Source organism: Microbacterium sp. CH1, assembly GCF_001595495.1.
GTDB lineage: Bacteria > Actinomycetota > Actinomycetes > Actinomycetales > Microbacteriaceae > Microbacterium.
Genome location: NZ_LOSO01000011.1, coordinates 1 through 43526, shown reverse-complemented (window position 1 = coordinate 43526; position 43526 = coordinate 1). Strand labels below are relative to the sequence as shown.

Annotated in this window: 41 protein-coding genes, 1 tRNA gene and 1 rRNA gene; 11 read left to right on the top strand and 32 right to left on the bottom strand. The window is 71.1% G+C overall.

What is annotated here, in order from left to right; translation table 11 throughout:
• The coding region (locus AUV07_RS03515; RefSeq protein WP_231868188.1) for a DNA polymerase Y family protein at nucleotides 1-1144 on the top strand (1144 nt) is incomplete at its 5' end.
• A complete protein-coding gene (locus tag AUV07_RS03510) occupies nucleotides 1144-4599 on the top strand; it encodes an error-prone DNA polymerase (RefSeq protein ID WP_062633939.1) in 3456 nt (1151 codons plus the stop codon). The genes AUV07_RS03515 and AUV07_RS03510, both read left to right, overlap by 1 nt.
• 33 nt (nucleotides 4600-4632) lie before the next feature.
• Here AUV07_RS03510 and AUV07_RS03505 read toward each other — a convergent pair whose 3' ends face one another.
• Together AUV07_RS03505 and AUV07_RS03500 are read right to left on the bottom strand one after the other, a co-directional pair.
• The gene (locus tag AUV07_RS03505) at nucleotides 4633-5013 is read right to left on the bottom strand and encodes a hypothetical protein (RefSeq protein WP_025105120.1); all 381 of its coding nucleotides are present in this window, start codon (nucleotides 5011-5013) and stop codon (nucleotides 4633-4635) included.
• A gap of 388 nt (nucleotides 5014-5401) precedes the next feature.
• Nucleotides 5402-5617: a hypothetical protein gene (locus tag AUV07_RS03500; protein WP_062633935.1), complete on the bottom strand. Its 216-nt coding sequence runs from the start codon at nucleotides 5615-5617 to the stop codon at nucleotides 5402-5404.
• 84 nt (nucleotides 5618-5701) lie between these two features.
• Between AUV07_RS03500 and AUV07_RS03495 the strand changes: the two genes are divergently transcribed.
• Complete coding sequence (locus AUV07_RS03495; protein WP_062633934.1) at nucleotides 5702-6565, top strand: DUF72 domain-containing protein; 864 nt, start codon at nucleotides 5702-5704, stop codon at nucleotides 6563-6565.
• 17 nt (nucleotides 6566-6582) lie between these two features.
• Here AUV07_RS03495 and AUV07_RS03490 read toward each other — a convergent pair whose 3' ends face one another.
• The gene (locus AUV07_RS03490; protein WP_062633933.1) at nucleotides 6583-7164 is read right to left on the bottom strand and encodes an NADPH-dependent FMN reductase; all 582 of its coding nucleotides are present in this window, start codon (nucleotides 7162-7164) and stop codon (nucleotides 6583-6585) included.
• Between the two features lie 128 nt (nucleotides 7165-7292).
• Between AUV07_RS03490 and helR the strand changes: the two genes are divergently transcribed.
• Nucleotides 7293-9422 carry an RNA polymerase recycling motor ATPase HelR gene (helR, locus tag AUV07_RS03485; RefSeq protein WP_231868187.1) on the top strand — a complete coding sequence of 710 codons (2130 nt, stop codon included), beginning with the start codon at nucleotides 7293-7295 and terminating at the stop codon, nucleotides 9420-9422.
• Between the two features lie 43 nt (nucleotides 9423-9465).
• Nucleotides 9466-9624 carry a hypothetical protein gene (locus AUV07_RS17495; protein ID WP_157523899.1) on the top strand — a complete coding sequence of 53 codons (159 nt, stop codon included), beginning with the start codon at nucleotides 9466-9468 and terminating at the stop codon, nucleotides 9622-9624.
• 3 nt (nucleotides 9625-9627) lie between these two features.
• Here AUV07_RS17495 and AUV07_RS03480 read toward each other — a convergent pair whose 3' ends face one another.
• From AUV07_RS03480 to AUV07_RS03435, 10 genes are all read right to left on the bottom strand, one after another.
• The gene (locus AUV07_RS03480) at nucleotides 9628-9840 is read right to left on the bottom strand and encodes a DUF2188 domain-containing protein (RefSeq protein WP_062633931.1); all 213 of its coding nucleotides are present in this window, start codon (nucleotides 9838-9840) and stop codon (nucleotides 9628-9630) included.
• The gene (locus AUV07_RS03475; protein WP_062633930.1) at nucleotides 9840-10157 is read right to left on the bottom strand and encodes a hypothetical protein; all 318 of its coding nucleotides are present in this window, start codon (nucleotides 10155-10157) and stop codon (nucleotides 9840-9842) included. Before AUV07_RS03475 ends, AUV07_RS03480 begins: the two co-directional genes overlap by 1 nt.
• 109 nt (nucleotides 10158-10266) lie before the next feature.
• A complete protein-coding gene (locus AUV07_RS03470) occupies nucleotides 10267-10482 on the bottom strand; it encodes a hypothetical protein (protein ID WP_062633928.1) in 216 nt (71 codons plus the stop codon).
• Entirely contained in the window at nucleotides 10479-13550 is a 3072-nt protein-coding gene (locus AUV07_RS03465) for a hypothetical protein (RefSeq protein WP_157523897.1), read from the bottom strand. Before AUV07_RS03465 ends, AUV07_RS03470 begins: the two co-directional genes overlap by 4 nt.
• 37 nt (nucleotides 13551-13587) lie before the next feature.
• The gene (locus AUV07_RS03460; RefSeq protein ID WP_062633924.1) at nucleotides 13588-13938 is read right to left on the bottom strand and encodes a hypothetical protein; all 351 of its coding nucleotides are present in this window, start codon (nucleotides 13936-13938) and stop codon (nucleotides 13588-13590) included.
• 85 nt (nucleotides 13939-14023) lie between these two features.
• Complete coding sequence (locus tag AUV07_RS03455) at nucleotides 14024-15487, bottom strand: purine-cytosine permease family protein (protein WP_062633922.1); 1464 nt, start codon at nucleotides 15485-15487, stop codon at nucleotides 14024-14026.
• Nucleotides 15488-15556: 69 nt separating this feature from the next.
• The gene (locus tag AUV07_RS03450) at nucleotides 15557-17200 is read right to left on the bottom strand and encodes an amidohydrolase (RefSeq protein ID WP_062633920.1); all 1644 of its coding nucleotides are present in this window, start codon (nucleotides 17198-17200) and stop codon (nucleotides 15557-15559) included.
• 19 nt (nucleotides 17201-17219) lie between these two features.
• Complete coding sequence (locus AUV07_RS03445; RefSeq protein ID WP_197462109.1) at nucleotides 17220-18323, bottom strand: C45 family autoproteolytic acyltransferase/hydolase; 1104 nt, start codon at nucleotides 18321-18323, stop codon at nucleotides 17220-17222.
• Complete coding sequence (locus AUV07_RS03440) at nucleotides 18320-20041, bottom strand: amidase (RefSeq protein WP_062633918.1); 1722 nt, start codon at nucleotides 20039-20041, stop codon at nucleotides 18320-18322. The genes AUV07_RS03445 and AUV07_RS03440 overlap by 4 nt, the downstream gene beginning before the upstream one ends.
• The gene (locus AUV07_RS03435; RefSeq protein ID WP_062633912.1) at nucleotides 20038-21081 is read right to left on the bottom strand and encodes an agmatine deiminase family protein; all 1044 of its coding nucleotides are present in this window, start codon (nucleotides 21079-21081) and stop codon (nucleotides 20038-20040) included. Before AUV07_RS03435 ends, AUV07_RS03440 begins: the two co-directional genes overlap by 4 nt.
• 72 nt (nucleotides 21082-21153) lie before the next feature.
• On the opposite strand from AUV07_RS03435, the gene AUV07_RS03430 reads away from it, so the two are divergent.
• Nucleotides 21154-21792, top strand: coding sequence for a TetR/AcrR family transcriptional regulator (locus tag AUV07_RS03430; protein ID WP_062633910.1), 639 nt, complete (start codon nucleotides 21154-21156; stop codon nucleotides 21790-21792).
• 101 nt (nucleotides 21793-21893) lie between these two features.
• Here the strand turns inward: AUV07_RS03430 and AUV07_RS03425 are convergent.
• Nucleotides 21894-21967, bottom strand: a tRNA-Pro gene (locus AUV07_RS03425).
• Nucleotides 21968-22075: 108 nt separating this feature from the next.
• Here AUV07_RS03425 and AUV07_RS03420 point away from each other — a divergent pair.
• The 5 genes from AUV07_RS03420 to AUV07_RS03400 all read left to right on the top strand — a co-directional run bounded on the left by AUV07_RS03420 (nucleotide 22076) and on the right by AUV07_RS03400 (nucleotide 25768).
• The gene (locus AUV07_RS03420; protein ID WP_062633908.1) at nucleotides 22076-22684 is read left to right on the top strand and encodes a GNAT family N-acetyltransferase; all 609 of its coding nucleotides are present in this window, start codon (nucleotides 22076-22078) and stop codon (nucleotides 22682-22684) included.
• Complete coding sequence (locus tag AUV07_RS03415) at nucleotides 22681-23136, top strand: hypothetical protein (protein ID WP_062633905.1); 456 nt, start codon at nucleotides 22681-22683, stop codon at nucleotides 23134-23136. Before AUV07_RS03420 ends, AUV07_RS03415 begins: the two co-directional genes overlap by 4 nt.
• Before the next feature lie 62 nt (nucleotides 23137-23198).
• Nucleotides 23199-23867 carry a lysoplasmalogenase family protein gene (locus AUV07_RS03410; protein ID WP_062633903.1) on the top strand — a complete coding sequence of 223 codons (669 nt, stop codon included), beginning with the start codon at nucleotides 23199-23201 and terminating at the stop codon, nucleotides 23865-23867.
• Nucleotides 23867-24241, top strand: coding sequence for an RNA-binding S4 domain-containing protein (locus tag AUV07_RS03405; protein WP_062633901.1), 375 nt, complete (start codon nucleotides 23867-23869; stop codon nucleotides 24239-24241). The genes AUV07_RS03410 and AUV07_RS03405 overlap by 1 nt, the downstream gene beginning before the upstream one ends.
• Before the next feature lie 39 nt (nucleotides 24242-24280).
• Nucleotides 24281-25768, top strand: coding sequence for an HNH endonuclease signature motif containing protein (locus AUV07_RS03400; protein WP_062633895.1), 1488 nt, complete (start codon nucleotides 24281-24283; stop codon nucleotides 25766-25768).
• 208 nt (nucleotides 25769-25976) lie between these two features.
• Here AUV07_RS03400 and AUV07_RS03395 read toward each other — a convergent pair whose 3' ends face one another.
• The 18 genes from AUV07_RS03395 to rrf form a co-directional block, all read right to left on the bottom strand.
• A complete protein-coding gene (locus AUV07_RS03395; RefSeq protein WP_062633893.1) occupies nucleotides 25977-26924 on the bottom strand; it encodes an NUDIX domain-containing protein in 948 nt (315 codons plus the stop codon).
• Nucleotides 26925-26986: 62 nt separating this feature from the next.
• Nucleotides 26987-28507 carry a ribosome biogenesis GTPase Der gene (gene der / locus AUV07_RS03390; RefSeq protein WP_062633891.1) on the bottom strand — a complete coding sequence of 507 codons (1521 nt, stop codon included), beginning with the start codon at nucleotides 28505-28507 and terminating at the stop codon, nucleotides 26987-26989.
• Entirely contained in the window at nucleotides 28500-29198 is a 699-nt protein-coding gene (gene cmk / locus AUV07_RS03385) for a (d)CMP kinase (RefSeq protein WP_060921101.1), read from the bottom strand. The genes der and cmk overlap by 8 nt, the downstream gene beginning before the upstream one ends.
• Complete coding sequence (locus AUV07_RS03380) at nucleotides 29191-30327, bottom strand: prephenate dehydrogenase (protein ID WP_062633889.1); 1137 nt, start codon at nucleotides 30325-30327, stop codon at nucleotides 29191-29193. Before AUV07_RS03380 ends, cmk begins: the two co-directional genes overlap by 8 nt.
• Nucleotides 30324-31145: a pseudouridine synthase gene (locus tag AUV07_RS03375; RefSeq protein ID WP_062633887.1), complete on the bottom strand. Its 822-nt coding sequence runs from the start codon at nucleotides 31143-31145 to the stop codon at nucleotides 30324-30326. Before AUV07_RS03375 ends, AUV07_RS03380 begins: the two co-directional genes overlap by 4 nt.
• Complete coding sequence (scpB, locus tag AUV07_RS03370; RefSeq protein ID WP_231868186.1) at nucleotides 31142-31765, bottom strand: SMC-Scp complex subunit ScpB; 624 nt, start codon at nucleotides 31763-31765, stop codon at nucleotides 31142-31144. The genes AUV07_RS03375 and scpB overlap by 4 nt, the downstream gene beginning before the upstream one ends.
• A complete protein-coding gene (locus tag AUV07_RS03365) occupies nucleotides 31755-32627 on the bottom strand; it encodes a segregation and condensation protein A (protein WP_062633885.1) in 873 nt (290 codons plus the stop codon). The genes scpB and AUV07_RS03365 overlap by 11 nt, the downstream gene beginning before the upstream one ends.
• Nucleotides 32611-33444: a ParA family protein gene (locus tag AUV07_RS03360; protein WP_164498181.1), complete on the bottom strand. Its 834-nt coding sequence runs from the start codon at nucleotides 33442-33444 to the stop codon at nucleotides 32611-32613. The genes AUV07_RS03365 and AUV07_RS03360 overlap by 17 nt, the downstream gene beginning before the upstream one ends.
• A 157-nt stretch (nucleotides 33445-33601) precedes the next feature.
• Complete coding sequence (xerD, locus tag AUV07_RS03355) at nucleotides 33602-34504, bottom strand: site-specific tyrosine recombinase XerD (RefSeq protein ID WP_062633883.1); 903 nt, start codon at nucleotides 34502-34504, stop codon at nucleotides 33602-33604.
• 2 nt (nucleotides 34505-34506) lie between these two features.
• Complete coding sequence (locus AUV07_RS03350; protein WP_062633881.1) at nucleotides 34507-35103, bottom strand: NUDIX domain-containing protein; 597 nt, start codon at nucleotides 35101-35103, stop codon at nucleotides 34507-34509.
• Complete coding sequence (locus AUV07_RS03345) at nucleotides 35096-36790, bottom strand: CTP synthase (RefSeq protein ID WP_060921094.1); 1695 nt, start codon at nucleotides 36788-36790, stop codon at nucleotides 35096-35098. Before AUV07_RS03345 ends, AUV07_RS03350 begins: the two co-directional genes overlap by 8 nt.
• A gap of 26 nt (nucleotides 36791-36816) precedes the next feature.
• Nucleotides 36817-38499 carry a DNA repair protein RecN gene (gene recN, locus AUV07_RS03340; protein WP_062633879.1) on the bottom strand — a complete coding sequence of 561 codons (1683 nt, stop codon included), beginning with the start codon at nucleotides 38497-38499 and terminating at the stop codon, nucleotides 36817-36819.
• Nucleotides 38496-39413: an NAD kinase gene (locus AUV07_RS03335; protein WP_025105150.1), complete on the bottom strand. Its 918-nt coding sequence runs from the start codon at nucleotides 39411-39413 to the stop codon at nucleotides 38496-38498. Before AUV07_RS03335 ends, recN begins: the two co-directional genes overlap by 4 nt.
• Nucleotides 39410-40207, bottom strand: coding sequence for a TlyA family RNA methyltransferase (locus AUV07_RS03330; protein ID WP_062633877.1), 798 nt, complete (start codon nucleotides 40205-40207; stop codon nucleotides 39410-39412). The genes AUV07_RS03335 and AUV07_RS03330 overlap by 4 nt, the downstream gene beginning before the upstream one ends.
• Nucleotides 40204-40383, bottom strand: a complete 180-nt coding sequence (locus AUV07_RS03325) for a hypothetical protein (protein ID WP_025105152.1) — start codon at nucleotides 40381-40383, stop codon at nucleotides 40204-40206. The genes AUV07_RS03330 and AUV07_RS03325 overlap by 4 nt, the downstream gene beginning before the upstream one ends.
• Nucleotides 40384-40432: 49 nt before the next feature.
• On the bottom strand, nucleotides 40433-41482 hold the full coding sequence (locus AUV07_RS03320; RefSeq protein WP_062633875.1) for an HAD-IIA family hydrolase: 1050 nt from the start codon (nucleotides 41480-41482) through the stop codon (nucleotides 40433-40435).
• Complete coding sequence (locus AUV07_RS18200) at nucleotides 41482-43380, bottom strand: primosomal protein (protein WP_442922874.1); 1899 nt, start codon at nucleotides 43378-43380, stop codon at nucleotides 41482-41484. The genes AUV07_RS03320 and AUV07_RS18200 overlap by 1 nt, the downstream gene beginning before the upstream one ends.
• Nucleotides 43381-43455: 75 nt before the next feature.
• A 5S ribosomal RNA gene (rrf, locus tag AUV07_RS18195) occupies nucleotides 43456-43526 on the bottom strand; the annotation flags it as partial.

Below are 43526 nucleotides of genomic sequence, written 5' to 3'. Positions count from 1 at the left end.
CCCCGAAGTGCGTGTCGGCGTCGCCGACGGCCCCTTCACCGCCGAGATCGCGGCCCGAGGAACGGCGTCCTGCACGGTCGTGCCCCCGGGCGGCTCCCGGGAGTTCCTGGCCCCCTATCCCGTGCAGGTGCTCCGCGACGAGCAGATCAGCGATCTCCTCCTCCGCCTCGGCGTGCGCACTCTCGGCGAGTTCACCGCGCTCGCCCCTCTCGACGTCCGCGACCGCTTCGGCGAGCACGGTGCCCGCCTGCAGGCCCTCGCCGCCGGCGCCGACTCCCGGCCCCTGGCTCCCCGGCCGCCCGACCCCGAACTGGCCAGGACCATCGAGTTCGAGTCCCCTCTCGGAGGCACCGACCAGGTGGCCTTCGCCGTGCGGCAGACCGCCGATGCCGTGATGCTCGCTCTGGCGGACGCGTCGCTCGTGTGCACCGAGGTGCGGATCGACCTGACCGACGACGACGGCGCCGTCCACTCCCGCACCTGGCTGCACCCGACGAGCTTCGACGCCGCCGACCTCGTGGACCGCGTGCGCTGGCAGCTGGAGGCGCTGGCCGCCCTGACCGCGAGCGCGCCCGTCGACGAGGCGAGGGCGTTCGGGGGCATCGTGGCCGCCCGTCTCCTCCCCGTCGCGGTGGATGATGCGGCCCACCACCAACCGGGACTCTTCGGCTCGGGTACCGATGAGCGACTGCATCACGCGGTCTCCCGGGTGCAGACCATGCTGGGGCATCAGGGCGTGGTCACCGCCGCCCTCTCCGGAGGGCGCTGGCTCGCCGATCGTCAGGTACTCACGCCGTGGGGCGAGCGCCCGGTCCCGCCTCGTGATCCACGGTCCCCCTGGCCGGGGAGCCTCCCCGACCCTCTCCCCTCCGAGGTGTTCCGCCCCCCGCGCCCCATCGGCGTCGTCGCCGCGGACGGGAGCACGATCGACGTCGACGATCGCGGCGTCCTCACGCATGACCCCGCCCGCATCGACGGGGCGACCGTGCAGGCCTGGGCCGGCCCGTGGCCCGTGCACGAGCGGCGGTGGAGCACGGGCGGCGGCAAACGAGGCCACCGGCTCCAGATCGTCGACGACCGCGACCGCGCCTGGCTGGTCTTCCTGGCCGGCGAGCGCTGGTGGGCCGAGGGGAGGTACCGCTGATGGGCTGGCACAATCCGCCGTTGACCTGGGATCAGCTCGAGCGCACCCTCAGCGGCGAGCCCACCCCCGAAGCGACCTCCGCACCGCGGGGGCTCCGCCCGGATCCCGGACCGGTGAGTCGACCGCGGAAGCTCGTCCCCCCGACCCTCCCGGAGCGCCCAGAGGAGGCGGTGCCCTATGCCGAGCTGCACGCGCACTCGTCCTACTCCTTCCTCGACGGGGCGTCCTCCCCCGAGGATCTACTCGCGGAGGCCGAGCGTCTCGGCCTGAGCGCGCTCGCGCTCACCGACCACGACGGGTTCTACGGCGCCGCGCGCTTCGCCGAGCTGGCGGAGCTCATGGAGCTGCGGCTGCAGACCGTCTACGGCGCCGAGCTCTCCCTCGATCTCCCCTCCGCTCCGCAGGGGGCCGCCGATCCGCCGGGCACGCATCTGCTCGTGCTCGCCCGGGGCCTCGAGGGATACCACCGCCTGTCGGGGGCGATCACCGCGGCCCAGCTCCGCGGCGGGGAGAAGGGACGCCCGGTCTACGACCTCGACGAGCTCGCGGCGACCGCCGACGGGCACTGGACGATCCTCACCGGCTGCCGCAAGGGGGCGGTACGACAGGGGCTGGAGGCCGGGGACGCCGCCGCACCGCTGCGCCACCTCGTCGACCTCTTCGGACGCGACAACATCACCGTCGAGCTCTTCGACCACGGCGATCCGCTGGACACCCGGCGCAACGACGCCCTGGCCGACCTCGCCCGCCGGATGCGGCTGCCCGTCGTGGCGACCAACAACGTGCACTACGCCCGCCCGGATCAGGCCCCTCTCGCCGAGGCGGTGGCCGCGGTCCGCGCGGTCCGGAGCATGGACGAGCTCGACGGCTGGCTCCCGGCCCATGGCGGCGCGCACCTGCGCAGCGGCGCGGAGATGACGGCGCGCTTCCGGCGGTACCCCGGTGCGATCTCGCACGGCCTGGAGCTGGCCGCGGCCTCGGCCTTCCCACTCCGGATGGCGCGCCCGGCCCTCCCCCGCCAGGACGTGCCGACGGGACACACCCCGATGAGCTGGCTGCGGCACCTGGTCTGGGAGGCGGTCCCGTCGAAGTATCCGCGGCTGGACGAGGACGGCCGTCGGCGCATCGCCCGCGAGCTCGACGTGATCGAGGAGAAGGACTTCCCCGGATACTTCCTCATCGTGCACGGCATCGTGGCGGAAGCCCGGCGACGCGGCATCCTCTGCCAGGGCCGGGGTTCCGCGGCGGCGAGCGCGGTCTGCTACCTGCTGGGCATCACCGCGGTCGATCCGATCCTCTACCGTCTCCCCTTCGAGCGCTTCCTCGCCACCACCCGCACGGAGGAGCCGGACATCGACGTGGACTTCGACTCACGGCGCCGGGAGGAGATCATCCAGTGGGTCTATCGGGAGTACGGCAGGGAGCGGGCGGCCCAGGTGGCGAACGTCATCCAGTACCGTCCGAAGAACGCGGTCCGCGACATGGCCAGAGCCCTGGGGCACTCCCCGGGGCAGCAGGACTCCTGGTCGCGGCAGGTGGACGGCTGGGGATCGGGACTCGAACCCGTCGAGGGCCACGACATCCCCGAGACCGTGCTCGACTACGCAGCCGAGCTGCTGAAGGCTCCGCGGCACCTGGGGATCCACTCGGGCGGCATGGTCCTCACGGCCCGGCCGGTCGGCGAGGTGGTGCCGGTCGAGCACGCCCGCATGGAGGACCGCACCGTCATCCAGTGGGACAAGGACGACGCCGCCTTCATGGGGCTGGTGAAGTTCGACCTCCTCGGCCTGGGCATGCTCGCGGCGCTGCAGCACTGCTTCGACCTGGTCCGGGAGGCGACGGGCGAGGAGTGGACGCTGGAGACCCTGCCGAAGGAGGAGGCCGGCGTCTATGACATGCTCTGCCGGGCCGACTCGATCGGCGTCTTCCAGGTGGAGTCCCGCGCGCAGATCGGGCTGCTCCCCCGGCTGCAGCCGCGGCGCTTCTACGACCTCGCCATCCAGATCGCCCTCATCCGCCCCGGACCCATCCAGGGCGGCGCCGTGCACCCGTTCGTCCGTCGGAAGATGGCGAAGGACAAGGTGGACGAGGCCAACCGGGAACGGGAGGCCAGGGGCGAGCCCCCGGAGGAGTTCCCCATCCCCTACCCGCACAGCGACCTCGAGGACATCCTCGAGCGGACACTCGGCATCCCCATCTTCCAGGAGCAGCTCATCCAGATGGCCACGGCCGTCGGCGACTGCACGGCCGACGAGGCCGACCTGCTGCGCCGGGCGATGGGGTCGAAGCGGGGTCTGGAGAAGATCGAGAAGGTCAGGGACAAGCTGTACGCCGGGATGGCCCGCCGCGGGCTCGTCGACGAGGCCGCCGACCGGATCTACGCGCAGATCCAGGCGTTCTCGAACTTCGGCTTCGCGGAGTCCCATTCGCTGTCCTTCGCCCTGCTCGTCTACGCGAGCTCATGGTTGAAGCTGCACTATCCGGCCGCGTTCCTCGCGGGCCTGCTGCGGTCGCAGCCGATGGGCTTCTACTCCCCCGCGACCCTCACGGCGGATGCCCGTCGGCACGGCGTGGAGGTCCGGCGCCCGGATCTCCACCTCTCCGGCGCCACAGAGACCCTCGAACCTCTCTCGCCGGACGCCGCAGGGACGACCGGGAGGGACGACTGCCTGGCCGACCCGCAGCCGCCCGTGCATCGGTTCGACCGGAGCGCACCGGACGAGTCCGCGGCGCACCGGCGGGACGGACGGTACGCGGTGCGCCTGGGGCTCAGCGGCATCCGCGGGATCGGAGTGCCGATGGCAGAGCGCATCGTCGCCGAGCGGGAAGCGCACGGCCCTTACCGCGATCTGCACGACCTCGTGCGCCGGACCGACGCCACGGCCGCGCAATTGGAGGCCCTCGCCACCGCCGGAGCCTTCGCGTGCCTCGGGTTGGAGCGCCGGGAGGCCATCTGGCTCGCCGGGGCTGCCGCGGAAGACCGCGCCCGATTCCTCCCGGGGACCACGGTGGCGGTGCAGCCGCCGCTGTTCGCCGACCAGACCAGCTACGAGCGCCTCTCGGCCGATCTCTGGGCCACGGGCATCTCGACCGACGACCACCCGATGACGCACTTCCGCGACGACCTCCGGGCTCGCGGTGTCCTGACGGCCGCAGACCTGCAGCGCCACGAGACCGGACGACGCGTCGAGGTGGCCGGTCTCGTCACTCATCGACAGCGCCCCGCCACGGCCGCCGGCGTCACCTTCGTCAACCTCGAGGACGAGAGCGGGTTGGTGAACGTGATCTGCTCGACGGGGGTCTGGGGCCGGTTCGGTCGCATCGCCCGGGAGTCCCCGGCGCTCATCATCCGCGGCATCCTCGAGCGCTCCCCGGAGGGGGTCGTCAATGTGCTCGCCGACGCCTTCGAAGACCTCCGCACGGGGGTCATGCACCGCTCGCGGGACTTCCGATGACCCCGGTGCGGGAGGGGCCCCGGCCTCCGGCGGTCACCAGAAGCGTTCGGGCTCCTCCGGCGGGGGACGGTCCGATCCACCCCAGCGATCCGCCTCGGCCTTGGCCGCGTTGACCGCCGCATCCGCGCCGCGCAGAGCGATGCCCGCGCCGCTGGCCGACGGCCCGATGGGGTCGATGAGCAGCGACGTCCGCGGAGCGACGCCCACCGCCACCGTGCAGTCGAGGACACGGCCGATCCAGTGCGTCACCTCAGCTCGGGGCTCCTCGGCGCGGCGGTAGCGGATACCGGTGTCCAGGTCGAGCAGCGACAGGACGACGGGCTCCTGCGTCTGGGGGTCGACGAGTTCGGAGACCTCGACCCGGTGCCCGACCGGGAGTGCGACCTGACCGGCGAAGACGAGCATCCTGTCCATGCCCCCACCCTACGGAACGGTCCGTATCGGCGACAGGGCCGGGAGCCGAGCAGAATTTTCGAAGAAACTTTTGTCCCCCAAATGGCGGACAAGAGGATTAAGGGATATTCTGCTCTTCGTAGCGGGGGCTACCGGCTGAATCTCTGGGGGATCAGCCGTAGAGACAGCGAGACTTCGCCGCCTCCCCAACCGTCCGGGTAGGACGGTGAGCCCTCTCGGCAGCACCGGGTTGGGGCGGTCCCGTCGAGAGGGCATACCCCGCGGCTAGCCACCGTCCCGCTGAGCGTCAACCCCGGCGAGAGCACGCACCGCTCGGACTACGGTCGTTCGTCATGACGCCTCTCCCCTGTCTCGAACGCCGCCCCGGCGCACCTGCCGCCGGAGGCCGTCAGTCGTCGGTGGGCTCATCGAGGCCGTCCTCATCCAGCGGCACTTCGATGCGCTGCTCCGCGGCGTCCGCCGGGTCCGCCTCGATGGGGTGCGGCTCCGGTGCCGAGGGGGTCGGCGCTTCCGGGTCCTCGGGAACCTCCTCCGCAAGGCGCTCCTGCTCCTGCAGGTCGGCCTCGGGCTTCACATCGTGGATCGGATGGTCATTGAGAGACATGGCTCCTCCTCCTTCGGTGTGGATGCCTCCAGCCTGCCGAGGCCGCACGACAGCGGCAAGGGGCTTGACCCGACGGAGCCGGCCATGACGAGGAAGAGCGGGCAGGGCCGGGTACGCATCGGCGTCTCCGGGTGGCGGTACGCCCGGTGGCGCGGCGACTTCTACCCGCGCGGCCTCCCGCAGCGTCGAGAGCTCGAGCACATCGGATCGCAGTTCCCCACCGTCGAGCTCAACGGCTCGTTCTACTCCCTGCAGCGGCCCGAGAGCTACCGCCGGTGGGCCGCGAGCGTTCCCGACGACTTCGTGTTCGCGGTCAAAGGCTCACGCTACGTCAGCCACATGCTGCGACTGCGGAACGTCGAGCAGGCACTGGCGAACTTCTTCGCGTCGGGCGTCCTCGCCCTCGGCCCCCGCCTCGGCCCGATCCTGTGGCAGCTCCCCGAGCGCCAGCGCTTCGACCCGGAGCTCCTGGAGTCCTTCTTCGACGCGCTTCCCCGGACGACGGCCGACGCTCTCGCCCTCGCCCGACGGCACGACGAGCGGCTGCAGGACCGGGCCTGGCTGGAGATCGATGCCGACCGCCCGCTCCGCTATGCCCTCGAACCGCGTTCCGATTCCTTCGCCGACCCCTCGAGCCTGAGGCTCCTGCAGCACCACGGGGCTTCCCTCGTCATCGCCGACACCGCAGGCAGATGGCCACGGTTCGATGCCCTCACCGCGGACTTCGTCTACGTTCGTCTCCACGGCGCGCAGATGCTCTATCACAGCGCCTACACCAAGACTGAGCTGCGGGAGTGGGCGGCGCTCATCCGCGGGTGGGCTGACGGGACCGGCGCCGACGACGGGAGACCGCGCGACGTCTTCGTGTACTTCGACAACGACGCCCGCGGGCACGCACCCCACGACGCCCTGGCGTTGAGCGCGCTCGTGGCGGACGCGCCTTCCTGACGCGGCGAGCGCGGCGGCTACCGGTCGCCGACGTGACCCGGAGCGGTGAGCGACAGCACCCGCTCGACGAACGCCGCGTACTCCTCCATGTAGTGCGCGAGGAACTTCTCGGTGTCGGCATCGTGCACCTGACCGTCGGCACCGAAGACCTCGGGCCGGAACGTGATGTACGCCTCCGGGGCGTTCAGCTGCGGCGCATTGAGGAAGCTCAGCACGCTCCGCATCGACGACTGCATGACCGCGGTGCCGATCGCTCCGGTCGAGGCGCCGATGATGCCGGTGGGCTTGCGCGCGAACGAGTTGTGACCCCAGGGCCGCGAGCCCCAGTCGATGGCGTTCTTCAACGCCCCGGGGATCGAGCGGTTGTACTCCGGCGAGACGAGCAGCAGACCCTCTGCCCCCTCGATCGCTCTCTTGAACGCGGTGACCGCAGCGACGGGTTCGAGCTCGTCGTCGCGGTTGTAGAGGGGGAGGTCGCGGATCGGGATCTCCACGAGCTCGAGGTCCGGCGGGGCGAGCCGTACGAGCGCCGTGGCCAGGACGCGATTGATCGAGTCCGATGCGAGGCTGCCGATGAGGTAGCCGATCCGATGGGTCATGGTGAGGTCCCCTCGTCTCCGTGCATCTCCAGGATATCGCCGGGGTGGGGGCTTGCCACAAGGCCCCCGTCGGGAGGCAGAATCGACGGCTCGCGTGCCCCCGCATGCCCTCGCGAAGGAGATGTCCCGTGCTCGACCCCTTTGATCTGCCCGACGACCACGCGGCGAAATCCGCAGACGACCTCATCGCCGCCGACCGCGCCCACCTCCGGCGCCTCGGCGCCGCTCTGTCCCGAGAACAGGACGCCCTGACGGCTCGTCTCGCCCTCGTGCGCCGGCAGGCCGCCGACGCAGGCGTCACGGCGGTCGATCGCGACCTGGAGATCCGCCGCCTCAGTGCGACGCTGCGCCTGCGGGAGCGGTACGGCATCGACATGTGCCTGGGCCGGATGACCCCGGCGGCCGGACCGCCGGTGTACATCGGTCGCGCCGGGGTGTCCGATACGGACGGCACCCGCCTGCTGGTCGACTGGCGGGCTCCGGCAGCGGAACCGTACTTCGCCGCGACCTGGGAAGACCCCCGGGGCCTCCTCTCCCGGCGACGGTACCGGTGGAACCGAGGCAGGATCACGGACTACTGGGACGAGGCGCTGTCGCCGGAGGGCCTCGACGGCGCCGCCTCCCTCGACGACCAGTCCGCTTTTCTCGCGAGCCTCGAGGCACACCGGACTGGGCGCATGCGGGACGTGCTGGCGACGATCCAGGCGGATCAGGACGCCATCGTGCGCGCCCCTTCGCCCGGCGCTCTGGTCGTGGACGGCGGCCCGGGCACCGGGAAGACCGTCGTCGCGCTGCACCGGGCGGCGCACCTCCTGTACGCCGAGCCGCGGCTGACCACCGGCGCCGGGGGCATGCTGCTCGTGGGACCGAACCCGCAGTACCTCGGCTATGTCGAGGACGTGCTGCCGAGCCTCGGGGAGGACACGGTGCGGTTGTGCACCCTGCGTGATCTCACTCCCGAGGGCGCCGGCGCGATTGCGGAGACGGATTCCCGCGTGGCCGAGCTCAAGCAGCGCCTCGACCCGGAGCTGGTGATCGCGGCGGCGGTCTCCGAGCTCACCCGGCCGCCGATGCACGCGCTCCGCATCGAGGCGCCGTGGGCCGATCTCTGGGTGAGCCGAGAGGAGTGGGCCGATCTGTTCGCCCGTGCGGATCCCGCGTCGCCGCACAACGAGGCTCGTGACGAGGTGTGGGAGGAGGTGCTGGAGATGCTGGTGGACCAGGTTCGCGATCCCGAGGTCCCGGAGTCCTCCGTCCGTCGGTGGCTGCGGCAGGACGACGATCTCACGACGACGTTCGTACGCGCGTGGCCGCTGCTTTCTCCGGCGGCGGTGGTCGCCGCCCTGTGGGCGTCTCCGGCGCTGCTCGCCCGGTGCGCGCCGGATCTCCCGGCGGACGAGCTCGCCTTGCTGCACCGCGCAGAGGGGGCGCCGTGGACGGACGCCGACCTTCCCCTGCTCGATGCCGCGCACCGTCGGCTGGGCGACCCGGAGGCCGTGCGGGAGCAGCACCGCCGGCAGGTCGCGGCCGCGGCGGCGCGGGAGCAGATGTCCGCCGTGGTCGACCACCTCGTCGAGAGCGATGACAGCGAGATGAAGGTGATGTCGATCCTGCGCGGTGCCGACGCGCGGACCGTGCTCGCCGGAGCGGACGTTCCTCCTCCGCTCCCCCCGGACGAGCTCGCCGGCCCGTTCGGGCACGTCGTCGTGGATGAGGCACAGGAGCTCACCGACGCGCAGTGGCGCACGTTGATCGCACGGTGTCCGTCCCGCAGCTTCACGGTGGTGGGCGACAGAGCCCAAGCACGGAGGGCGTTCACGGAGTCGTGGAGTGAGCGTCTGCAACGCCTCGGCCTGCGGAACGTCCGGGTCTCCTCGCTCCGGGTGAACTACCGCACGCCCACCGAGGTGATGGCGGTCGCCGCACCGACCATCCTCGAGGCCCTGCCCGATGCCAACGTCCCGGTGTCCGTGCGGGAGAGCGGCATTCCGGTCCGGCACGGGAACGCCGTGGAGCGGGACGAGGTGGTCGACGCGTGGCTCGCGGCGAACCCGGAGGGAGTCGCCGCGGTCATCGGCGATCCCGGGTTCGCTCCGCGGCCCCGGGTCCGTGCGCTGACGCCGGAAGGCGCGAAGGGACTCGAGTTCGATCTCGTGGTGCTGGTGCGCCCGGAGGCGTTCGGTACCGGGCGGACGGGAGCGGTCGACCGCTACGTGGCCATGACCCGCGCGACCCGAGAACTGGTCATCCTGCGATGAGCACCCCCTGGTCCCGGCGGACCGGGCGCTCTAGCCTGGGGCGATGACGAACGGCGAGGGGGCGGCACCGCATTGCCCGGAGGACGATGTCGTGATGCTCGCCATCCCCGGTGGCTGGAGGTGCCCGGATTGCGGACACCTCCAGCAATCGCAGGATGTCGAGGAGCCGGAGGCTCCGGACGAGTTCACGCCGCGGCGGTGACGATCAGGCGTCGTCGGGTGCGCCGCCGTCGGTGATGGCGCCGGTCGGCTCGCTGTGCTCGATCTCGTGGCGGGCACCGTGCTCCGCCGCGAGAGCTTCCCCCTCCTCGATCGCCTCGTCACGGCTGGTGTAGCTGCGGGAGAGCTCCGGGGCGCCGTCCACCTCGTTGACCCATTGCCCGTTCTTCGACCGGGTGACGACCGCCGAGACGGCCATCAGACGTCCCCCGGCCCCAGGTCGCCCTGCCCCTCGTCGCCGAGGTCGGCGAGGACCGGGTCCTCCCCCTGGCTCTCGGGCTGCGGGGCGGAACCCGGCAGGTCCTCCGCCGGCACCTCATCGTCGGGGTCGGGGATCTCGTCGGGATCGCGGCCGGTGGCTGTCGACGCCTCCAGATCCTCCGGTGCCGCACCCTCGTCGAGGGCTTCCGTGCGCTCCCATTCCGCCTGCGCGGGATCGTTGCTCGGGTCGGCCTCGGTGGTCGCGTCGCCGTCGCGCAGCGGCTGACCGCCGACGTCGTCGGGTGTCGATTCCATGTCTCCTCCTTCGATCGGGCTGCCCCCAGTCTCCCGGCTGGAATCAGAGTGGCCGAGGGGCTTGAGGAGACCTCGCCGAGCCGCTAGGTTCCGGGGCCGGAGGAGAAGGTCAGGCGTAGCCGAGGTCCGGCGCGCCGACGAGGACCTGGTCGACGAAGACGTCGGTGAGGACCGCTTCCACACCGCTCTGCGCTTCGACGGCGGCCCGATGCAGGTGGCTCAGTGCGGCGGCGACGCGCTCGCTCACTCCGTCGAGCACGGTGCGCAGAGCACGGGCGTAGGGCTCGGCGTCGTCCACGCGCGCTCCGGGCTCCGGAGCGCTCATCGTTCCGGCTCCGCAGCGGTGTCCACGGCGCCGCCCGCGACGAGCTCTCGGATCGCCGACGCGAGCGCATCTCGGGACCGCCCGTGCGGGAACGGGCCGGATGCAAAGTCCAGCAAGCTGCGACCGTCGGGGAGCGCGGGCGTCGCGGGATCGACGTCGCCGTGCACGAGGAGGGTCCGCACCAGCGGCGCCAGCGCGGTCTCCTCGATGTCGCGATCCAGCAGCTGCACGAACGGATGCCACTCCGGGAGCATCGCGACGGGTGTCGGGCCCGGGATCGCGCCCTGCTCGAGCAGGCGTCGCAGCACCGGTTCATCTTCCGCGCCCAGCGTGGGGTTGGCGAAGAGGACGTTGACCGGGCTCAGGAACGACAGGGCGGATGACGCGTCGAGGCGCTGGTCCAAGAGCCAGAGCGCGAGCTCGCGGCGACGCTCGGGGTGCGGGTTGCTGAGCGCGGCATCGAGGAGGAACCGGTATCCCGGAGCATCGACGACGACGTCGAGGAGATCGTTGAGCGTGCCGGTGAGTGCGAGATCGGGGAACATCCCGAGTGCGGCGTAGACCTGCTCGATCTCCTCCCGCTCGGGCACCCGATCGAAGACGAAGCTCACGTACGGCGCATCGAGGAGGGTCGGCGGCCCCATGCGCTCGCCCATCCGCAGTGCCCACTGGAGCTGCGGCACCCCGAAGGCCTCGGGGTAGATGGTCTCCAGGGGGTTCGTCGTGTCCACGTCGTCCGGGTCGAGGGCGTCGCGGACCCGCTGCAGCATCCCGTCCGAGGCGCGCCAGTCGACGTCATCCCGCCAGAACACCGCGTGCACGGCGGGCAGGGTCGCTGCGCCGGCGAGGAGGTTCTCGGTCTCAGCGGAGCCAGGGGTCGAAGCCCCGCGATGCACGACCGGGAAGAACCCTCCCGGGTCTCGGTCGACCACGAGCGACAGCAGGTCGTCGGGCACGCCGCCGAACAAGGCGACCTGTTCCTCGAACGTGGGCTCGGGTCGCGCGGCGGCGTCGGGACCCGTCGGATGGGACAGGAAGAGGCCGCGCCCGTCGTGGGTGAAGTGCCACGTCCAGAAGTGGTCCCCGGTGCGGAAACCGCCGCGCATCGCATCGGGGACGAGGGAGGAGCCGGCGAGCGGCGGGCCGTTCCACCGCAGGGGTCCCGGCGCGGGGGCGCCGCCCACGAGGGCGGAGATGTCGGAGATGATCCGGGCGCGGATGCGGAGCTCCCACGGGTTGCTTCCACGCGCGAGGTCGAGCACGGCGTCCGGGCGCGCGATGACGATGATGACCTCGGGGTCGTCGCCGTACGAGGGATCGGGCGTTCCGGCGACGACAGCGACCGCGTGGCCGTTCACCCACCAGAGCGGCGCGGTGAGGAGGCCCGTGGCGCGCATGACGCGGGTGAGCGGGCTGCGGCGATCGATCCCGGTCTTCTCGTTGCGGGCGTGGATCTCCCCCGCCGCTCCCCACCGTTCGCTCATGACGCCGATGAGGTCGTCCGCCCAGGCCTGCAGCGCATCGACCGTCCACACCTCCCCTGACGCGAGCACGACGCGGAGCGCGCGGCCGTGGTCGTCGCGAAGGCCACGTCCGCCGATCTCGAACGTCCGATCCGCCCAGTCGGCGTCTTCCGGCGAGCGCTCCCACCAGGCCCTCGTGACGCGCTCTATATCGGCCAGGAGGTCGTGGTGGTCACCGCTCGTCGGCACCGCGTAGCCGAGGCGTTCCGTGTCGGACGGGCGGTCCTGCTCCGGATACGGACACGCGGCGAAGACCTGCTCGAACCAGGTGCGTCGTTCGTCCCCTTCCCGCGACATCTCGTCGACGGTGAGGGCGCCGCCGAGGCGATACGGCTGCCGCACCGCAGCGCCGAAGCCGAAGTCGTCCATGCCGAAGTCGTTGCGGCGGCCGATCTCCATGAGCGAGGGCGAGACGCACCAGTGCTCCCCGTCGAACCACACCGCGCCGGTGATGACCGGCACGGGCTCGTCGCCGAGCATCCGGAATTCCAGGTCGTGCTCCGCGACCGCACCGCGGGCGTCCTCGCCTCGGGCGGCGATGAGGGCGCGAAGATCGTCCGGCACCCTGTCGAGCATGCGGGCGGCCAGGATCAGCCAGGCCTCCGCCAGGTCCGCCTCCCGTTCGGACGGATCCGCCGCATCCGCCGCATCCGGCGCATCGCCACCGTGCTGCTGCGCCACCTCCGCGAGGAACTGCGCCGGCGCTTCGTCCGCGAACGTCGACGTCGGGTCCTGGATGAGGACGAGGATGCGGCCGTCGTCCGTGAACGTCCAGACCGTCGTCACCCCGCTGCGCGACTGCAGGCTGAAACGGGACGCGGGAACGTCGACGTCGCGCAGTCGCACCTCCCCGGCGCCGAACAGCGTGCTCAGCAGCCAGGCGCGGCGTCGCAGCTCGAGCGGATGCTCGCCGTTCATGAGGAGGTCGTTGTGCATGTCCTCCTCGGGCAGGAGCGCGCTGAGGCTGCCGACGGCGTACTCCCGCGGCAGCACGACCATCGCCTGGCGCAGCATGCTCTGCCGCGGCTCGGCGTCCCAGTTCGTGACGAGCACGCAGTACAGATCGCCGCGGTCCCACATCTCCGCCTCCGGGATACCGACCGAGACGAGGACGACGTCGAGGATGCCTTCCGGATCCTGGTTCTCCCCCACGAGCGAGGGCTTCCGCACCATCGGCGCGCCCCACGCTTCGCGCAGCGTCCGGCGCACACCCTCCGTCCACTCCTCCGCGTAGGCGGCGAATCCCCCCTCGGGGACCACGAGGTCGGCGGGTGGGTTCGGCTGCAGCGACTCGTCGGCGTCGGGGTCGTAGCCGCCGAGCGGGAGCAGCCAGACGCCCTGCGACTCCTCGACCTCCACCCCCTCGAACGTGAAGGCCTCGCGCGTCTCTCCCGCGAGCAGGTGCGCGACGAGCCGGTCGAGGAACCCGGGGACCTCTTCCCTGCCGAACGGCGGTGTGTAGTACGGGAGGTCGTCCTCCGTCTCGCCGCTCGCGTCCGCGTCGTCCCTGCCGGTGTCGTCGACCATGCCCCACCCCGTCGTCATCGAAACAGCCTTGCGACGAGCATACGGACGCGCGGCGTCAATCCTCGGAGTCGATGAGGTCGAGGAGCTTTCGCAGCTCGTCGCGGATCTCCTCGTGGTCATACTGCCCGGCGCGGCTCTCCCCCGAGATCACGCCGGAACGACGCACCTTCTGGAAGTCGCCGAAGGGAAAGCTGTACGCCTTCTTCGTCTCCGGGTTCTCGCTCTTGTCGATGCCGAGGTGCCAGTGGGCGAACTCCGTCCATCCGTGCTCGTCGATGAAGCGGTTCTCGTCCTCTGCGCTCGGCGCCGCCTCGGACCAGTCGTCGCGTTCATCCCGCACGACCTTGCCGTCGCGGACGAGGGAACGCGCGAGCTTCAGCGCCGGTCGATTCAGTTCGATAGCCATGGGGGAACGGTAGGACGGGGGACGACGGCGCCCTACCCCCTTGACGCCCGGTGGCCGAAGAGAGCAACCCCGGAGGCCGCCGGGCTCAGCCGCCGATCTGCGCGCGCACCGTGCGTCCTGCGAGCACGGCGTACAGGCCTATCGAGACCAGGAGCCCGACCGGCACCGAGAGATCGAGCCCGCCCAGCGCCGCGCCGAGCGGGCCGGTCCACACGGTCGTCGACAGGAACATCGCGGTGGCGAAGCCACCGGCGACCACGGAGACGAGACCCGGGATGCCGAAGCCGCCGGTGTACCAGAACCTGCCGCCGGGCCGCTCGTCGAACAGGTCGGTCCCGGAGTACCGGTTGCGGCGCAGGACGATGTCGGCGACGTAGACGCCCATCGTGGGCACGGAGATGATCAGCAGGAACTGCAGCATCAGGTTGACGGCGCTGATCAGGTCGGATGCCACGACGAGCACGATCGTGAACGCGCAGCCGAGCGCACCGATGAGAATCGCGGAGGGGATGCGGCGGATCGGCACGCCGATCGACTGCAGGGCCATGCTCGCCGTGTAGGTCGTCATGCCGTTGAGCGAGATGCAGTTCACCAGGACGCCGAGCACGAACAGCGGGGCGAGCCACACCGGCAGCTTCTCGAGCAGGGAGTACTCGATGCCGTTCGCGAGACTGTCCGGCCCGATGGAGCCGCCCAGCACGACGCCGAAGGCGGTGATGAGCACGGCGGGGAAGAGCTGTCCCAGCGCGGTCGCGCCGATGATGCCGGACGCTTTGGTGTCGCGTGGCAGATAACGGGCCATGTCGGCGCTGTTGCTGAACGACAGCGGCGACGATGCCATCAGCGCGAACGCGATCGTGACGCTCACCCAGACCGGCAGCCCGCTGAGCGGCTCGGGCTGCGCGAATCCCCAATCCAGCGCGGGGGCGATGAAGCCGATGACGAGTGCGAAGATCACGAACAGCCCGATCGAGATCGCCAGGTAGGCCTTCAGGATGAGGGCGTGACCGTACACGGCGACGACCACGGTGATCGTCGAGACCGCGACCGCCACCAGGATCGATGCCGCGATCGGATCGGGGAAGCCCCACCGCACGAGCAGTTCGCCGCCGATGAACGACGCCGCCACCCAGTTCAGCGCGAGGAAAACCCCCGAGATGAACCAGCCGTAGAACGCGATGACGATCTTGTTGCCGTGGATGCCGTAGATCGCTCGCTGGACCACCGAGCCGGAGGTCCCTGCTGCCGGTCCGGAGATGGCGACGATACCCGGCAGCAGAGCGAGCGCGCTCGACGCCAGAATCACCAGCAGCGCCTGCCAGATCTCCAGGCCGAGCACGAGCGTCATCGACGCTCCGACCGTGATGTTCAGCACGCTGACGCCCGGTGCGCTCCAGACGAAGAACAGATCGCGCGCTCTCCCGTGCCGTTGGGCGTCGGTGATGAGTTCGATGCCCCGCGTCTCGGGGGTGCTCGCGGAGTCGACGAAGTCGGATTCGGATCCGGGCGCGACGGCACCAGGAGCGGGGATGGCGGATGTGTCGGACATGACGGTCCTTCCAGGACGGGCACCCTCCTGCGTCACTGCAGGGGGCGTTCGGGATTCAGGAGCGGGAGCTCATGGCCGCCGGTAGGCGACCTCGCCGTGCACGAGGGTGAGCAGCACGGCACCGGTGAGCAGGTCGTCGGTCGGCGCGGACAGCGGGTCGATGTCCAGCACGGCGACGTTCGCGAAGAAACCGGGCGCGATCCGGCCGTAGGCGTCGTCGATCGCGCCGACGTGGGCCGCGCCGGACGTCGCCGCAGCGAGTGCCTGCGCGGCGGTGAACGCACGCTCGGGGTGGTACGGCGGCAGCGCGCGGTCGATCGAGGATCGCCCGGACATCGCGATGAACAGGTTGTGCAGAGCCTCGTGGGGTGCGGTGGGGGCGTCGGTACCCAGCGCGATGGGAACATCGACGTCGCGGAACCAGTTCCACGGGAAGCCGTCCTCAGCGCGCTGATCTCCGAGCATCGCCATCCAGTTGTCCAGGATGGCGGGGTCGCAGTGCACCGGCTGCATGGATGCCGCGATGCCGTGCGCGCGCATCCGTGCGACCGTCTCGGGCGCGACCGACTCCAGGTGCTCGATGCGCGGGCGGCGGGCGGTGCCGGTGCCGTTCGCCCGCTCACAGGCCTCGACGAGGTCGACGGCCAGGGCGCTCGCCGCGTCTCCGATCGCGTGCATCGCGAGCTGCAGGCCGGCGCGGTCGGCGGCGATCGCGACCGGCGTCGCGGCCTCGCGGCTCCAGATCGGGTCGGCGTTCGAGCCGTCGGCGTACGGGCGCACCATCGCGGCGGTGCACGCGTCGATCACGCCGTCGAGGATGAACTTCACTCCGACGACCTTCAGCCACGGCGTGCCCGTGGCCTCGAGCTCGTCACGCAGCTGGACCGCACGCTCGACCTGGGCGAGATCGGCCGCCGGGTCGCCGGTCGAGCTCAGCCACCAGTGCGCGGTGACCGGGAACGGCAGCCGACCGTCGCGGTCGAGCCGACGCCGCAGCGCCGCCATCGACTGCTCTGTCATCCCCATGTCGGCGGCACCGGTGACGCCGGCCGCCAGGTACGCGCCGAAGGCGAGCTCCAGGTGGCCGTCGACCTCCTCCTCGGTCCGGATGCCGTCGAGATAGTCCGCGAGCAGATCCATGGCCGCGGTCTCGAGCAGGAACCCGGTCGCCTCTCCGTCGTCGTCCCGCACGACCTGGCCGCCGATCGGGTCGACGGTGTCGCGGTCGATTCCGGCAGCGCGCAGCGCGGCCGTGTTCACCCAGGTGCTGTGCAGGTCGTTCGCGTCGAGGAAGACCGGGATGTCGTCGATCACCTCGTCGATCATCGCCGCGGTCGGCTGGGTGACGCCGTCGGGCAGCGCATCGAACAGCCAGCTGACGCCCTCGATGATCGTCGCGTCCGGGTTCATCGCCCGCGCCTCGAGCAGCCGCTGCTGGATCTGTGCCACCGAGGTGCAGTCGCGGAGTTGCACCTTGCCCTGCGCGTGGCCAAACATCGCCAGATGGGCGTGCGCCTCGATGACACCGGGCATCACGAACGCCCCGCCGAGGTCCACGACGGCGGCACCCTCACCTGCCGCGGAGCGGACCTCCGTCTCCGTGCCGACAGCGAGGATGCGATCGCCGCGCACGGCGAACGCGGACTGCACTGGAGCATCCGCGAGCCCGTCGAAGACGGTGGCGTTGCGATAGACGGTGGCGGTGTCGGTCATGGTGGTCCCTTCGATCGGATCAGAGCGCCAGAGCCAGATGAGGGCGGGTGGCGGATTCAGCGGGAGTGCCGTCGAGCACGTCGGCCCGACGACCGACGGGGTCGAGCACGACGATGGCCAGGCTGGCCCACCGCTGTCCCATCGGAAGCGCGAGGTCGGGTACGCAGGTCACCGGAGGCTCGCCGTCGCCGGTCACGAGCATGGCGCGCAGCTGCTCGGCATCCGTCGGCGCGCCGACCGACAGCAGTCGGTCTCGCAGGAACTCCCATCGCAGACCGGAGTCGGGCTGGTACAGCCAGGTCTTCTCGTGCGCCGCCGGCGCTTCGGTGAGGAAGTGGTTGGTGCGCAGCCAGGTGCCTTCGGTGATGGCGGGCGCGGAGAACACGCCTTCGGGGCTGATGTCGAGCAGCACCGCGTCGCCCGCGGCGTCGAAGAGCGCGAACGAGCCGGAGCTCGTGACCGGCGCCTCGCGCACCAGTTCAACGGCGTGCGCGACACTGGAGGCCTCCTCGAGCACGAGAGCGGCGAGCACGTGCATCGGGATGCCCTCGGGCCGGTCGGACCGATGCCCCAGGATGTTGAAGTGCAGCGCGACGCCGGCGCTGTTCAGGCCGATCTTGCCGAGGATGCCACATTCGGTGAGCCCGGCGTAGTCGTGGACGCCGCCGCGCGAGATGATCGTGTGCCAGTACGGCGCGATCTCCATGTGCCAGTCCCACGTCTGCACGCCGAGGGTGCGCGCGCGGCCGTCCGCATCGCGGATCGAGCGCACGATGGTCGAGCACTCTCCCGGCGGTACGGCGACGCTGCGGGACAGGATCTCCGTGCGGCCGTTCAATGCGGCGACGCGCCAGATCTCGGCGTCCGCCCCGGCGGCGATGCCCTCGATCTGCGCGCGCAGCGCCGGACGGTGGGCGTCGACCGCGTCGAGCAGCCGCTCGGCGTCGTCGCGCACGGTCTTCTCGTCGACGGCACCGAGGCGGAAGAGCCGATCATACGCGTCGATCGTGCCGGGCAGAGTCTCACGCAGCTGCATTCCGCGCTCGACGCCGCGCCGGAACGGATCCGAGGCATCGGCCATGATCTGCAGGCGCCGCTCCGGACGCGGGAAGGGCGACGTCACGAGAGTTCCTCTCCGAGAAGAGCGGGAGTGCGCGGCGGCGCAGTACGGCGCTCGCCGGTCGCCTCGAACGCGGCGGCGAGGCGCAGCAGGGCGGTGTCGTCCCAGCCGCGGCCCGCGATGGTCAGACCCACCGGCATCCCGATGTCTGCCGTCGTGCCCATCGGCACCGTGACGGTCGGGATGCCGAGATGACGGATCGCGAGATTTCCGTTCGCGACCCACACCCCGTTGCGCCAACCGGCGTCGGCGGATGCCGGGTTCACGTCCATGTCGGCGGGGCCGATGTCGGCGACCGCGGGGAAGATCACGGCGTCGAGGCCGAGCGCGTCCATCCACTCCTCGAGGTCGACGCGGCGGGTCTCCTCGAGCCCGCGCACACCCTCCTCGAGATGCGGGATGTCGGTGAATGACGCGTACGGGCGCTCGCGGACGAGGGCCGGATACCCGGCGATCTCGTCATCGAAGCCGGTGTAGCGATCCGGGAGGGCACCTTCCGGATGCGGGAAGATGCGCGCGCCGTCGACGAGTTCGAGCCGGTCGAGCGCGGGGTCGCCGTTCGCGCGCAGGAAGTCGTCCCACGCCCAGGCAGAGAGATCCTCGATCTCGGAACGCAGGAACCGCTCGGACACCAGTCCCCTGGTGCGCACGGTCGGCGCCCCGGCGCGGTCACCCTCGTAGTTGGTGACGACCGGGAAGTCGACCTCGACCACGTGGGCGCCGGCGTCTTCGAGGTCTCGGCGCGCCTGCTCCCAGAGGTCGATGACGGACGCCCTGGTCACGATGCGCTGCCCGGACGCGCCTCCGATGGTGGTGCCGGTGCCGGCATCCGGATCGGCATTGATGTACATGCGCGGCACGCCGAAGCGCCGGCCGGCGAGAGCGGAACGAGGGTCGGCCGCGGCGAGGTCGCGGTACGACGCCGGACGCACCTCGGATGCGGCAGGAATACGCACCCACGGCTGGGCACGCCAGAAGTCGCCGCGGACGTCGGCGTCGTCGGCGACGATCACGTCGAGCACCTCGAAGAGATCGGCCATCGTACGGGCATGCGGCACCACGACGTCCATCGTGGGCACCAGCGGCCAGTTACCGCGCACCGAGATGACGCCGCGGCTGGGCGTGTACGCGCACAGGGCGTTGTTCGACGCCGGTGCCCGACCGCTCGACCAGGTCTCCTCGCCGAGCCCGAAGGCAGCGAAGCTCGCGGCGGTCGCGGTGCCCGATCCGTTGGAGGAACCGGATCCGAACGCACTCGTCAGCCAGTCGGCGCTGTACGGGCTCTCCGCCCGTCCGTACACACCGCGCTGCATCCCGCCGTTCGCCATCGGCGGCATGTTGGTCAGGCCGAGGCAGATCGCCCCGCCGGCCCTGAGCCGTTCGATCGTGAACGCGTCCCGCTGCGCGACCAGATCCGCGAACGCCGGGGATCCGCATGCCGCGGTGAGGCCGGCGACGAGGTAGCTGTCCTTCGCGGTGTACGGGATGCCGTCCAGCGGGCCGAGCGAGTGCCGGGCCGCCCTGCGGGCATCGGACGCCGCGGCTTCGGCGAGTGCGTCGGGGTTGCGGACGACGACCGCGTTGAGCGCGGTCTCGGTGCCGGGTGCGTCGTACGCGTCGATGCGGGCGAGATAGGCCTGCACCAGCGCGACGCTGGTCGCTGCACCGGTCTCCAGCGCTCGCCGCAGGTCCGCGATGGATGCGTCGACGACGTCGATCATGCGGGTGCCTCGCTCGTGGCCGGCTGCTGCTGGGTGATGCAGTGGATGCCGCCGCCGCGCGCGAAGATCGGGCGCGCGTCGACGGTCACGATCTGTCGCCTGGGGTACGCGGCTCCGAGGATGTCTCGCGCACGGGCATCGGCGGCGTCCTCACCGAACCCGCAGGCGATCACGGCGTCGTTCACCACGAGGTGGTTGATGTAGCTCCAGTCCACGAAGCCCTCGTCGTCGCGGAGCGTCGCCGGGGCCGGGACGTCGATGATCTCGAGCGGGCGGCCCGCAGCATCCGTCTGATCCTGCAGGAACGCCTTCAGCTCCCGCGTGACGACGTGGTCGGGGTGTCCCGCGTCGTCCTGGCGGTGCAGCAGCACCCGGCCCGGAGCGGCGAACGCGGCGACGATGTCGACGTGCCCGTTGGTGCCGAACTCGTCGTAGTCGCGCGTGAGGCCTCGCGGCAGCCAGATGGCAGCGGTCGCGCCGATCGTGCGTGCGAGTTCGGCCTCGACGCGGCCTCTGTCGGCGTAGGGGTTGCGGTTCGGGTCGAGCTGCACGGTCTCGGTGAGCAGCACCGTGCCCTCGCCGTCGACGTGGATACCGCCGCCCTCGTTCACGAGCACCGAACTGATGTGCTCGGCTCCGACGTGTGCGGCGACGATGCGTGCGATGCCGGCCGACACCTGCCACTCGGCCCATGCGGGCGCACCCCAGCCGTTGAAGATCCAGTCGACCGCGCCGAGGACGCCCGGCCGATCGTCGTCGAGGACGAAGGTAGGGCCGAAATCGCGCATCCAGAACTCGTCCAACGGCGACTCGACGATCTCGACGGCCGAGCCGAGCATGTCCCGCGCCCGCGCCATCTCGGTCGGGTCCACGACCATCGTCACCGGTTCGAACTCGGCGATCGCCAGGGCGACGTCGGTCCACGCGCGGTACGCGGTGTCGCGCCAAGCAGCACCGTCGCCCAGGGTGACGCCCACGCGCGGAAACGCCATCCAGGTGCGTTCGTGCCGATCGCCCTCGTGCGGCATCCGCCAGCCCATGTCATCTCCTTTGCCGACAACGGCTTGTTGGTCACATGACCAATACAGGAATGTTCCTACACTGGAGGCACCATGTCAACACCCGATACGCGTCCACGAACCAGGAAGACGCCGGAGCAGCGCGCCGGCGAGATCAACGACGCCGCGATCGCGATCGCCAGGGAGAAGGGACTGTCCGCGCTGACGCTGCGGGCGGTTGCCAGCAGGGCAGGGGTGGCGCCGGGGCTCGTCTCGCACTACTCATCGAGCATGGACGAGTTGGTGGCGCGCACCTTCCGCGAGCTGACGGCATCCGAACTGGACGACGTCCGCACCCAGGCCGAGACCGAGAGCGAGCCGGCGGCTCGGGTGGCGCGGATGATCTCCACGGTCCTCAGCAGCGATCACGACGACATCACGCTCGTGTGGGTGGACGCCTGGTCCCTCGGCCGCGGCAGCGCGGCGCTGTCGGTGGCCATCGACGAGCAGATGAGCGCCTGGCAGTCGTTCATCGCGCAGCTCATCGAGGAGGGCCGGCGCTCCGGGGTGTTCCGCACCGATGACACGGATGCCGTGGCCTGGCAGATCCTCGCCATGATCGACGGCATCGCAGCGCATGCGCTGACCCGCCGCACCGACGCCGCGCTGTTCGCCGCCCGGCTGGCACAGGCCTGCGAGACGCTGGTCGGCGCGCCCCAGGGGACGATCGCGGAGGCTCTTCCCACGCGCTGACGGTCGCGGAGGGTCGCATCAGGCGTGCCCTCTTGGCGCCCTCGGCCATCCCAGGAATGCAGAAGGGCCGGAAACTCTTGCGAGATTCCGGCCCTCGATTGTCGGGCTGACAGGATTTGAACCTGCGACCCCTTGACCCCCAGTCAAGTGCGCTACCAAGCTGCGCCACAGCCCGTTGTTCTGCACTCTCGCGCAGGCAACTCCCCCATCTTAGCCGCACCGGAGGCACTCTCGCGAACCGAGGCGTTGCGGGGTGTCGGACGCTGCTTGTACCGTCGCCTGCATGTCGACGATCACGACCGCGCTGGCGACGACCGCCCGCTGGGATGACGTTCAGCACGCGCTCACCGGCGGCGGCGATGGGGCGAGCTGCCAGTGCATCTGGCCGGTGCTGCCGAACAAGGACTGGAATCAGACCACCACCCCTCAGCGCACCGAGATGTTCCGCGCCGAGATCGACGAGGGTCCCCCTCCGGGGCTGGTCGCATACGTCGACGGCGAGGCCGCGGGCTGGATCCGCATCGGACCGCGCACCCGGCAAGCCCGGATCCCCCGAACCCGCACGATCGCCGCATCGAGCACCGAGCCGTTCGATGACGAATCCGTGTGGGCGGTCACCTGCTTCGTCGTCCGCAGGGAGCATCGGGGCATCGGGCTCAACGCCGAACTGCTCGAGGCCGCGATCGCCGTCGCGCGGGAGTCGGGCGCCCGCCTCATCGAGGGGTATCCCGTCGACACCCGTGGCGAGAAGCAGCGCGCGAACGATCTGTACCACGGCACGCTCGGGACGTTCCTGCGCGCAGGTTTCACGGAGAAGGCGGTGATGAAGCCGGGGCGCGTGCTCGTCGCCCTGAATATCACACCGAACGGGACCGATAGCGTGAAGGCATGAGCGACGCGAACTCCTCCCTCGACGATCCCGACCTCGGACCGCTCCACCGGGCGACCTCCGAGCTCGACGACGGCTCCGTCCTCACCCACGACTGGTTCGTCGGCAGCACCGAGGTCGACGGCAGCACCTACGAGCTGATGGTCGAGGGCGCATCGCCAGGCGATGTCGCTCCACTGCTCCCCCGGCTGCGTGCGGTCATCGCTGGCCTCCCGGGCCTCCGCCGCGTCGCCTCGGATGCCGTGGTGACAACGTTCAGCACCGGAGACCCAGACCTCACCGACCTCGACGAGGCGGCGGACGACCTGGACCTCGAGACCATCGAGGCCTCCGGTGACGGCACCGTCGTCCTCCACTTCACGGACTCCTGCGGTGAGCACTTCCCGGAGGGCTACTGGCCCGCCGTGCACCTCGATGCCGCGGGTGCTGTGGCGACGGTCACCGTCGAGTCCTGAGTCGGCCCGGTCCGATCGACCACCTTCGGGACGACATGCCCCTCCGGTCATACGATGGAGGGATGCAGCGCCGCACCCTTCCTCCCGCGATCGTGTGGGCGTTCCTCCCCTACGCCGTGGTCTCCGCCCTGCACGTCGTACTTCTGGCGCTCGGCCACGATCTCGCGGGTCCGACGAAGCTGCTGCTCATGCCGCTGCTCGTGGTACCGGTGCTGGTGGCGGCGCGACGGATCCACCCACCCGTGACGGCGGCTCTGCTCCTCGTCGCCCTGCTCTTCTCCTGGCTGGGTGACGGCGCGGGCGTGCTGTTTCCCGCGGCACCCGAGCTTCCGCTCATGCTCGCCTTCTTCGGTCTCGCGCACATCGCCTACATCGTCCTCTTCGCCCGACACCTGGCGCGTCGCCGGCTGCCGTGGTGGACGGCGATCTACGCCGCCTGGTGGCTCGCGATGATCCTCGTCCTCGGCCCGCACACGGGCCCGCTCTTCATCGGCGTCGCCCTGTATGGCCTGCTCCTCGCGGGCACCGCCGCGTTCGCCGCACGATGCCATCCGCTCGTCGCGACGGGCGGCGCGTTCTTCCTGGCGAGCGACACGATCCTCGCTTTCCGGCTCTTTCTTCCGGATGCCCTTCCGGCGTGGAGCAGCCCCGCCGTGATGCTCACGTACACGCTCGGCCAGGGACTGATCGTCGCTGGCGCCCTCGTCTCCCTGCAGCGGAGGGCCGCCTGATGGTCGACAGCGCGCGGGTGGACAGCTGGCTCTGGGCGGTGCGCGTCTACAAGACCCGGTCCGCTGCGACCACCGCATGCCGCGCGGGGCATGTGCGCGTCAACGGCGACAAGGCGAAGGCCGCACAGGCGGTTCGCGTGGGCGATGAACTCCGCATCCGCATCGCGGGCTTCGACCGGATCCTGATCGTGCGCCAGATCCTCGTCAAGCGCGTCGGCGCGCCGCTGGCCGCCCTCGCCTACGAAGACCGGACGCCGGAACGCGAGCCGCAGGCAGCCCTCGGCGTCCGGGACCGCGGCGCCGGACGACCGACGAAGCGGGAGCGTCGGGACATCGACCGCCTCCGCGGACGAGGCGATATACAACACAACTGAATCCTTCCTTGATTCGAACATATGTTCTAAAATTGAGGCATGACGAATCCGCCGACCGCACCCCTCGACCTGGAGGAGCGGAGGCGCGTGCGAGACGCCTGGACGGCGACCCGTCGACGCATCGCAGCGCTGGAGGCAGAGGCTGCGGAGCTGCTGGTGGCGCAGATCGCTTTCCATGACGAAGACGTGGCCGCGGCCCCGCACCACCGTGATGCCATCCACCGCTCGATGGTCGCCGAGTACGCCACGGCGGCGCGTCTTTCCACCGGGACCATGGAGTTCGCGTTCGCCGATGCTCTCGCCCTGAGCACGGCACTCCCCCGCGTGCGAGAGGCCTTCCACATTGGGGCTCTGAGCTCCGCACACGTCCGCGAAGTCGCACGGGCGAGCGCCATCGTGGCCGAGGCCATCCGCAACCGCGTCGTCGCGCCCGAGACGATGGCCCTGTTCGAGACGGCGGTGCTCGTCGTCGCGGAAGCCGAGACCGCAGCGCGCACGCGGGTGCATGCCCGCCGCGTCGCCTCCGCGCTCGTCGGCGAGACGATCACGGAGCGACACCGCCGCGCCGCGGATGAGCGCTGCGTCACGGTGCGATCGGTCGACGACGGCCTCGCTGTCCTGACGGCGATCCTCCCGGAATGGGCGGCGGTGGCGATCGCCGACCGGCTGAATCAGCTCACCCGCACGGTCATCCGGGCCCGTGATGCGGGTCCCGCGCGTGATGCGGGGACTGCGCGTGATGCGGGGACTGCGGGGTCGGGGACTGCGGGGTCGGGCCCGGACGAGGCGACGCTTCGCCCGGCCCTGGCGCGTGACGACCTGCTGACTGCTCACAGCGTCGCGACGGATCGCCCGCGCGGCGAGACTCGGTCGGACCCGACGATCTCCAGCGTCGACGGCGACACCTACGCACTCGACCCCGAGGCGGAATCGCTCCCCGCAGACACCCGCACCTGGAGCCAGGTGCAGGCCGACCTTCTGACCGATCTGCTCCTCACCGCCGATCCGAGCGCCGTCGAGAGCGAGGGCCTCGCCGGCGTGCGCGGCCGCCTGCAGGTGACCGTGGCGGCGACGACCCTCGCGGGGCTCGACGACCGTCCGGCCGAACTGGACGGACACGGCGCTCTGCACCCGGACATCGCGCGAGCTCTGGCCGGTCGCGACGGGGGCTGGACGCGGTTGTTCCTCGATCCGCACGGGCAGGTCATCGAAACGGACGCCTACAGCCCGACCGAGAGCATGCGCCGGTTGCTCCGGGCCCGCGATCACCACTGCCGGTTCCCCGGATGTCGCCAGCCGGTACACCGCTGCGACATCGACCACACCTGGGATCACGCGAAGGGCGGCCCGACCCGGGTCGACAACCTCGCGCATCTCTGCCGCGGACACCACGTGCTGAAACACCCCGATATCCCGGAGGCTCACCGCTGGACAGTACGACAGCGACCCGGTGGGGTCCTCGAATGGCGAAGTCCCCTCGGCGCGGTCCACACCGATCGCGCCCCACGTCGGGTTGCCTTCACCTGAAGCGCGCCACCATCACGACGACGGGTCCTTCGAGCGCAGGGGCGCAGGCCACGTCGATCCGCGCCAGGCCAGACCACGTCGTGCCGCGCCAGGCCAGACCACGTCGTGCCGCGCCACGTCAGACCACGCCGTGCCGCCTCAGACAACATGGCACGCCACGCCACTGTACGAGTACCGGGATCCGCGGAGCGGGGCGCCCGCGTCTCGCTCAGGCGTCGAGCAGACGGAGGAGCCAGCCGCTCGAGCGCACCTGCGCCCCGGCGGCCTCGACGCGGGACTGCAGCTCGCGGTCACTGGTCACCGCGAGAACCGGCGACGCGCTCGCGACCCGGCGTTCGACCTCGGCCACGATCGCGTCGTCACCGGCGCCCTCCGCGCGCACGACGTTCAGGGCCAAGCCCGCGACTCCGGCTTCTGCGGCCGCCGCATCTGCCGGCGATCCCCCCGCAGCGGCCTCCGCGATGTCCCGCGCACGACCTTCCACGACGAGCGAGACCTCGGGGAACCAGGCGTCCCCCGCGAGGCCGAGGTCGTCCGCGGGCACGGCCAGCCCGGTCAGACGATCGCGCAGTCGTGCGGCGGCCCCGGCGCGATCCTTCCACCAGCCGTCCGGGACCGAGCCCACGACGTTGGCGCCGTCGACCACGACCACCGGATGCGCCGAGAGCTGAGCCCGCAGCATCGGCCACGCCGCACCGAAGCCGGGGTGCAGCGGCAGCCCGTCCACGTCCTCGACGGGCACCCACGACAACGCGACGCTCTCAGGATCGCTGATCACCGGGTCGAACGGCGTGCGGACATCGGCGACGACGGTGGTGTACGACCAGATGCCGAGGTCGAGCACGCTCGTGAAGCGCGGCCGCACCGCACCATTCGGCACTCCCGCCTCCTCCTGCGCCTCCCGCACGGCGCCCACGATGGCCGCCTCGCCCTCGTGCAGCGCGCCGCCGGGCAGGCCCCAGGTGCCGCCGAAGTGGCTCCACGCCACGCGATGCTGCAGCAGGATGCCGCGCTCCGGGTCGACGGCGAGGAGACCAGCCGCACCGAAGCGCCCCCAGTACCGCTCCCCGGTGTCCGCGACCACCCAGGCATCGCCGGGATCGCGAGGCCCCTCGGGGCGACGCGGTTCACCGGCGGCAGGAGGTACGACAGTCACCCCCTCAGCTTTTCACAGCATCGGGGCTCCGGCGCCACCACCGCGACATGCGCGGCAACGACTCAGCGCTGGCGACGCTCCCGCACGCGCATGTTGATGACGATCGGCGTGCCCTCGAAGGGGTAGAGCTCGCGCAGGCGGCGCTGGATGAACCGACGGTAGCCCGGGTCGAGGAAGCCGGTCGTGAACAGCACGAACGTCGGCGGACGGGTCGAGGCCTGCGTGCCGAAGAGGATGCGCGGCTGCTTCCCGCCACGGACGGGGTGCGGATGCTCGGCGACGAGTTCGGCGAGGAACGCGTTGAACTTGCCCGTGGGGATCCGGCGGTCCCAGTTCTCCAGGGCCATCTCCAGCGCCGGGACGAGCTTGTCGAGGTGACGGCCGGTCTTCGCCGAGATGTTGACTCGCGGGGCCCAGGCCACGTGGGCGAGGTCCTGCTCGATCTCGCGCTCCAGGTAGCGGCGGCGGTCGGCGTTCTCCAGGTCGTCGTCGTTGAGGCGATCCCACTTGTTGAACGCCAGGACGAGCGCGCGACCCGACTCGAGCACGAGGTCGATGATCCGCACGTCCTGCTCGCTGATCGACTCCGACACGTCGAGGACGACGATCGCGACCTCGGCCTTCTCCAGCGCCGCCGAGGTACGCAGCGACGCATAGAAGTCCGCGCCCTGCGCCATGTGCACGCGGCGGCGGATACCGGCCGTGTCGACGAGGCGCCACATCTTGCCGCCCAGCTCCACGACTTCGTCCACGGGGTCGCGAGTCGTGCCGGCGAGATCGTTGACGACGACGCGCTCCTCCCCCGCGGCCTTGTTCAGCAGCGAGGACTTGCCCACGTTCGGACGCCCCAGGATCGCGACGCGGCGCGGACCGCCGATCTCCTGTTTCGCCACCGCGGAGATCTCCGGCAGCTTCTCCAGCACGGCGTCGAGCAGGTCGGCCACACCGCGACCGTGGATCGCGGACACCGGGTGCGGCTCCCCGAGACCGAGGTTCCAGAGGGCGGCCGCTTCCGGCTCCTGACGAGCGTCGTCGATCTTGTTGGCGACGAGGAAGACCGGCTTGCCGCTCTTCCTCAGCAGCTTCACGACGTGCTCGTCGGTCGAGGTGGCGCCCACCATGGCGTCGACGACGAACAGGACGACATCGGACAGGTCGATCGCGACCTCGGCCTGCGCCGCCACCGAACGATCGATGCCGCGGGCGTCCGGCTCCCACCCGCCGGTGTCGACGAGGGTGAAGCGGCGGTCGTTCCACTCGGCCTTGTACGTGACGCGGTCGCGGGTGACGCCGGGGGTGTCCTCCACGACGGCCTCACGACGGCCGAGGATCCGGTTCACGAGCGCGGACTTGCCCACGTTCGGCCGCCCGACGATCGCCACCACCGGGAGCGCAGGCAGGAACTCGATACCGTCTTCGCCCAGCGCCACGCCGGCGAGGAGCGCGGCGTCCTCGTCGTCGAGCTCGTAGTCGGCGAGCCCGGCGCGCAGGGTCTCCGCGCGCTGCTCGGCGAGCTGGTCATCGATCTGCTCGAGCTTCTCGGCGAGCTGGTCGGGACCGCCTTCGTATTCGTCGTCAGCCACGGTCTGCTCCTCGGAGTCGTTCGATCACCGAGAGGACGGCGTCGATGGTCTGGGGGAAATCGAGTGCGGTCGAGTCGACGACCTCCACGCCCTCCGCGGCGTTGAGGAAGTCGACGACGGCACTGTCGGAGGCGTCGCGCTTGTGCAGCGCGTCCGCCACGGCGGCGGCGTTCTCGCCCGCGAGCTCGCCCGCGCGGCGGGCGGCCCGCACCTCCGGCGCCGCGGTCAGCAGGATGCGCACGGGCGCATCCGGTGCCACGACGGTCGTGATGTCGCGTCCTTCGACGACGACGGCCGGGTACGGCGCCTCGGCGACCAGAGCGCGGAAGAGCTCGTTGACCTGGGTGCGCACCTCCGGCACGCGGGCCACGCCGCTCACGGCACCGGACACGCGCGGTTCGCGGATCGCCTCCGTCACGTCGACGTCGCCGACGCGCACCGTGCGGTCGTCCGGGTCGAGCCCGAGGCGGACGGGGAAGTCGGCTGCCGCGGCGCGCACGGCCTCAGCGTCGTCGGTGTCGGCACCGCGATCGAGCACATGCCAGGCGAGTGCCCGGTAGGCCGACCCGGTGTCGAGGTAGCCGAAGCCCTCGCGACGCGCGATCGCCTTGGAGACGCTCGACTTCCCGGACCCGGCGGGCCCGTCGATCGCGATGAACTTCGTCGCGGAGATGGTGGAGGTGTCAGTCATTGGTGTTCCCTGCGATGCGCCAGCCGCGTTCCTGGAGCCCGGTGATCGCGCCGTGCAGCGCCGCGGGGTCGACACTGATCTCGGCGAGGCCGAACTGCGCGCCCGGAGAGTGCTCCAGGCGCAGGTCCTCGACGTTGACGCCCAGCTCGCCGAGCTCGCCGAACAGGCGACCCAGCTGACCGGCGGTGTCGTCGACCATGACGACCAGTGTCTCGAAGCGTCGGTTCTGCCCGTGCTTGCCGGGCAGACGCTCGACGCCGTCGTTGCCCTGGCGAATGGTCTCCGCGAGCACGCGTCGGGCTCCCGGGGCCCCGGGAGCGCGTAGCGCGTCGGCGACCTCGCTCAGGTCGGTCGCGAGCGCGTCGAGGATCTCGACGACGGGACCGGCGTTGGCCCCGAGGATCTGCACCCACAGTTCCGGAGCGGACGCGGCGATGCGCGTCGTGTCCCGCACGCCCTGCCCGGCCAAGCGGAGGGCGCCCTCCTCGGCCCCGGCCAGACGACCGGCGAGGAGGCTCGCGACGACCTGCGGCACGTGCGAGGTGAGGGCGACGGAGCGGTCGTGCTCCTCCGGGGTCATCTCCAGCGGCATCGCGCCGACGTCGAGGGCCAGTGCCTCGACCAGCGCGAGGTCGCGCGCGGTGGTGTCCTCGTCGCGGCACACGACCCACGGCCGCCCGATGAAGAGATCGGCTCTCGCCGAGATCGCCCCGCCGCGCTCCCGACCGGCGAGCGGGTGCGAGCCGATGTAGCGGGCGAGGTTCACGCCCCGCTCCCGGAGTGTGCGGAACGGCTCCAGCTTCACGCTCGCGACATCGGTCACGACGGCGTCGGGGTACCGCTCGAGCTCGGCCTGGATCACGTCGGCGGTCACGTCCGGCGGCACGGCCACGACGACGAGCACCGGGGCGTCGTCATCCTGCGGAAGGCGTCCGGCGCCGTAGTCGACGGCGAGGCGCAGCTGCGCAGGGGACGCGTCGGTGAGGACGACATCGATGCCCTTCGCACGGAGGGCATGGCCGACGCTGGCACCGAGCAGCCCGGCGCCGACGATGCGCACGGTGCCGGACAGACGCGGCGCCACGGCACCGGTCTTCCGCGCCGCGGGCGCACTCGTCGTCTGGGTCATTCGCTCTCCTGCTCGCCTGGCGCCTCGGCGACACCGGATTCCCGGCGCGCGAGAGTCAGCAGCGCGCCGAGTTCGATTTTACTCAGTTCCCGCGTCCGACCGGCCGGGAGGGTTCCCAGGTGCAGCGGACCGAACTGACGCCGCACGAGTTCCGTGACCGGATGGCCGACCGCCGCCATCATGCGGCGCACGATCCGATTGCGTCCGGAGTGCAGTGTGAGCTCGACGAGGCTCGAGCCGCGCGACTTGGCCTGCACTGAGCCTGTCGAAGTGTCCAGCAGGCGGGCCTTGTCGGCGGCGATGGGGCCGTCCTCCAGCTCGATGCCCTTCGTGAGCTTCGAGATGGTCTGCGCCGTCACGCTCCCCTCGACCTTCGCGATGTAGACCTTGGTGACGCCGAAGGAGGGATGCGCGAGCACGTGCGCGAGCTCGCCGTCGTTGGTGAGCAGCAGCAGTCCGCTGGTCTCGGCGTCCAGACGCCCGACGTTGTACAGCCGCTCCTCGTAGTCCTTCGTGAAGCGTCGGAGATCGGGGCGTCCGCTCTCGTCGCGCATGCTGCTGACCACACCCGTCGGCTTGTTCAGCATCACGTAGCGCTTGGACACGTCGAGCTGCACCGCGGTGCCGTCCACGTCCACGAGGTCCCGCTCCGGGTCGATGCGGCGGCCGAGCTCGGTGACCACCTGGCCGTTCACGCGGATGCGTCCCTCGACGATGTACTGCTCGACGACCCGACGGGACGCCACACCGGCGGCCGCCAGCACCTTCTGCAGTCGCACGCCCTCGGGGGCGCTGGAATCGTGGGCGTCGGTGGTCATCGGACCGTCCCTTCGTCGAAGCCGTCGGCGCCGTCGTCGAGAAGCGGCGAGATCGGCGGAAGCTCATCCAGAGAGTTGATGCCGAGATGCTGGAGGAGTGCATCGGTCGTGCCGTAGTTGATCGCGCCGGTCTCGGAATCGGCGAACAGTTCGGTGATCAGCCCCCGCGCGAGCAGGGTGCGGACCACGGAGTCGACGTTGACCGCGCGGATCGAGGCCACCTGACTCCGCGTCACCGGCTGCTTGTACGCGATCACCGCGAGCGTCTCCAGCGCCGCCTGGGAGAGCCGGGCCGGCGCCTGACCCCCGACGAACTCCGCTACGACCGGATCAAGGTCCTCGCGGACGTAGAGCCGCCATCCACCGCCGACCTCCCGCAGCTCGAAGCCGCGCCGCGGACCCGCGCCTCGACCGTCGTAGTCCTCGACCAGCGACTCGACCGTCTGCCGGACGGCGGGCACCGGCGCGCCGACCGCGGCGGCGAGGGCCACCAGGCCGATCGGCTCGTCGACGATGAAGAGGATCGCCTCCACACGCTCGCTGAGCGGGAGCTCGGAACCCGTCACGGCGACGGGCTCCTCGGGGAGCCCGGTCTCTGCCGCGGTCACGTCATCGGTCATAGTCGGCCCCCAGGGTCGCGAGTGTCTCGTCCGACCAGGAGTCGGCGGCCCAGCGGAGGGTGAGCTCCCCGAGCGGTTCCAGTTGTTCGAAGGAGAGCGCCGCGTGGCGGTACAGCTCCAGCACCGAGATGAAGCGGGCCACGACGATACCCGGCTCCGAGACGCCGGCGACGAGCTCGCGGAAGCTCAGCGACTCGGTGCCGCGCAGCAGCGTGACGACGATCGCGGCCTGCTCGCGGATGCTGACCAGGGGTGCATGCAGATGGTCGAGCCCGACGTGCGGGATCTCCTTCGGCGCGAAGGCCAGGAGCGCCAGCGCCGCGAAGTCGTCGGGCGTGAGCGACCAGACGAGCTCTGGTGTCTGCTTCCGGTGCTTCTCCTCCAGCGGTACCGCACGTACATGACGGCGGTCCTCCCGCTGCAGGCACCGCGAGAACCACGCGGAGACCTCTTTGAACGCGCGGTACTGCAGGAGACGGGCGAAGAGCAGGTCGCGCGCTTCGAGCAGGGCGACGGCCTCGGCGTCGACGAGCTCGCCCTGCGGCAGCAGGCCCGCCACCTTCATGTCGAGCAGGGTCGCGGCGACGACGAGGAACTCCGACGCCTGGTCGAGGTCCTCCTCGTCCTCCAGGTCGGCGAGGTACGCGATGAACTCGTTGGTGACGGCGCTCAGCGACACCTCGGTGATGTCCATCTCATGCTTCGAGATGAGGTTCAGCAGGAGGTCGAAGGGGCCGTCGAAATTCGACAGCGAGACACGGAACCCCGTGGCGTCGCCGGCGGAGGACGGCTCCGCGGCGTCGATCGCGTCGGCGGGTGCCGGGACCTCAGCGGTACCGAGCTCGTCAGGCGACGGCGCCACGGGCGACCAGCTCCCTGGCCAGCCGCAGGTATGCCTGTGCGGCCGCGTGCTCCGGAGCGAACTCGGTGATCGGGACCCCCGAGACCGACGCGTCCGGGAACTTCACGGTGCGGCCGATCACGGTCTCCAGCACGTCGTCGCCGAACGCCTCCACGACGCGCTCCAGCACCTCGCGCGAGTGCAGCGTGCGCGGGTCGTACATCGTCGCCAGCAGGCCGTCCATCTCGATGGAGGGGTTCAGCCGGTCGCGGACCTTGTCGATGGTCTCGATGAGGAGTGCGACACCGCGGAGCGCGAAGAACTCGCACTCGAGCGGGATGATGACGCCGTGCGCCGCCGTCAGCGCGTTCACGGTCAGCAGACCGAGCGACGGCTGGCAGTCGATGAGGATGACGTCGTACTCCCCCGCCACCTGGCGCAGCACGCGGGCGAGGATCGTCTCGCGGGCGACCTCGTTCACGAGGTGCACCTCCGCGGCGGAGAGGTCGATGTTCGCGGGGAGCACGTCGAGACCGGGCACGTTCGAGTGCACGATCGCGTCGTGCGCATCGCGCTTCGTGTCGAGCAGGAGGTCGTAGACCGTCGGGACGTCGTGTGTCTGGATGCCGAGACCGGCGGACAGCGCGCCCTGCGGGTCGAAGTCCACGGCGAGCACCTTGCGGCCGTACTCCGCGAGCGCGGCGGCGAGGTTGATGGAGGTGGTCGTCTTGCCGACGCCGCCCTTCTGGTTGCAGAGCGCGATGATGCGGGCCGGGCCGTGCGACTTCAGAGGCGCCGGGATCGGGAAGCCCTGGTACGGACGGCCGGTGGGTCCCATGGGGGTGTCGTCGGCCTTCTGCGCCTTCGCCCTGGACTTCGCCACTTTCTCAGCCACCGGTTCTCCTGCTCCTTCGTGCTTGCTCGATTGTAGCCGCCCAGCGTTCCCCAGCCGGCTCGGCGCGCGGCGGTCCCGGTACCGGCCGCGGCCTGCGCGGTCAGCGTGCCCGGGGATGAGAGGTCGCGTAGATGTCACGGAGAGCATCCACCGACACATGCGTGTAGATCTGCGTGGTCGCGACCGAGGAGTGCCCCAGCAGCTCCTGCACCACCCGCACGTCGGCGCCGCCTTGCAGGAGGTGCGTCGCGAACGAGTGGCGCAGCGTGTGCGGGGAGACCTCGGTCGTGAGCTGTGCGCGCTCCGCGGCGGAACGGATCACCAGCCAGGCGCTCTGTCGCGAGAGCGGGGCACCGCGTGCGCCGAGGAAGAGCCGGGCCGATGCGCGGCCCTTCGCGGCGAGCTCCGGGCGGACCCGGGTGAGGTAGGCGTCGACGGCGGCGCGGGCGTACGACCCCACCGGGACGATGCGCTCCTTCGAGCCCTTGCCCCGCAGGCGCAGCACCTCGCCGTGCGCCATGTCGTCGACGTCGAGTCCGACCGCCTCCGACACCCGGGCGCCCGTGGCGTAGAGGAGTTCCAGGAGCGCCCGGTCGCGGATGCCGAGCGGCTCCTCAGCCGAAGGCGCGGCGAGCAGCCGCTCCACCTGGTCGATCGTGAGGGCTTTCGGCAGCCGGCGCGGGGTCTTCGGCGGGCGGAGCCGTCCGGTCGGATCGTCCGCCTCGATCCCCTCACGGGCGAGGAACCGGTGCCAGCCGCGCACCGAGGACTGCAGGCGCGCCAGGCTCGTCGCGGCCGGCGGCGGCTCCGCCGAGGCGCGGTCGGCGATGAAGCGGTCAACGACGGCGGGCGTGATGTCCGCGGTGTCGTCGATCCCCTCCGCCGTGAGCCAGTCCCGGTAGCCCTCGAGGTCGCGGCGGTAGGCGCCGACCGTGTGCGCGCTGAGCCCGCGCTCGATCGTGACGTGACGCAGATACGCGTCGAGGGCGCGATCGAGCTGCATGCTCAGCTCCGGTCGCGCAGCCTCTGCGCGGTCGCCAGCACGCCGAGCGCGAGGATGCCGTTGCGCAGGCGTCCCGCCAGGACTCCGGCGACCGCCTCCTCGAGGGGAAGCCAGGCGAGACGGATGTCCGCCTCCTCGTCTTCGCGGGCGTGCGCGGCCGCGGCGGCGGTGAGCCCCGTCGCGAGGAACACCTGGATGAGCTCGTCGTTGCCTCCCGGCGTCGTCCACGACGACACCAGGGGCTCCCAGTGCGCGGCGACGAGGTCGGCCTCCTCCGCGAGCTCGCGGCGGGCGGCCGCCACGGGCTCCTCCCCCGCGATGTCGAGGAGGCCGGCCGGCAGCTCCCAGTCGCGGTGGCGGATCGGGTGACGGTACTGCTGGATGAGCAGCACCCGTCCCTCGTCGTCCAGCGCGAGGATCGCGACGGCCCCGGGATGGGCGACGTACTGTCGCACGATCTCGCCCTCGCCGTAGCGGACCCGGTCGGAGCGCACGTCCCAGACGCGCCCCTCGTAGACGAGGTCGCTGCTCAGGACCTCCGGCTCGAAGGGCTCGTCGCGCAGCGGCTCCGCGACGGCCGGCGCCTCCGACTCACTCATCGACGGGCACGTCGAACAGCTCGCTCGCGCGGTGGCGGGCGATGGCCGCGCCGACGAGCCCGCGGAACAGCGGGTGCGGGTCGGTCGGACGCGAGCGCAGCTCCGGGTGCGCCTGGGTGGCGATGTAATACGGGTGCACGTCGCGCGGCAGCTCGACGTACTCGACGAGGTCCAGCTCCGGGTTGAGGCCCGAGAACACCAGACCGGCCTCGGACAGGCGATCGCGGTAGGCGTTGTTGACCTCGTAGCGGTGACGGTGACGCTCGGACACCTCGGCGGCGCCGTAGACCTCACGCGCCAGCGAACCCTCCGCGAGAGCCGCCTTGTACAGGCCGAGGCGCATGGTGCCGCCCAGGTCGCCGCCGTCGAGGATCTCGATCTGCTCGGCCATGGTCGCGATGACGGGCTCGGCGGTGTCCGGGTCGAACTCGCTGGACGAGGCTCCGGCGATCCCGGCCACGTCGCGGGCGTACTCGATGACCATGCACTGCAGACCCAGGCAGAGGCCGAGGGTCGGGATACCCTGCTCGCGGGCGAACTTCAGCGCACCCAGCTTGCCCTCGATGCCGCGGATGCCGAAGCCTCCGGGAACGCAGATGCCGTCCAGCTCGGCCAGCTGCTCCTGCGCGCCCTCGGGGGTCTCGCAGAGGTCGGACGGGATCCAGCGGATGTTGACCTTGGTCTCCTGCGCGAAGCCGCCCGCCTTGAGTGCCTCGGTCACCGACAGGTAGGCGTCGGGAAGGTCGATGTACTTGCCGACGAGACCGATCGTGACCTCGTGCTTCGGGTTGTGCACCGCGTGCAGCACCTTGTTCCAGCGCGTCCAGTCGACGTCGTCCGCCTTCTGGTCGAGGCCGAGGCGACGAACGATGTAGGAGTCGAGGCCCTGCTCGTTGAGGGTCGACGGGATGTCGTAGATGCTCGGCAGGTCGACGGTGTTGATGACGCCTTCGACGTCGACGTCGCACATCAGGGCGATCTTGTTGCGGTTGCTCGCGCTCACCGGGCGGTCGCTGCGGAGCACGAGGGCGTCGGGCTGGATGCCGACCTGGCGGAGCGCGGCGACCGAGTGCTGGGTCGGCTTGGTCTTCTGCTCGCCGGACGCGCCCATGAACGGCACGAGCGAGACGTGCACGAAGAACACGCTGTCGCGGCCGAGCTCGTGACGAAGCTGGCGCGCCGACTCGAGGAACGGCTGCGACTCGATGTCACCGACCGTGCCGCCGACCTCGGTGATGATCACGTCGGGACGCGGGTCCTCGGTGGCCTGCAGCCGCATGCGGCGCTTGATCTCGTCGGTGATGTGCGGGATGACCTGCACGGTGTCGCCGAGGTACTCGCCGCGGCGCTCGCGGGCGATCACCTGCGAGTAGATCTGACCGGTCGTGACGTTGGCCGCCTCGGACAGGTTGATGTCGAGGAAGCGCTCGTAGTGGCCGATGTCGAGGTCGGTCTCCGCACCGTCGTCGGTGACGAACACCTCGCCGTGCTGGAACGGGTTCATGGTGCCCGGATCGACGTTCAGATACGGGTCGAGCTTCTGCATGACCACGCGGAGTCCGCGAGCGGTCAGGAGGTTGCCCAGGCTGGCCGCGGTGAGCCCCTTGCCCAAAGACGAAACGACACCACCGGTCACGAAGATGTGCTTGGTCGTGTCGTTCTTGGGCCCCGCAGAAGAAGAGTTCATCACGGGCTTCTATCCTAACAGTTCATTCAGACGCCGAGGCTGAGAAGCTCGCGGGCGTGGGTGAGTGCGGCATCGGAATCCGCGAGTCCGGAGAGCAGACGGGCCATCTCGGCCTCGCGCTCCTCCCCGTCGAGCCGCCGCACGCTGGACGCAGTGACGGCGCCGTCGTGCGATTTCACGACGGTGAGATGGTTGTTCGCGAAGGCGGCGACCTGCGCGAGATGGGTGACGGCGATCACCTGCGACTTCTCGGCGAGTCGGGCGAGTCGCCGCCCCACCTCGATCGCCGCCGCGCCGCCGATGCCCGCATCGACCTCGTCGAACACGAAGGTGGGCACGGGATCGGTCGCCGCGATGACGACCTCGATCGCGAGCATCACCCGCGACAGCTCGCCGCCGGAGGCGCCCTTGGCGACCGAGCGGGGTTCGGCGCCGGGATGCGGGGCGAGCAGGATGGCGACGTCGTCGCGGCCGTGGGTGCTCTCGGCCCCCGGGGCCACAGACACCTCCAGGCGCGCGTCCGGCATCGCCAGCGCGTGCAGCTCGGCGGTCACGGCCTCGCCGAGTCGGCCGGCCGCCTCGCTCCGGGCCGCGGTGAGAGCGTCGGCCCGGGCCTCGAGCTCCGTCCTGGCCGCGTCGCGCTCGGCGGTAAGGCGTTCCAGGCGCTCTCCGTCGTCGTCGAGTTCGGCCAGCCGTGCGGAGCCGGTCTGCCACAGCGCCAGGGCCTCCGCCAGCGAGCCGTGCTGACGGATGAGGACGCCGAGCGCGGCCCGGCGCTCCTCGACGGCGGCCAGCTCGTGCGGACCGGACTCGTCGAGGTCGGCGAGGAAGCCGGAGAGCACACCGGCGGCGTCGGCAATGCGGTAGCCGATGTCGGCCAGGGTCTCCGCGACTTCCGCGAGCTTCGGGTCGGACACGCGCTCGATCGCTCGGCGCGCTTCCGCGACCAGCGCCGAGGCATCGGGCTCGCCCTCCTCGTTCGAGAGGGCTCCGTGGGCCAGGGCGGCGGCGACGCGGAGTTCCTCCGCGTTCGCGAGGCGCTCGGCACGAGCCGTCAGCTCCTCGTCCTCGCCCTCCTCGGGGGCGGTCGCCTCGATCAGGGCGAGGTCCTCCCGCAGCCGGGCGGCTTCCTCGGCACGCCGGTCACGGTTCGCGGTGATGTCGATGATCTCGGCGTCGAGCGTTCGCCAGCGCTCGAACGCGGCCTGGTACTCCTCCAGCGCCCGGGCGATCGGTTCGCCGCCGAAGCGGTCGAGGGCGTCGCGCTGCGCGGCGGCCGAGCGCAGCCGCAGTTGCTCGGACTGTCCGTGCACGACGATGAGCTCGTCCGCGAGCGAGGACAGCACCCCTGCCGGCGCGGCCCGCCCACCGACGCTCGCGCGACTGCGGCCCTCGGCGCTGAGGGTGCGCGAGACATAGAGCTCAGCGGTGCCGGCACCGGCCGGCTCCAGCTCTCCCCCGGCCTCGGCCACGATGTCGGCGACCTCGCCCTTCTCGGGCACGATCCACACCCCGGCCACCGAGGCCTGCGCTGCTCCCTTGCGCACGGCGCCCGAGTCGGCGCGCTGGCCGAGGAGCAGCCCGAGCCCGGTGACGACCATGGTCTTCCCCGCGCCTGTCTCTCCGGTGATGGCCGTGAAGCCGGGGCCGAGCGGCAGGACGGCGTCGGCGATCACGCCGAGCCCCTGCATGCGCATCTCCTCGATCATGCGTCGCTCCTCCGCTCCTGTCCGCGCCATCCTTCGACGGGCAGCTGGAACTTCCGCACGAGACGGTTCGTGAACGCCGTGGGGTGCAGACGCGCGAGGCGGACCGGGCGCGACGAGCGACGCACCACGACGCGGGCGCCCGGCGGAAGGTCGTGGGAACGACGGCCGTCGCACCAGAGGATGCCGGAGCCATCCGTCCGCTCCAGCATCTCTATGGCCACGGCCGCCTCGGGGCTCACCACGAGCGGCTTCGCGAAGAGCGCGTGCGCCGACAGCGGGACCACCGCGATGGCCTCGACCGTCGGCCAGATCACCGGGCCGCCGGCGGAGAAGTTGTAGGCGGTCGAGCCGGTCGGCGTGGAGATGACCATGCCGTCGCAGCCGAAGCTCGACAGCGGCCGCCCGTCGATCTCGAGCACCACCTCGATCATGCGCTCACGGCTCGCCTTCTCGACGGTCGCCTCGTTCAGGGCCCAGGTCTCGAAGACGACGTCGCCCGAGGCGTCCTTCACGCGCACCGACAGTGCCAGGCGCTCCTCGACCTCGTAGTCACGGGCGATGACGCGGCGCATCGCGTCGTCCATGTCGTCCCGGTCGATCTCCGCGAGGAAGCCGACGTGACCCATGTTGATGCCCAGCACCGGAGCGCCGCTGTCACGGACGAGCTCTGCCGCGCGGAGGATCGTGCCGTCGCCCCCGAGCACGATCGCGAGCTCGAGCGTCGCCGGTCCGGAGGCGTCCAGCACCTCGACGTCCGCGAAGAACGCATCGACCGCGGCGAGCTCGGCATGGTCGTCGGCTGCCAGGACGGGACGGACCCCCGCACCGCGGAGGGCATCGATCACCCGACGGGCGGCCGCGACGGTGTCGACGCGACCCGCGTGGGCGACGACCAGGATCCTGCGCTCGTTCATCGTCCCCCTGCCAGCCGGTTGATGGTGTCCATCCATTCTGTCGGATTGCTGCCGCCGCCCGGCACGAGGTGCACGAGATACTCCGCATTGCCGTGGGTCCCGAGGATCGGGGAGGAGACGATCCCCGCCATCCCCATGCCGGCGTCCCACGCGCTCCACACCACGCGGGCGACGGCATCGGCCCGGGTGGCGGGGTCGGTGACGAGGCCGCCGCGCACCGCGGTCCTCCCGACCTCGAACTGCGGCTTGACCAGCAGCAGCACGTCGGCGCCCGGCGCGGCCACGGCGACCACCGCGGGAAGCACGAGCTCGAGCGAGATGAAGGAGAGGTCGCCCACCACCAGGTCGGGCGACGTGGACTCCCCCGTCGCTGCGGTGAGGCTGTCACGCGTCATGTGCCGCACGTTGAAGCCCTCGACGGCGATGACGCCGGGGTCGGCGGCGACCGCGGGGGCGAGCTGACCGTGGCCGACATCCACGGCGAGGACACGGCGCGCGCCGCGTTCCCGCAGCACCTGCGTGAAACCGCCGGTCGAGGCCCCCATGTCGAGCGCGAGGCGACCCTGCACCGGGATGCCGAAGCCGTCGAGCCCGGCGACGAGCTTGTGCGCCGCGCGGCTGACGTAGTGGTCGGCGCCGGCGACCGTGATCGTGTTGTCGTCGCTGACCGCGGTCGAGGCCTTCACGACCGGGCGGCCGTCGACGCTCACGAGGCCGTCGGCGATGAGGGTGGCGGCATGCGTGCGCGAACGGGCGAGTCCTCGGGCGGCGAGGGCGGCGTCGAGTCGCGTCATCGTGGTCCCGGGGTCTCCCGCAGGTCGTGCCGGGATCCGCTCTCGAGTCGTCGCGAGAGTTCGTCGTGCAGGGCCGAGTACGCGTCCGCGCGTGCGGCGAGCGGCTGCCCTTCGATCAGGCGCAGACGACTCCACAGGCCGTCCGTCGGCGCGCTGGTCGTCGTCTCATCGCTCACGCTTCCACTGTACGCGGCGCCGCCGACGGGCGGCGGCGCCACGCGTGGCTCAGGGGCGGTGGAACGGGTCCGCGTACAGCCGTTCCGGAACCCGGAGGACGAACACCGGCGTCCCGGACGCCCAGATCGCGGCGGCGCCCGCACGGAGCAGGTCGAGCTGGTCGCCGGACTCGGCGACGATCTCGACGTCTGCGCCCCGGACGCGGACCGCGGCGCCGTTCACGTCGAACACGCCGTCGGTCACGGTGGGCTCGGGGTACGGCTCGTGCAGACCGCGCAGGTCGCCGAGGATGTAGGTCGGGCGCGATCCTTCGGGCGCGGCGAGGACGTGCTTGGGACGGTCGATACCGGTCAGCACCAGGGCGGACTCGATGCCCGCACGGCTGGCACCCATGATGTCGGTGTCGAGGCGGTCGCCGATGAAGAGCGCCTTCGCCGCGCCGAAACGGGCGAGCGCCTCCTCGAAGATCGGGGTCTCCGGCTTGCCCGCCACCGTCGCCAGGCGACCGATCGCGGTGTGCACGGCGGACACGAGAGTGCCGTTCCCCGGGGCGACGCCCCGCTCGCGCGGGATCGTCCAGTCGGTGTTCGTGGCGATCCACGGGATGCCGCCCTCGTCTTCGGGGACCTTGAGCGCGAAGGCCGCCTCGGCGAGGTCGGTCCAGGCGACCTCGGGCGCGAAGCCCTGCACCACGGCCTGCGGCGCGTCCTCGGCGCTGCGCGTGACCGTGTACCCGGCCTTCTGCACCTCGTCGACGAGGCCGTCGCCGCCCACCACGAGGATGGTCGCCGGCGCCGGCACGATCCCGGACAGCAGACGCATCGCCGCCTGCGGGCTCGTGACGACGTCCTGTGGAGCCACGTCGAGCCCGAGGCTCGTGAGGTGCGCGGCCACCGAAGCGTCGGTGCGCGAGGCGTTGTTCGTGATGTAGCCGAGGCGCACCGCGTGCGCCGCCGCGTTCAGGCTCTCCACCGCGTGCGGCAGAGCGCCGGGACCGGCATAGACCACGCCGTCGAGGTCGGCGAGGACGGTGTCCACGCCTTCGAGCGGCGTGCGACCCGCCGGGCGCTTCCGCGCCTTCGCAGTGAAGAGCCCCACTACGCCTCCGGCTTCTCGGACGCGGAGGGCGAGTCGTCCTCTGTCTCGTCATCGTCCGTCTCGTCGTCCTCGCCGAGCAGCTCGCGCACCTCGTCCTCGATGGACGGCTCCGCGGGCTCGGGGGCCCCGGTCGCGACGGGAGCTTCGATCGCGTCGTCGGCCTCGTCCTCGACAGAAGCGACGTCAGCTTCGGAGAACTCGTCGTCAGAGAACCCGTCCTCGATGAGGCCGTCCTCCACGTAAAGCTCCTCATCGCCGGCCTCGTCAACACCGAGAGCCTCGGCGGCGACCTCGGCACGGCGCGCCCAGAACTCAGCTTCGTCCGTACGCCCGAGGTCCTCCAGGACGGCGGCGCGCGCGGCGAACAGCGCGGGGCTCCACTCGAAGGCGCGGTCCGGGTCCAGCTCCGGGATCTCGAGCTCTCCGAGCGCCAGCTCGAGGTCTCCCTGGTCGAGCCGGGCACCCGACATCGCGATCGCCAGCGCGACTCGCACGGGCGTGGTCAGAGCTGATCGATCCACGGCCCGGCCGGTCTCGAGGGCGCGGTCGGGGCGCCCGATGCCGCGCTCGCTGTCGACCATGAGGGCGATCTGGTCGTCCTTGCCGGAGATCCGGCGGTAGGTACGCAGCTCGCGCAGCGCCAAGGCGAAGTCGCCGGTCGCATAGGCGGTGATGCCCAGGGTCTCGCGGACGATCGCGATCCGGCCGGCACGACGCGACGCCGCCAGCGCATGCTCGTGCGCCAGAGCGGGGTCCTCGTCGATCAGCCGGGAGGCCATCGCCAGGTGACGAGCGACGAACTCGGCGTTCTCCTTGCTGAGCGTCTTCAGCTCGTTGCGCGCGGACGGATGCAGGTCGCGCGCGGTGACCTCGTCCGGGAGGCGGGGCTCGTCGAAGCGCGGACGCTCGTTCGCCGCGTTGGCCGGACGCTCCCGCCCAGCCCCGCCGCGCTGCGGGAAGGACCGCGACCGGTCACTCCCCCGCTCACGCTCGAACCCGCCCTCGCGACGGGGAGCGGAGTCCCGGTTGTAGTCACCCTCGCGACGCGGAGTGGAGTCCCGGTTGTAGCCGCCTTCGCGACGGGGAGCGCTGTCACGGTTGTAGCCACCCTCACGACGCGGCGCACCACCGTCACGGTTGTAGCCACCCTCACGACGACGCGCACCACCATCACGGTTATAGCCGCCCTCACGACGGGGCGCACCATCGCGGTTGTAACCACCTTCGCGACGCGGGGCGCCGTCACGGTTGTTGTAGCCGCCTTCGCGACGAGGCGCACCACCATCACGGTTGTAGCCGCCCTCGCGTCGCGGCGCGCCACCGTCACGGTTGTAGCCGCCTTCGCGACGCGGGGCACCGTCACGGTTGTTGTAACCGCCCTCACGACGCGGAGCACCATCACGGTTGTTGTAACCGCCCTCACGACGCGGAGCACCATCACGGTTGTTGTAACCGCCCTCACGACGCGGAGCACCATCACGGTTGTAACCACCTTCGCGACGCGGGGCGCCGTAACGGTTGTTGTAACCGCCCTCACGACGCGGAGCACCACCATCACGGTTGTAACCACCTTCACGGCGGGGGGCAGCACCGTCCCGGTTGTTGTAACCACCTTCACGACGAGGCGCACCACCATCACGGTTGTAACCACCCTCGCGACGAGGCGCACCACCATTACGGTCGTAGCCGCCCTCGCGACGCGGAGCGCTGTCGCGGTTGTAACCACCCTCGCGACGCGGGGCACCGCTGTCACGGTTGTAACCACCCTCACGACGAGGGGCGCGGTCGCCGGAGCGAGATGCGCCGTCGCGGTAGACGGGGCGACCTCCGGAAGGACGATCGTTGCGCTGGTTCCTGTCGTCGTTGCGACGTGGACGGCGCTCTTCCTCTTCCGGCATGGTGCTCCCTGTTCTCTTCGTGCTGTAAACGCAAAATGGCCACCCAACGATGGGTGGCCATTTTGTCTAAAAGGAGTCCGGCGGTGTCCTACTCTCCCACAGGGTCCCCCCTGCAGTACCATCGGCGCTGTGAGGCTTAGCTTCCG

Coding starts and splice junctions, on each gene's coding strand:
- AUV07_RS03510 (WP_062633939.1), top strand. CDS start 1,144: ATGGGCTGGCACAATCCGCCGTTGACCTGGGATCAGCTCGAGCGCACC.
- AUV07_RS03505 (WP_025105120.1), bottom strand. CDS start 5,013: ATGGACAGGATGCTCGTCTTCGCCGGTCAGGTCGCACTCCCGGTCGGG.
- AUV07_RS03500 (WP_062633935.1), bottom strand. CDS start 5,617: ATGTCTCTCAATGACCATCCGATCCACGATGTGAAGCCCGAGGCCGAC.
- AUV07_RS03495 (WP_062633934.1), top strand. CDS start 5,702: ATGACGAGGAAGAGCGGGCAGGGCCGGGTACGCATCGGCGTCTCCGGG.
- AUV07_RS03490 (WP_062633933.1), bottom strand. CDS start 7,164: ATGACCCATCGGATCGGCTACCTCATCGGCAGCCTCGCATCGGACTCG.
- AUV07_RS17495 (WP_157523899.1), top strand. CDS start 9,466: ATGACGAACGGCGAGGGGGCGGCACCGCATTGCCCGGAGGACGATGTC.
- AUV07_RS03480 (WP_062633931.1), bottom strand. CDS start 9,840: ATGGCCGTCTCGGCGGTCGTCACCCGGTCGAAGAACGGGCAATGGGTC.
- AUV07_RS03475 (WP_062633930.1), bottom strand. CDS start 10,157: ATGGAATCGACACCCGACGACGTCGGCGGTCAGCCGCTGCGCGACGGC.
- AUV07_RS03470 (WP_062633928.1), bottom strand. CDS start 10,482: ATGAGCGCTCCGGAGCCCGGAGCGCGCGTGGACGACGCCGAGCCCTAC.
- AUV07_RS03465 (WP_157523897.1), bottom strand. CDS start 13,550: ATGACGACGGGGTGGGGCATGGTCGACGACACCGGCAGGGACGACGCG.
- AUV07_RS03460 (WP_062633924.1), bottom strand. CDS start 13,938: ATGGCTATCGAACTGAATCGACCGGCGCTGAAGCTCGCGCGTTCCCTC.
- AUV07_RS03455 (WP_062633922.1), bottom strand. CDS start 15,487: ATGTCCGACACATCCGCCATCCCCGCTCCTGGTGCCGTCGCGCCCGGA.
- AUV07_RS03450 (WP_062633920.1), bottom strand. CDS start 17,200: ATGACCGACACCGCCACCGTCTATCGCAACGCCACCGTCTTCGACGGG.
- AUV07_RS03440 (WP_062633918.1), bottom strand. CDS start 20,041: ATGATCGACGTCGTCGACGCATCCATCGCGGACCTGCGGCGAGCGCTG.
- AUV07_RS03435 (WP_062633912.1), bottom strand. CDS start 21,081: ATGGGCTGGCGGATGCCGCACGAGGGCGATCGGCACGAACGCACCTGG.
- AUV07_RS03430 (WP_062633910.1), top strand. CDS start 21,154: ATGTCAACACCCGATACGCGTCCACGAACCAGGAAGACGCCGGAGCAG.
- AUV07_RS03420 (WP_062633908.1), top strand. CDS start 22,076: ATGTCGACGATCACGACCGCGCTGGCGACGACCGCCCGCTGGGATGAC.
- AUV07_RS03415 (WP_062633905.1), top strand. CDS start 22,681: ATGAGCGACGCGAACTCCTCCCTCGACGATCCCGACCTCGGACCGCTC.
- AUV07_RS03410 (WP_062633903.1), top strand. CDS start 23,199: ATGCAGCGCCGCACCCTTCCTCCCGCGATCGTGTGGGCGTTCCTCCCC.
- AUV07_RS03405 (WP_062633901.1), top strand. CDS start 23,867: ATGGTCGACAGCGCGCGGGTGGACAGCTGGCTCTGGGCGGTGCGCGTC.
- AUV07_RS03400 (WP_062633895.1), top strand. CDS start 24,281: ATGACGAATCCGCCGACCGCACCCCTCGACCTGGAGGAGCGGAGGCGC.
- cmk (WP_060921101.1), bottom strand. CDS start 29,198: ATGACTGACACCTCCACCATCTCCGCGACGAAGTTCATCGCGATCGAC.
- AUV07_RS03380 (WP_062633889.1), bottom strand. CDS start 30,327: ATGACCCAGACGACGAGTGCGCCCGCGGCGCGGAAGACCGGTGCCGTG.
- AUV07_RS03375 (WP_062633887.1), bottom strand. CDS start 31,145: ATGACCACCGACGCCCACGATTCCAGCGCCCCCGAGGGCGTGCGACTG.
- scpB (WP_231868186.1), bottom strand. CDS start 31,765: ATGACCGATGACGTGACCGCGGCAGAGACCGGGCTCCCCGAGGAGCCC.
- AUV07_RS03360 (WP_164498181.1), bottom strand. CDS start 33,444: ATGGGACCCACCGGCCGTCCGTACCAGGGCTTCCCGATCCCGGCGCCT.
- xerD (WP_062633883.1), bottom strand. CDS start 34,504: ATGCAGCTCGATCGCGCCCTCGACGCGTATCTGCGTCACGTCACGATC.
- AUV07_RS03350 (WP_062633881.1), bottom strand. CDS start 35,103: ATGAGTGAGTCGGAGGCGCCGGCCGTCGCGGAGCCGCTGCGCGACGAG.
- AUV07_RS03345 (WP_060921094.1), bottom strand. CDS start 36,790: ATGAACTCTTCTTCTGCGGGGCCCAAGAACGACACGACCAAGCACATC.
- recN (WP_062633879.1), bottom strand. CDS start 38,499: ATGATCGAGGAGATGCGCATGCAGGGGCTCGGCGTGATCGCCGACGCC.
- AUV07_RS03335 (WP_025105150.1), bottom strand. CDS start 39,413: ATGAACGAGCGCAGGATCCTGGTCGTCGCCCACGCGGGTCGCGTCGAC.
- AUV07_RS03330 (WP_062633877.1), bottom strand. CDS start 40,207: ATGACGCGACTCGACGCCGCCCTCGCCGCCCGAGGACTCGCCCGTTCG.
- AUV07_RS18200 (WP_442922874.1), bottom strand. CDS start 43,380: ATGCCGGAAGAGGAAGAGCGCCGTCCACGTCGCAACGACGACAGGAAC.